The sequence below is a fragment of the Halorubrum wangae genome (assembly GCF_051194135.1).
Taxonomy (GTDB): Archaea; Halobacteriota; Halobacteria; order Halobacteriales; family Haloferacaceae; genus Halorubrum.
This window is the reverse complement of sequence record NZ_JBLZNH010000002.1, coordinates 890,573-944,537: the sequence shown is the minus strand read 5'-3', so window position 1 is coordinate 944,537 and position 53,965 is coordinate 890,573. Positions and strand designations below refer to the sequence as shown.

At 67.8% G+C, this 53,965-nt stretch carries 59 protein-coding genes and 1 tRNA gene (2 of these 60 cut by a window edge); 32 read left to right on the top strand and 28 right to left on the bottom strand.

Features of this window, described 5'->3' with window-relative positions; genetic code table 11:
* From ACNS84_RS09930 to ACNS84_RS09920, 3 genes are all read right to left on the bottom strand, one after another.
* Window positions 1–71, bottom strand: partial view of a type II toxin-antitoxin system RelE family toxin gene (locus ACNS84_RS09930; RefSeq protein ID WP_435074686.1) — the 5' portion only. It extends 70 nt beyond the left edge of the window; 71 of the gene's 141 nt are visible here — the first part of the coding sequence; its start codon is at window positions 69–71; its stop codon lies beyond the left edge, outside the window.
* 26 nt (window positions 72–97) lie between these two features.
* Entirely contained in the window at window positions 98–370 is a 273-nt protein-coding gene (locus tag ACNS84_RS09925; RefSeq protein ID WP_435074685.1) for a ribbon-helix-helix domain-containing protein, read from the bottom strand.
* A gap of 519 nt (window positions 371–889) precedes the next feature.
* Window positions 890–2,149, bottom strand: a complete 1,260-nt coding sequence (locus ACNS84_RS09920; RefSeq protein WP_435074684.1) for an FAD-dependent monooxygenase — start codon at window positions 2,147–2,149, stop codon at window positions 890–892.
* 587 nt (window positions 2,150–2,736) lie between these two features.
* Here ACNS84_RS09920 and ACNS84_RS09915 point away from each other — a divergent pair.
* Both ACNS84_RS09915 and ACNS84_RS09910 read left to right on the top strand, forming a co-directional pair.
* Window positions 2,737–3,171, top strand: coding sequence for a DUF6653 family protein (locus ACNS84_RS09915; protein ID WP_435074683.1), 435 nt, complete (start codon window positions 2,737–2,739; stop codon window positions 3,169–3,171).
* A gap of 325 nt (window positions 3,172–3,496) precedes the next feature.
* Window positions 3,497–3,796, top strand: a complete 300-nt coding sequence (locus ACNS84_RS09910; RefSeq protein ID WP_435074682.1) for a putative quinol monooxygenase — start codon at window positions 3,497–3,499, stop codon at window positions 3,794–3,796.
* Window positions 3,797–4,093: 297 nt separating this feature from the next.
* On the opposite strand, the gene ACNS84_RS09905 is transcribed toward ACNS84_RS09910, so the two are convergent.
* The 4 genes from ACNS84_RS09905 to ACNS84_RS09890 all read right to left on the bottom strand — a co-directional run bounded on the left by ACNS84_RS09905 (window position 4,094) and on the right by ACNS84_RS09890 (window position 7,209).
* Complete coding sequence (locus ACNS84_RS09905; RefSeq protein WP_435074681.1) at window positions 4,094–4,684, bottom strand: hypothetical protein; 591 nt, start codon at window positions 4,682–4,684, stop codon at window positions 4,094–4,096.
* 9 nt (window positions 4,685–4,693) lie between these two features.
* Window positions 4,694–5,062 (bottom strand): SHOCT domain-containing protein, encoded by a 369-nt coding sequence (locus ACNS84_RS09900; RefSeq protein ID WP_435074680.1) that lies wholly within the window; start codon window positions 5,060–5,062, stop codon window positions 4,694–4,696.
* Window positions 5,063–5,482: 420 nt separating this feature from the next.
* Entirely contained in the window at window positions 5,483–5,779 is a 297-nt protein-coding gene (locus ACNS84_RS09895; RefSeq protein ID WP_435074679.1) for a DUF3006 domain-containing protein, read from the bottom strand.
* Window positions 5,776–7,209, bottom strand: coding sequence for a lamin tail domain-containing protein (locus ACNS84_RS09890; protein WP_435074678.1), 1,434 nt, complete (start codon window positions 7,207–7,209; stop codon window positions 5,776–5,778). Before ACNS84_RS09890 ends, ACNS84_RS09895 begins: the two co-directional genes overlap by 4 nt.
* A gap of 344 nt (window positions 7,210–7,553) precedes the next feature.
* On the opposite strand from ACNS84_RS09890, the gene ACNS84_RS09885 reads away from it, so the two are divergent.
* The gene (locus tag ACNS84_RS09885) at window positions 7,554–7,772 is read left to right on the top strand and encodes a hypothetical protein (protein WP_435074677.1); all 219 of its coding nucleotides are present in this window, start codon (window positions 7,554–7,556) and stop codon (window positions 7,770–7,772) included.
* Between the two features lie 135 nt (window positions 7,773–7,907).
* Here ACNS84_RS09885 and ACNS84_RS09880 read toward each other — a convergent pair whose 3' ends face one another.
* Complete coding sequence (locus ACNS84_RS09880; RefSeq protein WP_435074676.1) at window positions 7,908–9,902, bottom strand: ATP-binding protein; 1,995 nt, start codon at window positions 9,900–9,902, stop codon at window positions 7,908–7,910.
* 123 nt (window positions 9,903–10,025) lie between these two features.
* Between ACNS84_RS09880 and ACNS84_RS09875 the strand changes: the two genes are divergently transcribed.
* Window positions 10,026–10,373: a DUF5518 domain-containing protein gene (locus tag ACNS84_RS09875; protein ID WP_435074675.1), complete on the top strand. Its 348-nt coding sequence runs from the start codon at window positions 10,026–10,028 to the stop codon at window positions 10,371–10,373.
* Between the two features lie 54 nt (window positions 10,374–10,427).
* Here ACNS84_RS09875 and ACNS84_RS09870 read toward each other — a convergent pair whose 3' ends face one another.
* Both ACNS84_RS09870 and ACNS84_RS09865 read right to left on the bottom strand, forming a co-directional pair.
* A complete protein-coding gene (locus ACNS84_RS09870) occupies window positions 10,428–12,095 on the bottom strand; it encodes a tryptophan--tRNA ligase (RefSeq protein ID WP_435074674.1) in 1,668 nt (555 codons plus the stop codon).
* Window positions 12,096–12,297: 202 nt separating this feature from the next.
* Complete coding sequence (locus tag ACNS84_RS09865; protein ID WP_435074673.1) at window positions 12,298–12,681, bottom strand: DUF5830 family protein; 384 nt, start codon at window positions 12,679–12,681, stop codon at window positions 12,298–12,300.
* Window positions 12,682–12,794: 113 nt separating this feature from the next.
* On the opposite strand from ACNS84_RS09865, the gene ACNS84_RS09860 reads away from it, so the two are divergent.
* From ACNS84_RS09860 to trpG, 6 genes are all read left to right on the top strand, one after another.
* Window positions 12,795–14,078 carry a tRNA pseudouridine(54/55) synthase Pus10 gene (locus tag ACNS84_RS09860; protein WP_435074672.1) on the top strand — a complete coding sequence of 428 codons (1,284 nt, stop codon included), beginning with the start codon at window positions 12,795–12,797 and terminating at the stop codon, window positions 14,076–14,078.
* 113 nt (window positions 14,079–14,191) lie between these two features.
* Window positions 14,192–14,809 (top strand): universal stress protein, encoded by a 618-nt coding sequence (locus ACNS84_RS09855; protein ID WP_435074671.1) that lies wholly within the window; start codon window positions 14,192–14,194, stop codon window positions 14,807–14,809.
* 115 nt (window positions 14,810–14,924) lie between these two features.
* Window positions 14,925–15,950 (top strand): anthranilate phosphoribosyltransferase, encoded by a 1,026-nt coding sequence (gene trpD, locus ACNS84_RS09850; RefSeq protein ID WP_435074670.1) that lies wholly within the window; start codon window positions 14,925–14,927, stop codon window positions 15,948–15,950.
* Window positions 15,950–16,594, top strand: coding sequence for a phosphoribosylanthranilate isomerase (locus tag ACNS84_RS09845; RefSeq protein WP_435074669.1), 645 nt, complete (start codon window positions 15,950–15,952; stop codon window positions 16,592–16,594). The genes trpD and ACNS84_RS09845 overlap by 1 nt, the downstream gene beginning before the upstream one ends.
* The gene (trpE, locus tag ACNS84_RS09840) at window positions 16,591–18,240 is read left to right on the top strand and encodes an anthranilate synthase component I (RefSeq protein WP_435074668.1); all 1,650 of its coding nucleotides are present in this window, start codon (window positions 16,591–16,593) and stop codon (window positions 18,238–18,240) included. The genes ACNS84_RS09845 and trpE overlap by 4 nt, the downstream gene beginning before the upstream one ends.
* Window positions 18,237–18,869, top strand: a complete 633-nt coding sequence (trpG, locus tag ACNS84_RS09835; RefSeq protein WP_435074666.1) for an anthranilate synthase component II — start codon at window positions 18,237–18,239, stop codon at window positions 18,867–18,869. Before trpE ends, trpG begins: the two co-directional genes overlap by 4 nt.
* 69 nt (window positions 18,870–18,938) lie before the next feature.
* Here the strand turns inward: trpG and ACNS84_RS09830 are convergent, their stop codons facing one another.
* The 5 genes from ACNS84_RS09830 to ACNS84_RS09810 all read right to left on the bottom strand — a co-directional run bounded on the left by ACNS84_RS09830 (window position 18,939) and on the right by ACNS84_RS09810 (window position 23,934).
* Window positions 18,939–19,532 (bottom strand): MogA/MoaB family molybdenum cofactor biosynthesis protein, encoded by a 594-nt coding sequence (locus tag ACNS84_RS09830; protein WP_435074665.1) that lies wholly within the window; start codon window positions 19,530–19,532, stop codon window positions 18,939–18,941.
* An 84-nt stretch (window positions 19,533–19,616) separates the two neighbouring features.
* Window positions 19,617–20,036 (bottom strand): DUF7124 domain-containing protein, encoded by a 420-nt coding sequence (locus tag ACNS84_RS09825; protein WP_435074664.1) that lies wholly within the window; start codon window positions 20,034–20,036, stop codon window positions 19,617–19,619.
* 102 nt (window positions 20,037–20,138) lie between these two features.
* The gene (locus ACNS84_RS09820; RefSeq protein WP_435074663.1) at window positions 20,139–20,354 is read right to left on the bottom strand and encodes a DUF7979 domain-containing protein; all 216 of its coding nucleotides are present in this window, start codon (window positions 20,352–20,354) and stop codon (window positions 20,139–20,141) included.
* Window positions 20,355–20,427: 73 nt separating this feature from the next.
* The gene (locus ACNS84_RS09815) at window positions 20,428–22,623 is read right to left on the bottom strand and encodes a PAS domain S-box protein (RefSeq protein ID WP_435074662.1); all 2,196 of its coding nucleotides are present in this window, start codon (window positions 22,621–22,623) and stop codon (window positions 20,428–20,430) included.
* Window positions 22,624–22,695: 72 nt separating this feature from the next.
* Window positions 22,696–23,934 (bottom strand): NAD(P)/FAD-dependent oxidoreductase, encoded by a 1,239-nt coding sequence (locus ACNS84_RS09810; protein WP_435074661.1) that lies wholly within the window; start codon window positions 23,932–23,934, stop codon window positions 22,696–22,698.
* A gap of 254 nt (window positions 23,935–24,188) precedes the next feature.
* Here ACNS84_RS09810 and ACNS84_RS09805 point away from each other — a divergent pair, with 254 nt between their 5' ends.
* The 3 genes from ACNS84_RS09805 (at window position 24,189) to ACNS84_RS09795 (ending at window position 26,603) form a co-directional block, all read left to right on the top strand.
* Window positions 24,189–24,785, top strand: coding sequence for a DUF6149 family protein (locus tag ACNS84_RS09805; protein WP_435074660.1), 597 nt, complete (start codon window positions 24,189–24,191; stop codon window positions 24,783–24,785).
* Between the two features lie 150 nt (window positions 24,786–24,935).
* Window positions 24,936–25,976 (top strand): AI-2E family transporter, encoded by a 1,041-nt coding sequence (locus ACNS84_RS09800; RefSeq protein WP_435074659.1) that lies wholly within the window; start codon window positions 24,936–24,938, stop codon window positions 25,974–25,976.
* A gap of 96 nt (window positions 25,977–26,072) precedes the next feature.
* Complete coding sequence (locus ACNS84_RS09795) at window positions 26,073–26,603, top strand: TspO/MBR family protein (RefSeq protein ID WP_435074658.1); 531 nt, start codon at window positions 26,073–26,075, stop codon at window positions 26,601–26,603.
* Between the two features lie 9 nt (window positions 26,604–26,612).
* Here the strand turns inward: ACNS84_RS09795 and ACNS84_RS09790 are convergent, their stop codons facing one another.
* A complete protein-coding gene (locus ACNS84_RS09790; RefSeq protein ID WP_435074657.1) occupies window positions 26,613–27,281 on the bottom strand; it encodes a GNAT family N-acetyltransferase in 669 nt (222 codons plus the stop codon).
* A gap of 80 nt (window positions 27,282–27,361) precedes the next feature.
* Here ACNS84_RS09790 and ACNS84_RS09785 point away from each other — a divergent pair, with 80 nt between their 5' ends.
* Entirely contained in the window at window positions 27,362–27,943 is a 582-nt protein-coding gene (locus tag ACNS84_RS09785) for a class I SAM-dependent methyltransferase (RefSeq protein ID WP_435074656.1), read from the top strand.
* A gap of 74 nt (window positions 27,944–28,017) precedes the next feature.
* Here the strand turns inward: ACNS84_RS09785 and ACNS84_RS09780 are convergent, their stop codons facing one another.
* Complete coding sequence (locus tag ACNS84_RS09780) at window positions 28,018–29,430, bottom strand: ATP-binding protein (protein ID WP_435074655.1); 1,413 nt, start codon at window positions 29,428–29,430, stop codon at window positions 28,018–28,020.
* A gap of 191 nt (window positions 29,431–29,621) precedes the next feature.
* Here ACNS84_RS09780 and ACNS84_RS09775 point away from each other — a divergent pair, with 191 nt between their 5' ends.
* The 6 genes from ACNS84_RS09775 (at window position 29,622) to ACNS84_RS09750 (ending at window position 33,571) form a co-directional block, all read left to right on the top strand.
* Window positions 29,622–30,218, top strand: a complete 597-nt coding sequence (locus tag ACNS84_RS09775; protein ID WP_435074654.1) for an NUDIX hydrolase — start codon at window positions 29,622–29,624, stop codon at window positions 30,216–30,218.
* An 84-nt stretch (window positions 30,219–30,302) separates the two neighbouring features.
* Window positions 30,303–31,058 (top strand): DUF2064 domain-containing protein, encoded by a 756-nt coding sequence (locus ACNS84_RS09770; protein WP_435074653.1) that lies wholly within the window; start codon window positions 30,303–30,305, stop codon window positions 31,056–31,058.
* 54 nt (window positions 31,059–31,112) lie between these two features.
* Window positions 31,113–31,196, top strand: a tRNA-Ser gene (locus tag ACNS84_RS09765).
* A gap of 397 nt (window positions 31,197–31,593) precedes the next feature.
* Window positions 31,594–32,193 (top strand): superoxide dismutase [Mn], encoded by a 600-nt coding sequence (gene sod, locus ACNS84_RS09760; protein WP_435074652.1) that lies wholly within the window; start codon window positions 31,594–31,596, stop codon window positions 32,191–32,193.
* A 164-nt stretch (window positions 32,194–32,357) separates the two neighbouring features.
* The gene (locus ACNS84_RS09755) at window positions 32,358–32,666 is read left to right on the top strand and encodes a DUF5827 family protein (protein WP_435074651.1); all 309 of its coding nucleotides are present in this window, start codon (window positions 32,358–32,360) and stop codon (window positions 32,664–32,666) included.
* Complete coding sequence (locus ACNS84_RS09750; protein ID WP_435074650.1) at window positions 32,663–33,571, top strand: ATPase; 909 nt, start codon at window positions 32,663–32,665, stop codon at window positions 33,569–33,571. The genes ACNS84_RS09755 and ACNS84_RS09750 overlap by 4 nt, the downstream gene beginning before the upstream one ends.
* Window positions 33,572–33,623: 52 nt before the next feature.
* Here the strand turns inward: ACNS84_RS09750 and ACNS84_RS09745 are convergent, their stop codons facing one another.
* The 3 genes from ACNS84_RS09745 to ACNS84_RS09735 all read right to left on the bottom strand — a co-directional run bounded on the left by ACNS84_RS09745 (window position 33,624) and on the right by ACNS84_RS09735 (window position 35,072).
* Complete coding sequence (locus ACNS84_RS09745) at window positions 33,624–34,106, bottom strand: hypothetical protein (RefSeq protein ID WP_435074649.1); 483 nt, start codon at window positions 34,104–34,106, stop codon at window positions 33,624–33,626.
* Between the two features lie 107 nt (window positions 34,107–34,213).
* Window positions 34,214–34,564, bottom strand: coding sequence for a 4a-hydroxytetrahydrobiopterin dehydratase (locus ACNS84_RS09740; RefSeq protein ID WP_435074648.1), 351 nt, complete (start codon window positions 34,562–34,564; stop codon window positions 34,214–34,216).
* A 58-nt stretch (window positions 34,565–34,622) separates the two neighbouring features.
* Window positions 34,623–35,072 (bottom strand): DUF7124 domain-containing protein, encoded by a 450-nt coding sequence (locus tag ACNS84_RS09735; RefSeq protein WP_435074647.1) that lies wholly within the window; start codon window positions 35,070–35,072, stop codon window positions 34,623–34,625.
* Window positions 35,073–35,155: 83 nt separating this feature from the next.
* Here ACNS84_RS09735 and ACNS84_RS09730 point away from each other — a divergent pair, with 83 nt between their 5' ends.
* The gene (locus tag ACNS84_RS09730) at window positions 35,156–35,983 is read left to right on the top strand and encodes a BtpA/SgcQ family protein (RefSeq protein ID WP_435074646.1); all 828 of its coding nucleotides are present in this window, start codon (window positions 35,156–35,158) and stop codon (window positions 35,981–35,983) included.
* Window positions 35,984–36,001: 18 nt separating this feature from the next.
* Here ACNS84_RS09730 and ACNS84_RS09725 read toward each other — a convergent pair whose 3' ends face one another.
* The 5 genes from ACNS84_RS09725 to ACNS84_RS09705 form a co-directional block, all read right to left on the bottom strand.
* Complete coding sequence (locus ACNS84_RS09725) at window positions 36,002–37,027, bottom strand: carbohydrate kinase family protein (protein ID WP_435074645.1); 1,026 nt, start codon at window positions 37,025–37,027, stop codon at window positions 36,002–36,004.
* 75 nt (window positions 37,028–37,102) lie between these two features.
* On the bottom strand, window positions 37,103–37,627 hold the full coding sequence (locus tag ACNS84_RS09720) for a nucleoside deaminase (RefSeq protein WP_435074644.1): 525 nt from the start codon (window positions 37,625–37,627) through the stop codon (window positions 37,103–37,105).
* 58 nt (window positions 37,628–37,685) lie between these two features.
* Window positions 37,686–37,958, bottom strand: a complete 273-nt coding sequence (locus ACNS84_RS09715; RefSeq protein WP_435074643.1) for a hypothetical protein — start codon at window positions 37,956–37,958, stop codon at window positions 37,686–37,688.
* A 9-nt stretch (window positions 37,959–37,967) separates the two neighbouring features.
* On the bottom strand, window positions 37,968–38,735 hold the full coding sequence (locus ACNS84_RS09710; protein WP_435074642.1) for a hypothetical protein: 768 nt from the start codon (window positions 38,733–38,735) through the stop codon (window positions 37,968–37,970).
* Between the two features lie 2 nt (window positions 38,736–38,737).
* Window positions 38,738–38,917, bottom strand: a complete 180-nt coding sequence (locus ACNS84_RS09705) for a zinc finger domain-containing protein (RefSeq protein ID WP_435074641.1) — start codon at window positions 38,915–38,917, stop codon at window positions 38,738–38,740.
* Window positions 38,918–39,049: 132 nt separating this feature from the next.
* Here ACNS84_RS09705 and ACNS84_RS09700 point away from each other — a divergent pair, with 132 nt between their 5' ends.
* From ACNS84_RS09700 to ACNS84_RS09685, 4 genes are all read left to right on the top strand, one after another.
* The gene (locus ACNS84_RS09700) at window positions 39,050–39,985 is read left to right on the top strand and encodes a cell division protein CdpA domain-containing protein (protein WP_435074640.1); all 936 of its coding nucleotides are present in this window, start codon (window positions 39,050–39,052) and stop codon (window positions 39,983–39,985) included.
* An 81-nt stretch (window positions 39,986–40,066) separates the two neighbouring features.
* A complete protein-coding gene (locus ACNS84_RS09695; RefSeq protein WP_435074639.1) occupies window positions 40,067–41,053 on the top strand; it encodes a CehA/McbA family metallohydrolase in 987 nt (328 codons plus the stop codon).
* 97 nt (window positions 41,054–41,150) lie between these two features.
* Window positions 41,151–42,422 (top strand): molybdopterin molybdotransferase MoeA, encoded by a 1,272-nt coding sequence (locus ACNS84_RS09690; protein WP_435074638.1) that lies wholly within the window; start codon window positions 41,151–41,153, stop codon window positions 42,420–42,422.
* Window positions 42,419–44,395 (top strand): molybdopterin biosynthesis protein, encoded by a 1,977-nt coding sequence (locus tag ACNS84_RS09685; RefSeq protein WP_435074637.1) that lies wholly within the window; start codon window positions 42,419–42,421, stop codon window positions 44,393–44,395. The genes ACNS84_RS09690 and ACNS84_RS09685 overlap by 4 nt, the downstream gene beginning before the upstream one ends.
* On the opposite strand, the gene ACNS84_RS09680 is transcribed toward ACNS84_RS09685, so the two are convergent.
* The 3 genes from ACNS84_RS09680 to ACNS84_RS09670 all read right to left on the bottom strand — a co-directional run bounded on the left by ACNS84_RS09680 (window position 44,365) and on the right by ACNS84_RS09670 (window position 47,640).
* The gene (locus ACNS84_RS09680) at window positions 44,365–44,826 is read right to left on the bottom strand and encodes a PaaI family thioesterase (protein WP_435074636.1); all 462 of its coding nucleotides are present in this window, start codon (window positions 44,824–44,826) and stop codon (window positions 44,365–44,367) included. The two genes, ACNS84_RS09685 and ACNS84_RS09680, sit on opposite strands and share 31 nt — an antisense overlap.
* Window positions 44,827–44,918: 92 nt before the next feature.
* Entirely contained in the window at window positions 44,919–45,854 is a 936-nt protein-coding gene (locus ACNS84_RS09675) for a DUF8155 domain-containing protein (RefSeq protein WP_435074635.1), read from the bottom strand.
* Between the two features lie 106 nt (window positions 45,855–45,960).
* Window positions 45,961–47,640 carry a sensor histidine kinase gene (locus ACNS84_RS09670; protein WP_435074634.1) on the bottom strand — a complete coding sequence of 560 codons (1,680 nt, stop codon included), beginning with the start codon at window positions 47,638–47,640 and terminating at the stop codon, window positions 45,961–45,963.
* 159 nt (window positions 47,641–47,799) lie between these two features.
* Between ACNS84_RS09670 and ACNS84_RS09665 the strand changes: the two genes are divergently transcribed.
* The 7 genes from ACNS84_RS09665 to ACNS84_RS09635 form a co-directional block, all read left to right on the top strand.
* The gene (locus ACNS84_RS09665) at window positions 47,800–48,513 is read left to right on the top strand and encodes a lipoyl protein ligase domain-containing protein (RefSeq protein WP_435074633.1); all 714 of its coding nucleotides are present in this window, start codon (window positions 47,800–47,802) and stop codon (window positions 48,511–48,513) included.
* A gap of 103 nt (window positions 48,514–48,616) precedes the next feature.
* Window positions 48,617–49,009, top strand: a complete 393-nt coding sequence (locus tag ACNS84_RS09660; RefSeq protein WP_435074632.1) for a 30S ribosomal protein S6e — start codon at window positions 48,617–48,619, stop codon at window positions 49,007–49,009.
* A gap of 13 nt (window positions 49,010–49,022) precedes the next feature.
* A complete protein-coding gene (locus tag ACNS84_RS09655) occupies window positions 49,023–49,490 on the top strand; it encodes a DUF7112 family protein (protein ID WP_435074631.1) in 468 nt (155 codons plus the stop codon).
* A 78-nt stretch (window positions 49,491–49,568) separates the two neighbouring features.
* Window positions 49,569–50,654, top strand: a complete 1,086-nt coding sequence (gene ahbB, locus ACNS84_RS09650; protein ID WP_435074630.1) for a siroheme decarboxylase subunit beta — start codon at window positions 49,569–49,571, stop codon at window positions 50,652–50,654.
* A 31-nt stretch (window positions 50,655–50,685) separates the two neighbouring features.
* A complete protein-coding gene (locus ACNS84_RS09645) occupies window positions 50,686–51,363 on the top strand; it encodes a precorrin-2 dehydrogenase/sirohydrochlorin ferrochelatase family protein (RefSeq protein ID WP_435074629.1) in 678 nt (225 codons plus the stop codon).
* The gene (hemA, locus tag ACNS84_RS09640) at window positions 51,360–52,706 is read left to right on the top strand and encodes a glutamyl-tRNA reductase (protein ID WP_435074628.1); all 1,347 of its coding nucleotides are present in this window, start codon (window positions 51,360–51,362) and stop codon (window positions 52,704–52,706) included. Before ACNS84_RS09645 ends, hemA begins: the two co-directional genes overlap by 4 nt.
* A 491-nt stretch (window positions 52,707–53,197) precedes the next feature.
* Window positions 53,198–53,965, top strand: partial view of a Nif3-like dinuclear metal center hexameric protein gene (locus ACNS84_RS09635; protein WP_435074627.1) — the 5' portion only. The gene runs 9 nt beyond the window's last position; only the first 768 of its 777 coding nucleotides appear in the window; it begins with the start codon at window positions 53,198–53,200; its stop codon lies off the right edge, out of view.

The following is a 53,965-nucleotide window of genomic DNA, read 5'->3' as shown; positions in this document are numbered from 1 at the left end:
TTGAACCGCACGATTGCCCGATAGTCACCAACTCGCAACGACTGCCACGGCTTCGCGCCAGTCAGCGGCACGCTCGGAGAGTTCCCACGTCCACTCCTCACTCATCCCTGCCGAATCGCTCGCGGGCCTCTTCTGCACTCACCGTCTCGTCTTTCTCGAACTGTCGTTCGCTCTCCAGCAGGTCTTCGAGCGCTCGCTTCGAGAGTCGCGTCCCGTACACCGCGTCCCGCAGGGCCTCACGCATGAACTCTGAGCGCGAGTTGTATCCCTGCTCCTGCCATCGTTCGTCTAGGTCAGCGAGAAACCCCTTCGGGAGCCGGAGGTTCACCTTCTCGTCGTTCCCGTCGGCGGCGGTGTCAGACTGAGCCATAATTCGTAGTACGAGCGTACTACACAAGAAGGTTCGGCTACCACTCGGAGACATCGGAGGGACACGAGCTAAATGCCGAAGAAGCGGCAATCTGTGCAGAATCTGTTACATCAGTCGAGAACCTGAACAAAGTTGAACAACGAGAGAGAAGGTAGTCGAATTCTGGCATTTCAGGGCCTCTATTGCGGTTCCAATTGCAAAAACTTCTTCCGGTAGTTGCGCTCTTGTTCTCGAATCGGTGAACTATAGTATAGATCCGTAGGTGCCACGGACACTGATTCAAAACGAGATCTTTGGGCGAGCAACCAAATGTTTGACAAATTTGCTCACGAGGCAGTTAACTGCTGGAGATCGCTACTCGGTCGATGTGTATCGATAATCGACTTCAGTAGTCGGTTAGATAACAGAAGTCACGTGCTGTATACAGAGGCTATATCCATCAGTGCAATCAGAGCTATCCCACCCGTGTCCGAGTTGATTGCTGGAGATGTCTCGTAGAAGCGAGAACATCGGAATACATTATTCGATGAAATGGGATTGAGTTACAGAAACAGACCGGTCACCGAGCGCGAATGATTCGATCGATTTGCGAATCGGCGGTAATCGAGGAACGAGCCAACTAAAGGCAGTTGCCGAGCCCCGAACCAGTAGTTCAGGAATGTACTGTCCATAGGTAATCCAGAATGCGAGATTCTGCGCGGCACGCCGCTGCAATGAGATAACGCGCTCAACTGTCGGGCGACGGCGTGTCTCGAATTCGCTCAGAGTTACCTCGGGCACTACTCCTGTGCTGTCACGTAGCCCCCTAGCGAGCACGTCATGGATGACGACTGCATCCTCGATAGCCAGCGGATTCCCTTGAGCGCCTATTGGACTTGCGGTGTGTGCAGCGTCTCCTAATAACAGCATACCGTCCCGGGCCCAGGTTGCTGCATTCCCCGGTGAGACATCAAGTAGGGTAGTATCTCGGAAGCCATCGAGATGGCGATGCATTGCCGCTGCAAGTTCAGAATCGATGGCCGCGATGCGGTTACAGAACGCGCTGAAGCCCCCCTCTCGAATCGTCGTCCATTCAGCATCAAGTACCGGATATCCCACCTGGAGTTCGCCTTCTCCCAAGCCGAAGTACAGGAGGATGCCGTTGCGATTGATGCGACCCTCAGTACGGGCATCAATCGCGCCACTTGGAAGTTTGAACCACACGAGATCTATCGGTGACTCGAAAAGTCCAGGGTCGATCCCAGCGCGTGACCGAACTGTGGAGTAGCGTCCGTCGGCACCGACTACCACACGCGCATCGAATCGAACGTCAGCATCTGCTTTGCGATCGTGAGCCTGTATGCCTTGGATGGTGCCGTTGCCCTCGACTCGCAAATCGGTGACTGTCGTCGAGGGGTGGAACGTGAACGATTCATATGTATCGGCCCGCTCTACGAGATACTCGAGTAACGACGGTTGCTCCATCATCAAGGCGTAGGGATACTCGGTATCGAGAACGTCGAAATTCAGAACTGAAATATCTCTTCCATAGAGCGAGAATGTACCGTCGGTCACGGTTTCGTGAGCTAGATCGAGTATTTCGTCGAGAACACCCATTTCGTCGAAGAGGCGGATCACACCCGGATTCCACCCGAACCCACGGTACTCGCGTTCGAACGTCGCGGCCCGCTCGATGAGTGCAACACCGATCCCGCTCCGAGCGAGCAAGTACCCTAGCACTGCACCGCCAGGCCCACAACCAGCGATAGCGACATCCGCGGTTTCGACACGATCAGGCATGTCTACCGTCGTGATTGCCAGTGATTTATACCCCCATGGGCCGTGTTTAGACGTTCTTAGAGAGTGTGGACTGCCTTGTGATGGGGATAACGACATGTGAACAGGTTCTCGGGTCGGTGAGTGGCCCTACGGCGAGAAGCCGACGTTTGTGTTCACTCACAGAGACCTCTCTCCCGCGACAGAGACGATTGAGTCCGTTGACAAAGACGTAGCAACACTCTCCAAAGAACTCGAACAACAACTCGAACATATCCGGCTGGTGGGCGGTGTAAATCTAGCACAGTCGTTTCTACGAGTGCAGGAGATTGACGATCTTCAATTGTTTTTATTCCGATACTCATCGGGGAAGAGCTTCGGCTATTTAGTGGTAATTACAACCGGCAGAGACTGTGATTATTCAACACCGTTTCTGATAACGGTGGAATGGTCGAACATCATTACGAGATCATCGACCGAGATCTCTGTCACCACCGATGTTATGCGAGATGTATGCAACACGGCTTCTGAAACATCTCCCCAACTGAGGATTTCGTCAAGGCGGGTTAATTCTAACTCGCACTACACCATCCTCTTCTGTGTGAACCATCATGGCTGGTATTGACGCAGATACGTTCTGGAAGCGGCACGAAAACCCATTGAGCGTCTGGTGGTTTATACTGATGTATCCGATAATCGTTCTGACGCTGTATCGGCGGAGCAGAACACTTGGGGGCTGTCTCCTCGCCTCGCTACCAGTGAATTTATTCGTGGTATCACCACCGAAAAGCGATGATGCATGGGCGACTCGGGTTGTCCGGGGTGAACAAGTTTGGCTCGAACAGGGAGTACTATCATCAACAGATCTCCTTCTGCTCACAACCCTTGGCGGTGTTGTCCACCTGTACACGTTCCGTGCGGCACTTCATCGCAGACCGGTACGGACGGCTGTCGGGACTGTGGTGTCTCTGATACTGATGCTCCTGTTCTTCGACCAGATGGCCGAACTCTACGAGAGGACGAGAGAATCAGAAGACGAGAGTTGAATTACACACGCCGGTAGAAACCAGTATGGCTCCTGAAACCAATCACTGATTGAGCGTTTCAATAAGTCCTCAAATTCACTATCGCCGCTTCTTTATGTGCGGTTGCGGTCCGAGGGCTCTGACGGCTGATGGCAACATCCTTGAATCCGAGATGCCCCTATTTTCACGAGAATCTGTCATGGATTTCAGCTACCCGAACAAAGTGGAGCAGCGAGAGAGTCGGTAGCCAATTTATAGCGTTTCTAAGCCTTGGCGATCCTCTACACTCACTAGCCTCGCTATATTTATCGTCTTGGCAATCCTACATGATAGTTGGTGTAGAACAATGACCTACATACTTGGAAAAGCCGCTGTTGCAGACTTCGACGAGTGGAAATCGGCGTTCGACAGGTTCGATTCATTCCGGACTGAACACGGACAACAGGGGTATCAGGTCTTCCAGAGTGTAGATGATCCAAATGAGGCCGTCGTCCTCTTCGAATGGGCTGACGACGAAGACGGGCTCGCGTTCTTCGCGTCCGAAGAGATGCGTGAGCGATTTGCAGAAGCAGGTGTGAGCGGCCGCCCCGATATGACCGAGATGACGTTTATCGATCAGAAGTCGGCCCACTCGCCGTCTGCGTAAATCCACAGACAGTGGCCATACCAGTGGCTCTTGTGAGTGTAATAAAACACTTATTTAATTAGGAAATGAGCCAGTGTAAAACAGGCCGGCAATACAGAGCCTTAGACGTACAACTGGTACATCTTCTCGTACAGCTGCTCACTATCCTCATACTACGTATGTACATAGAGGTTGAGCGCGTCATTATCATCGATAGCCATTCATCATCCATGTCGGGACGCACCAACAACTAATTACCAACTTCCGGGACTCCTCATCCAACGGCAAGACCGTCAGTTCGTGGAAAGCGACGAATGCTCACGTGACGACGATGCCGCCGTCAATTTCCATGTAGGGGTGGCCGTAGCCGCAGTCTGTCAGGCAGCTCAGCGTGTAATCGCCACGTTGCGTCGCACGGAGTTGACGAACGACAGGCCTGGTGGCACTCTGCGGAAGCGCGACCGAGCGCATCATCATGCCACCATCCATGTGAACCTGTCCGGATGGCACGATTGCGAGGCTGTGGTCGGGGTACTGCTCGTTTGCTTCCTCCAGCAGGTCGTGGAAGTCACTGTCAGCAGGGGACGGGATGCGCTCCTCATTTCGTTCTTCGAGCGCCTCGTGGTCGGGGATGGCCTCGCGGATCGACGATGGAAGGGAGTTCATGGTTTGATGCGAGAGCGTGTTGAACGAAACGACGCGAAGAACGTCGTCACGTTGCAGGCTGACACGCTCTTGTTCCTCGCCAGATTCGTCAAAGATGACGAAGCCCCAGTGGTAGGCTCCGACGTAGATCGTTCTGTCTACGTCGTCGTCACTGCCCGGGAGTGTTCCGGCACATCCCGAGAGACTTGCGACACCGGCTCCGAGCGCCGTCAGGAACTCTCGCCGCTGTATCGTTGGAAGCATGATAGTGGATTACTGCGACTCCTCGCGGCTGAGTTTCGCGCGGCGTTCCTCGAACTCCTCCTCGGAGAGATCACCGCGAGCGTATCCCACTCGGAGTTCCTCGAGGGCGCGGTCTGGGGTCATCGACGGTCCAACGCGGCCGACGAGACCGCGATAGAGAAGGTACCCGATACCGACGAGGGCGACGAGCCAGACGAGCATCATCCCGATGCCCCACAGCGGCGAGAGGCCGCCAGCCATCCCGCCGCCCCACCACCAGCCCATCAGCCCCAGCATCGGCATCGCGAATACCATCATCAGCAGCGGGAACAGGACGATCACTGCGAGGACGATCAGGACAATGCGGAACAGGCCGTCGGAGGTACGCTCTGTGGACATAGTGAACTACTGGTGGAATACGTCGACTGCATTCATAACGATGGACGACCGGTACTGTTCCAGTGATCGGTCCTGGCTTGGGAGACAACCGATACGTTGCTCCGTGTCTCGACTGAGGTGAGTCCACGCAGCAGCCGGAGTCAGCCGACTCACGTGCGGCTCACCACCGACGCGACTCGGTTCAGACACCCTGCGAGGGACCCGACGGCGACGATATCGCCCGCCGCGAGGAGCCGACGCCGGCTGATCGCGTCTCGCGGCGCCTCGCGATCGCCGTCCTCTGCTGTTCATACGTTCATACTCGGCTACTGAAGGCGGAGAGACCCCATAAGTAGTCACCGAGTAATGAATAGTGAGAGACGGACGCGTCTGCGAGGGAACTCGACGGCCGGCCACGTCGCGGGGCGCGCGCCCGAGGCGCTACTCTCGGTCGTCTTTCGGCGGGCGTCTGGAGAGCCTATCGAACCGGTTCTGAGCGGCCTCGGACCGAGACGACGTGCGTTCGGAATCGTAGGTCGCGTTCGCGATCGATCCGTCCGCTATCTCCACGTCCAGAACCGCGTCTGCGTGTCGCCCGTCCTCGGGGAGTCGGTCGGCGGCGACGACGGCGTTCCCGACTTCGTCGCCGTCTGACTCGAAGAAGAGCGTCGCGAGTCCGTCTTCGATAGAGTCGACGACCGCCGTGTACGCGCCATCGGAGATGTCGGATGAGGTCATTCGTACGATTCCGTAAGGACGCGGTCCCCCGTAGCGTTTGCGACGAACACGGTGTCGCCGCCGTTGTTCCAGACCGGCGAGCCGGCGCCCCAGTAGAGCTCTCCGTCGGTGTCTGTCCCGCTCCCCGTTCTGAGCGTCAGCGTCTCGCCGGGAGCGAGCGTCACGCCGTCCGGTACCGTGTAGCGCTTCCCAGCCTCGTCTTCGACGGTCCACCCCGACAGATCGAGCGTCTCCGTCCCGACGTTCTCGAAGACGACGTACTCGTCGTTGAGGTTCTCGCGGTCGTCGCCGGCGGCGTCCGCGTTGATGCTCGCCACCGCGAGCGACCCGTTCGACTCGGCAACCTGATCGTCGTTGCCGTCGCCCGCGTCGTTGTCCGCGTTGCCGCCGTCGGTGACGGCGACGGTTCCGTCACCCCCTATCTGTGCCCGCTCGGCTACCTCGCCGGTCGTTCCGGGCTCGATCGGGTCACCGTCGCGGAGCGAGAGCGGTTCCGTCGGGGCGTTCCGCTGCGTTCGCACGGAGACGTTCGTCCCGTCGCTGACGAAGACGACGTCGCCGTGCGTCGCCGTCCAGTACGTCGGTATCGACCGGTCTGCGAACCGCTGAAGCACCTCTTCGTGCGGGTGGCCGTACTGCGAGTCGTACGCGCTGGAGACGACCGCAACCTGCGGGTCCACGGCATCGAGGAACGCGCCGCTCGACGAACTGCTCGACCCGTGGTGACCCGCTTTCAGCACCGTCGACTTGAGCTGATCGCCGTACTCGTCGACGAGGTACGCCTCCTGATCGTCCTCGGCGTCGCCTGACAGCATGAAGCTCGTGTCGCCGTGCGTGAGTTTGAGCACGATACTGTTCTCGTTCCGGGCTTCGTTTTCGAGGTACGGCTCTGGAGGGCCGAGCACGTCGACGTCGACCTCACCGAACCGGATCGAATCGCCTTCGCGCGTCTCGTACAGCGTCACGTCGTGCTCCTCGACGGCGTCGAGGTACTCGGCGTACGTTCGCGTGCTCGCCGCAATCCCCGGATCGTAGACGGCACCGATCCCGTCCGCCTCCGTCTCGTAGTAGTCGATGATCGCCCCGTTCCCGCCGATGTGGTCCGCGTCGTTGTGCGAGGTGACGAGGTGGTCGATCCGGTCCACGTCGTGTCGCTGGAGGTACGCGATCACGTGCTCCCCGTCGTCGTTGTAGTGGCCCGTGTCGACGAGCATCGTCTCGCCGTCCGGCCCGACGACGAGCGTGCTGACGGACTGTCCGACGTTGATGTAGTGGACTTCGAGCGAGCCGTCGGCGGCTGTGGTCGGTGACTCGTTATCAGGCGCCGGGTCGGTGGATATCGGCTCGCCGAGCGGTGCGCCCGCACAACCGGCGAGAGCGACGATGGCCGCGACGAGAAGGACACGGGATAGCTCCCGAGGTGGTGCCATTGTCTTCCCTCGGCAGCGGTACCGTGTAAAGTTGATCTAACGTGAAATACGTTCGTCACGTAGAACGGAGTTACAGGCGGCCTTTCACTCTGTCAGTCGGTCGTCGGTCAGCGGTCATCGGTCGCTGTCGTCGACCAGCCGGTGAGCGAACGACAGTCGTCTGACTAACACTTATCGTATGCTAATGGCAATAGTTAGCACGCCCCATGAGTTCAGATATCCCCGCTGAGAGCTCGGCCGACCAGTCGGAATCGCGTCGGACGGACGGGACAGTCGGTCCGACGGCATCGGATCGCCCGACCGACGCTGTCGAGGGGCGAACGGAGCGACGGCATAGCGACGATTTGAGTGACCGATCAGCCGCCGACAGACGAGAAATCGAACGGCTGAACGCCGAACTCGAACGCAAGGAAGAGCAACTCCGCTGCGTCACCGAACAGTACGAGCTTCTGCTGGCGGAAAAGAACCGAAAGCTGGCGAACGCGTCCGACGCGTCCACCGGACCCGACCGCCGGACGACCCGCCGCTCGCGGCTCGTACAATTCATCTCGTCGCTCCGGTAGCGCCTCGCGCCCGGTCGCGGGACAGAAGACGACCGGGACGACCGCCCGCCTCCCCGCCTTTTTCGAGGGCACGACGCCCGCATTCGGCGACTCGAAGACCGCGACGGTGACCCCGCTCGGTTCCGTCCTGACAGGTCACTCGTCGCCGATGCGCCCGCGTTCTGCGAGGCGCCGCGCGGCGTCGCTCAGGCTGCTCGTCGGTCGGCCCGCGTGTTCACCGGGCTCCCCGTCGTCGCCGTCCTCGGTGTCGGCGACGCCGTCGTCGCGGGAAGCAACATCGTCGGAAGCAGCAGCAGTCTCGTCACCGGCCGCACCATCCGCTCTATCGAGGCCAGTCTCCGTGGAGCCGCGTCCCGCGCCGATCTCCGCCGGCTCGGCGTCCGGCGGGTAGCTCCGCTCGGCCGGCGGGACGAACGCCGTCTCGACGGCCCTGACGACCTCTCGGACGCGCTCCTCGTCGAGTCGGTCGGCGTACGCCTCTCGGATCAGGTCGGGGACGGCGTAGGCGTAGTGTCCCCGCCCGGCGTGTCGGATGAGCCCTGCCCGTCGGATCGGCCGATGGCGACTGTACGCGTGTCCCGAATCCCCGTCGCCGCCCGCGTCGATGTGGGCAGCGACCGGGTCGCTGACGCCCTCTCGACGGTAGTGACGGAGCATCCCGCGCGACAGTTCCGGGAGTGCCTCGATGCGCTCCCGAAGCTCCTCGATCACCGCTTCGCGGGTGCCGAGTTCGACCGCGTCATCGAAGCGGAGTGCGCTCTCGGCGACGTCCGCGCGGGTCACGGGGTCGACGTCGTCGGGCGGCGCGTCGGCGTCAGTGTCGCCGTCTGCGTCGACTCCGGCGGCCTCAGCAGCGTCTGCGGGAGCGTCGTCGTCAGTCGTCTCCGCGTCCGTCACCTCTCCGTCGGCCGAGGAGGAGTCGGCGGGCGACGCCTCGGTGTCGGGCTCGGTCGCGGCGACCGCCTCGTCGTACGATTTAAGAACGGACTGGTCGTCGGAGGCGCTCTCCCCGCCCGCGCCGACTGCGGAGCGCCCGGTACCGGCCGTCTGTCGACCGGTCCCGCCGCGGTAGGGCGCTTCGGCTTTCCCGAGGAGGGCCTGCGCGAACTGGTCGGCCATGTTGCTCAGGTCGCGGGCCTCCTCCAGTTCGTGTTCGAGGTCGGCGAGCTGCCGGTCCTTCATCTCCAACTCCTGACGGAGGTCGGCGAGTTCCGACTCGTGGCGCGCCTTCTCGTCGGAGATGGACTGGAGCTCACCGACCAGGTCGCTGGAGACCGACTTGAGCTCCGGGCGCTCGAAGTCGTCGAGGCCGGGCGTCGCGCCCGCGTCGAACGTTTCCTTGCGGTGGAACTGGATCCGACGGATCGACTCGTCCCAGTCGGTCATCAGGAAGGCCTCTCCGTCGCCCAGATCCTCGACCGCGCTGGCGTACTTCGAACCGAGAATTCGACCGACCACCTTGGTGTCGTTGTCCCAGGTGAGCCGGTGCCAGCAGAGCCAGTCGCATTGGGTGATAAAGTCCTTCTTGACGTCGGCCGGGCGCTGGCTGATCCCGACGATACCGAGGCCGTGTTTCCGCCCGCGCTTGCCGACCTTGATCAGCATCTTCCCCGTCTCGTCCATCCCGCCGCCCTCGGGGATGTACTCGTGGCACTCCTCGACGACGAGGAGGAAGGGCTTCTTCATGCGCTTCTCCTTCGCGAACAGCTGTTTGACGACCTCCAACAGCAGTTCGTTCGCGGTCTCCTCCTCCAGGTAGCCGGAGACGTCCAGGATGATCGGGACGTTCTGTTCCAACGCGAGGGTGGCGAGTTTCTCGGCGTGTTCCGGGGAGACGACGATGTCACACTCCTCGTCGGCGCCCGCGTGGAGGATTTCGTACTCCTCCTTGAGCCCGTAGTACTCCCCGTCAGTGTCGACGATCATCACCGGGAAGCCGTTGTCGAGGAGGTTCTCGATGACGACGCTCGCGGTGTTGCTCTTCCCCGACCCGCTCTTGCCGGTGATAAACGATCGACCGGTGAGCACGTCGACTACCGGGAGCTCTACCGGCGATCCCGGCTCCGCCGTCGCGTCGCCGCCGATCCCCTCGCTGACGTCCGCGACGTGGATCGTCTCCTGCTCGGTCATACTCGTGACAGGAACCGCCCGCCTCATAAACTATCGGCTCGAAACGCGTCGACGCGCGGAGACCCGAGCGGCCGCCCGTCGGCCGCCCCCGGGAACTATACGCGTGGCCGGTGAGATGAGCCCGTGACGGACAACACCTATCTCAACGCGCTCATCGGCGCGGTCACGACATTACTACTGTCGTTCACCGGCATCTCACCAGTACTCGGCGGCGCGGTCGCCGGTTACCTCGAGGGCGGCGAGACGAGCGACGGCCTCCGCGTCGGCGCGATCTCTGGCGCGATGGCCTCGCTGCCGGCGTTCGGAATTCTGCTGCTGGTCCTGTTTCTCGTCCCGGTCGCCCCCGAGCCCGGCGCCGTGATCGGCGGCGGGCTCGTCGCCCTCCTGATCATCGCGCTCGTGTTCGCCTACACGATGGCTCTCAGCGCGATCGGGGGCGTCATCGGCGCGTACGTGAACCGAGAGCTCTGAGGCGCGACCGGTCGTTCGGTCCGCTTCCGGAAGCCGGTGCGGCGGCGCACCTCGTCAGTGCTCGCCGCCCGTCCCGCGCCGGTCGGAGTCGAGGTCGATGTCGAGGTCGTCAAGCAGTTCTTCGGCCTCCGCGCGCTTCTCCTGGTGGTCCTCGAGGAACTCGCGCATGAGGTCGGCCGCCTGCTCCTTGCAGCCGCCGCAGAGGCGTTCGCCGTTGACGCACTCGGAGTAGACTGTCTTGGTTAGTTCGTCGTCGTCGCCGGCGAGCAGGTAGGCGTACAGCTCGTAGACGGGGCACTCGTCGGCCTCGCCGCCGAGTTCGCGCTGTTCGTCGGCGGTGTCGCGGCCGCCGGTGGTCGCGGCCTTCACCTTGTCGTAGCCGTCCTCGGGGTCGTCGAGCAGCGAGATGTGACTCGCCGGGATCGACGAGGACATCTTCCCGCCGGTGAGCCCGGTCATGAACCGGTGGTAGATCGAGGAGGGCTGCCGGAAGCCGAACCCGTCGTGATCGATCTCGACCTTCCGCGCGAGCGACTCGGCCTCACCGCGAGTGAGGTCGAAGGCGTCGACGTGGCCCTCGAAGACGCGTTTGTCGCCGTCGACCGCCTCGATCAGCGCCTCGAACGCCTCGTCGGTGGCGTTGCGGTCGAAGAAGCGCACGCGGGGTCGAAGCGGCTCCTTCCCTCCTGCGCGGAGCTTCTCGAGAGCCGTCGGCTTGGCCGCGGCGAGTGAGGGGGCGTCGTCCGCGTTGTCGACTTCGGGCGGTTCGTAGTCGGCGAGCCACGCGGCGGCATCCTCGCAGCGCACGTCGGTCTCGGCGTCGTCGACGGTCGCCGCGAGCGCGTCGTAGGCGGCGCGGACGAGCTGGCGCTCGTCGTCGTCGAGCTCGAAGCTCGCGAACGCCTCGGTCACTTTGAAGTAGCGAACGCGGGTGGCCAGGTCACGCGTCAGCCGGACGTGCGGGTCCTGATCCGGGCCGACCGGGATGACGGTGGGTTTCGGCTCGTCGATGAGCTGCGGGTAGAGGATGTCCGCTGTCTGGGTCACCACGCTCTGCATGTGCGAGATGTTCGTCTCGCCGTCGAAGCCGTAGATCGCCTCGAACTCGGAGAAGTTCGCCTTCGACCCGAGTTCGAAGCCGAGGTCCTGTACCACCCGGTTGTCGGACTGGCGGTATAGCTCGCCCTCCTCGGCGTCGAAGCCGAGCGCGAGGAGACTGAGGAGGTAGTTGCGCGCGTGCTCGTCGATTTCGTCCCACGACATCCCCCGCGCGGAGTGGGCCTCCAGGTCGGCGATCAGCCCGAACGCGTCGCCGCCCTGCTGTTGGTGCCAGATGATCTCGTCGAAGACGAGCTTGTGACCGATGTGCGGGTCGCCGGTGGGCATGAATCCGGAGAGCGCGGCGAACGGCTCGTCGTTCGCCATCGCCTCGGCGACGGCGTCGTACTCGCGGTGCCCGAAGATGACGCCGCGGCGCATCAGGTAATGCGGGTCGGCCACGTCGTCGGCCACGTCGTCGAACGCCTCGATGCCGAACTCCTCGAACAGGTCCGCGTAGTCGCCGACCGACGCCGACCCCCACGGGTCGAGCGCGACGTCCTCGGTCGGTCCGTCCGCGCGCTCCGTGCCGCCGTCGGCCCGTGCTGCGGGAGCGGGCTCCGACGTCTCGGAGTCGCCTGCCGGCACCGACGGCCCCGTCGCCTCGGGGGTGTCCTCGTCCATACGTTCCCTCCCGGCGGTCGACGCAAAAACCGTTCGCTTGCGCGTGAGGACGTGGCACGCGACGGTGGCCTGCGAATGTGGCGATTCGGGCGGGTCCGAGACCGGCGTTACAGTCGCGGTGGCACTGAGTTCGGTCGGTTGGGTATCACTGAGTGACTCCGGAGCGTCGGCGAACACTCTCGAAGCCCCCCAGCCGCGGCGGTCACTCCGCGTCGTCCCGCCCGGTCACCTTCCGGATACACGAGGAGCCGAACGGGCCGAGTTCGCCCGCGTCCAGTTTCACGAAGTGGCCGGTCGTGATGCCGGTCCCGCAGCGCCGACACTCGAACTCGCCGTCCCGCTGGACGACTTGGCTGTCGTAGTTCACGTAGGTGCCGCCGCGCTGGACTCGCAGGCGGGCGTTCTCGCGCTCGATGACTCCGCGCTTCTCGGCGGCGTCGAGGATGTCACGGGTGAGCGACGGGCTCGTCGTCACCGTCTCGATCCGATCGATGGCGTCGGAGAGCGCCAGCTCCTCGTGCTCGAGGTGCGCGAGGAGTTCGACCCCGAGTTCGAGCTTCTCCGCCCGCGACGCCGGCTCGTTCACGCCCGGCGAGACGAATCGAACCCTCTTAAGTCGGCCGGGAGTCCGGGAAGCGTTCACCGCCCGACGGCCCGCGATGTAGTAAGACAGTTACCACGCGGGCCGCTGGAGAGCGTATGGACGTACTGGAGGTCGCGGCGCGGGCGACCGAGACGGGGCCGGTGTGCGACGCCTGTCTCGGCCGACTCGTCGCCGACCGGAGCTTCGGGCTGTCGAACGCCGAGCGCGGGTCGTCGCTCCGCACCGCGCTCGCGCTGCGCGACGACGAGGACCACGAATCGGTCGACACCGCGGACTGCTGGGTCTGCGAGGGCCGCTGCACCGAGTTCGACGAGTGGGCCGAGCGCGCCGCCGAGGCGGTCGACGGGATCGAGTTCGCGACGTACAACGTCGGGACGCGCCCGCCGCCGCTGATCGAGGAGAATGAGGCGCTGCTCCGCGCGGACGCCGGACTCGACGAGGACGCGGGCGAGCCGTTTAAATCCGAGTTCAACCGCGAGGTCGGCAAACGGTTCGGCCGGCTCACGGGCGCGGAGGTCTCCTTCGACCGGCCGGACGTGCAGTTCACCATCGACCTCGCCGAGGACGTGATCGACGCGAAGGTGAACTCGACGTTCGTGTACGGACGCTACCGCAAACTGGAGCGCGACATCCCGCAGACCGAGTGGCCCTGCCGCGAATGTAAGGGCTCCGGCCGGCAGGGTGCGGACCCCTGCGACCACTGCGGCGGCTCCGGCTACCTCTACGACGACAGCGTCGAGGAGTACACCGCGCCCATCGTCGAGGACGTGATGGACGGCACCGAGGCGACGTTCCACGGCGCGGGCCGCGAGGACGTCGACGCGCTCATGCTCGGCACCGGCCGCCCGTTCGTGATCGAAGTGGAGGAGCCGCGCCGCCGACGCGTCGACGTCGAGCGACTGGAGTCGGACATCAACGCGTTCGCCGACGGCGCCGTCGAGGTGGAGGGGCTCCGACTCGCGGCCTACGACATGGTCGAGCGCGTGAAGGAACTGGAGGCGACGAAGCGCTACCGCGCGCAGGTGGCGTTCGACGCCGACGTCGACGCCGACGCGCTCGCCGCCGCGGTCGACGAACTGGAGGGCACCACCGTCGAGCAGTACACCCCGAACCGGGTGGACCACAGGCGCGCGAGCCTCACCCGCGAGCGCGACGTGTACGAGGCGACCGCCGAACTGGACGACCCGCGGCACGCGACCGTCGAGATCCACGGCGCCGGCGGACTCTACATCAAGGAGCTGATATCGGGAGACGAGGGGCGGACCGAGCCGAGCCTCGCCGGACTGCTCGGCGTGGGCGCCGCCGTCACCGCACTCGACGTCGTCGCCGTCGAGGGCGAGGAGGAACAGTTCGAGCGCGAGGAGTTCTTCCGGGACTGACGCCGACTCCGACGGGGTCGCGGTCGAGCGATTGGCGACCCGCCGGCGGCTCGATTCCAGCGAGAGGAGACAGAGCACCGGGGTTTATCTGACGCCCGTCTGACGGAGAAGGTATGCACGGGAGCGACGCGGACGAGGCGAGTGCCGATGCGCCGTCGATCGGCGACGAAGTCGGCGAGCCCATCGTCGAACCGGCCGTCAGAGAGGCGGCCGGGTCGACACTGACGGCGGCACACGCCCGTCTGGAGGGGAGCGATCGCGCGGCGCGGCCGGACCGCGTGTCCTCGATTCTCGTGGCCGTGGGCGCCGGCCCGCACACCGGCGCGACCCTCGACGTGGCCCGCGAGGTCGCCGAGGCGACCGGCGCGTGGCTCGAACTGTTCCACGTCGTCCCCTCCGACGAGGCGCTCGTCGACGGGGACGCGACCGCGGTGGACGGGGAGGCAGACCCCGACGAGTACGCCGCGGCCGGCGACCGCCTCCTCTCGGCCGCCCGCGACCGCCTCGGCGACTTCGACCGGGTCGACCGTTGGCTTGTCGAGGACCGCACCGCTGCGGGCGCGATAGTCGAGCAGTCGCCGTACTACGATCTCGTCGTCGTGGGAGCGCCGACCACCGGTGCTGTCGGGCGGTTCGTCTTCGGCTCCACGACGGACACCGTGATCGACGACGCCGAGGTCCCCGTGGTCGTCGTCGAGGCGCAGGGAGAGACGCCGCTCGACGTCGCGTAAGCCAAGGTGACGACCGTCGATAGCGTCCATGAGAACGAATAGCACCGCGGCGACAGGGTTAAATTAGTGTACAGACTTGTACATCACAACGCGAAGTAATACATCGGTGGACACTATGAATATCAACGAAACGGTCAAGCGCGTGACGGACGGGACGGATCTGACTGTCGAGGAGTCGCGCGAGGCGGCGCGGCTGGTCTTCGAGGAGGCCACCGAGGCGCAGATCGGCGCCCTCCTCGCCGCCCTCCGAGCCAAAGGCGAGACGGAGGCCGAGATCGCCGGCTTCGCGCAGGGGATGCGCGACGCCGCCCGGACGATCGAGCCGGACCGCGCGCCCCTCGTCGACACCTGCGGGACGGGCGGCGACGACTACGACACGATCAACGTCTCGACGACCGCCGCGATCGTCGCCGCGGGCGCGGGCGTCCCGATCGCCAAGCACGGCAACTACTCCGTCTCCTCCTCGTCTGGAAGCGCCGACGTCCTCGAAGTCGCGGGCGCCGACGTAGAGGCCGAACCCCCCGCCGTCGAGGCCGCCATTGAGGCCGACGGGATCGGGTTCATGCTCGCGCCCGTCTTCCACCCCGCGATGAAGGCCGTCATCGGCCCGCGCAAGGAACTCGGGATGCGGACGATTTTCAACGTGCTCGGTCCGCTCACTAACCCCGCCGGCGCCGACGCGCAGGTCCTCGGCGTCTACGACCCGGCGCTCGTGGGAACGATCGCTCGGTCGCTCGCGCACATGCCCGTCGAACACGCGCTAGTGGTCCACGGCGCGGGGATGGACGAGATCGGAATCCACGACGAGACGGTCGCCGCGGAGGTCGTGGGCGACGAGGTCCGCGAGTTCACGATCACGCCCGAGGACCTCGGGCTCGAGCGCGCACCCATCGAGGACGTCGCGGGGGGCACTCCGGAGGAGAACGCGGCCGACCTGCGGGGGATCGTCGACGGTTCCGTCACCGGTCCGAAGCGCGATCTGATCCTGGCGAACGCCGGTGCGGCGATTTACGTCGCCGGCGAGGCCGACTCGCTCGCGGCCGGCGTCGAGCGCGCGGCCGAGGCCATCGACTCCGGCGCGGCCGCGGCGAAGTTCGCGGCGCTGTGCGGCGACGAAGGGGTCTCGGAGGACGACGACTGATGGCCCGGGTGAAGATCTGCGGGCTCACGCGCGGCGCGGACCTCCGCGCTGCGGTCGACGCCGGCGCCGACTCCGTCGGCGTCATCTCCGAAGTGCCGGTCGACTCCCCGCGCGAGGTCGACCCCGCCACGGCGGCCGAACTGCTCGCGGACGTCCCGCCGTTCGTCACCGCCACGCTCGTCACGATGCCCGACTCCGCCGAGCGCGCGGTCGAGCTGATCCGGACGATCGGTCCCGACGCGCTCCAACTCCACGGGGAGTGGACGCCCGACGAGATCCGGTACGTCCGCGCCGAGACGGAGCGGAAGGTGCTGCTCACCGTCGACGCCGACGACCCGGCCCGGGCGAAGCGGTTCGACGCCGTCGCAGATGCGATCGTGATCGACTCGACCGACGACTCCGGCGCCGGCGGGACCGGGGAGACGCACGACTGGGCGAAGACGGGCGACCTCGCGACCCGACTCACGTCGCCGGTCGTGCTCGCGGGGGGACTCACGGCCGGCAACGTCGCCGAGGCGGTCCGCGTCGCCGACCCGTACGCCGTCGACGTCGCCTCCGGCGTCGAGCTGTCCGACGGGCGGAAAGACCACAACGCGGTGGCCCGCTTCGTCGCCAACGCGGGGCGTGAGATGGGGCTGGCATGAGCGACGGCGCCTCCCCGCTCAACCGATCGAAGGCCGAGTTCGTCGAGCTCGCCGCGGACGCCACGCGGCCGGTCGTCGTCCGGGCGTCCGCGACGCTCGACGCCGACGTGACTCCGCTCGCGGCGTACGCGACGCTCGTCGGCGACGAGCCCTACGGTTTTCTCCTGGAGTCCGGCGAGAAGGTCGCCTCGAGCGACCCCGACGGCGCGTTCCGCTCTGACGGGAAGGCCGACCGGCACGCCCGCTACTCGTTCGTCGGCTACGATCCCGAGGCGATCATCTCCGTCCACCCCGACCGCACCGACGTGACCCGACTCGGTCCGGCGGCGGAGTTCGTCGGAGAGGGAGCCGACGAGTTGGGGCCTGACGCGGGCGACGCTGTCGACCGAATTCGGGCGGCGTTCCCGGACGTGACCCTCCGCGGCTTCCCCGACACAGACCGGCAGATCCTCTCCGGCGGGTTCGTCGGCTTCCTCGCGTACGAGGCCGTCTACGACCTCTGGTTGGAGGAGGTCGGCGTCGAGCGCCCCGATACCGACTTCCCCGACGCCGAGTTCGCGCTGACGACCAGCACGGTCGTCTTCGACGAGAAGGAGGGGAGCGCCGAACTCGTCTTCACCCCCGTGATCGGCGTCGACGACGACCCTGCGGCCGTCTACGACGACCTCGTCGCCGAGGCGGAGCGGGTTGGCACCGAACTCCGCGAGGCAGCGCCGCCTGAGCCCGGCGGGTTCCGGGTCGAGTCCGAGTCGGCGGACCCCCGAGAAGAGTACGAAGAGGCGGTCCGGACTGCGAAGCGCCACGTGCTCGACGGCGACATTTATCAGGGCGTGATTTCTCGGAGCCGGGAGCTCCGCGGCGAGGTGGACTCGCTGGGGCTGTACGCCGCGCTGCGCGAAGTGAACCCCTCGCCGTACATGTACGTGCTGCGCCACGACGACCGCAGCATCGTCGGCGCGAGTCCGGAGACGCTCGTCTCGGTGCAGGGCGATCGGATCGTCTCGAACCCTATCGCGGGCACCTGTCCGCGGGGAACGAGCCCGGTCGAAGATCGCCGGCTCGCGGGCGAGATGCTGGCCGACGGGAAGGAGCGCGCCGAGCACACGATGCTCGTCGACCTCGCACGCAACGACGTTCGGCGCGTCTCGGAGGCGGGGTCGGTCCGCGTCGAGGAGTTCATGAACGTGCTGAAGTACAGCCACGTCCAGCACATCGAGTCGACCGTCACCGGGACGATGGCGGCCGACGCCGACGCCTTCGATGCGACGCGCGCGACGTTCCCCGCCGGCACCCTCACGGGCGCGCCGAAGGTGCGCGCGATGGAGATCATCGCGGACTTGGAGACGACGCCGCGGGAGGCGTACGGCGGCGGCGTCGGCTACTACGCGTGGTCGGGGGACGCCGACTTCGCCATCGTGATCCGGACGGCGACCCTCGACGAGTCGCCGGCGGACGCGAAGGCTCCGGGCGAGACCGCGGTGACAGTCCGGGCCGGCGCCGGCCTCGTCGCCGACTCCGACCCGGCCGCCGAGTACGAGGAGACCGAACAGAAGATGGACGGCGTGTTGACCGCGATCAACCGGATCCGAGAGGGCGAAGACGACGGCGACGACCTCCTCCCCGCCGGTACGGAGGCCGACCGATGAAGGTCGTCGTCGTCGACAACTTCGACTCGTTCACGTACAACCTCGTCGAGTACGTCTCCGATCAGAGGATCGGCGGCGAGAGCGGCGAACGGGACGGCGACGCAGAGGGACCGCCGGAACAGATCGAGGTGACGGTGCTGAAAAACACCGCGTCGCTCGCGGCCGTGCGGGACGCCGACCCGGACGCGCTCCTCATCAGCCCCGGCCCGGGCCACCCGAAGAACGAGCGCGACGTGGGCGTGACGTTGGACGTGTTGCGCGATCTCTCCCCGGAGATACCGACGCTCGGCGTCTGTCTCGGCCTCGAAGCCGCCGTGTACGAGTACGGCGGGACCGTCGGCCACGCGCCCGAGCCGATCCACGGCAAGGCGTTCCCCGTCGACCACGACGGCGAGGGGGTGTTCGCCGGACTTGACCAGGGTTTCCGCGCCGGGCGGTACCACTCGCTGGCCGCCACCGAGGTCCCCGACGTCTTCGCCGTGACGGCGACGACCGACCACGACGGCGACGAGATCGTGATGGGAATCCGCCACCGCGACTACCCGATCGAGGCCGTGCAGTTCCACCCAGAAAGCGTGTTGACCGCGGCCGGCCACGACCTGATCCGAAACTTCCTCGCGTCTGTGTGACCGGCCGTCGCCGGGTTCAGAATGGCGCGGACGCTACTCCGACTCCCCGTCCGTCAAGTCCTTGTCCGTCTATTCTTCGTCCGTCGAGTCCTCGCTGCCGCGCCCGGAGAGCCCGACGAGATGGCCGACCTCGGGCAGGATGATCTCGCCGACACCGAGTCGGACCGCGTTCTCGGAGCCCGGCAGACAGAAGACTGGGGTGGCGGAGACGATGCCGGCGGTCGCCCGCGAGCCGATCGTCCGCGTCCCGATCTCGGCCTCCGAACGCCGGCGGAACAGCTCGCCGAAGCCGGGGAGCGCCTTCGCGAAGAGGCCGTCGACCGCCTCCGGCGTCACGTCGTCCGGCGTCACGCCCGTCCCGCCGGTGGTCACGACGACGTCCGTATCATCGCGGCGGGCAAGTCGGTCGACGGTTCCCTGCACGCTGTCGTACTCGTCCGGGACCAGTTCGCGCACGGCTACCTCGTGACCGGCGTCCTCGAACGCGGCGGCGACGGCGTCGCCGGACGGGTCGTCGTCGAGCGAGCGCGAAGACGACACCGTCACGATTGCGACCGTGACCGAGTCGGCGTCGTGATGGTGATGATCGTGATCCGCGGAGTCGCCGTGGTCGTGATGCTCCCCGGTATCCTCGTCGCCGCCGTGAGTGTGTCCGTCGCTCATGCATCCCCGTTTCCCGCCGACGATGAAAACACCTCCCCGACGCGACGCAGGGTCGGTCTCCCTCCAGCAACCAGGAACGCCGGCTCAGGGCCAGTCGTCGCGCGACGGCTCCTCGTCCGGCTCGTCTTCTCCCGACTCCTCCGTCGCGAGGGTCCAGCCGGCGGCCTCGGCCGCGTCCTCGACGTGGAGGAACTCCCAGCCGGTGGCCTCGGCGACCGCCTCGTCGTCCTCGGTGACGCCGACGAAGACGTGCCGGTCCGTGTCGAACTGTTCGGCGATGTTCTCAAGGCTCTCCTCGACGCCGCGCGGGCCGGAGAAGAAGTCCTGTCGGACGCGGTGTTTCCGGGTGAAGTTGGTGACGACGTAGGTCGGCTTCTCGCTGACGACGCCGACGTACTCCGTCCACTGCCGGGCGTTGTTGAACACCGCGTTGGGGTCCGCGAGGGCCTTCAGCGCCTCCAGCTCGAACGCGAGCGTCATGTCTGTAGATCCGCCACTGTCCATGGATCCGTGTTCTCGCGGCGGGCGAAAACAACTTCGCTTCCGGGGACGCGGTCTCGTCGTCGGTATCGAGCGCGGAGACGCCCGGACCGACGGTTCGACGGCTCAGCGCGCGCGAATCTGGTAATAGTGGGTGAACTTCACGACGTCGCCGTCTTCGAGGCCCTCGGTCTCTGGTGCGGTTCGCGGTCGGCCGGCGAGCTCCCTGACGAGAATCTGCGCATCCTCGTCGAGTTCGTCGTAGTGACGGACGCGCGCGCCCGGCTGTATCCAGCCCGTGCGGCGGACTCGAAGTCGTCGCCCCGTTTCTCGGAGAGGCATGCGTTAACATATACCATGATTAATAATAAACGTTGCGTCCATGGCGACCGGTTCGCGCGGGCCGGGCGGATCCTCACCTCGACGAGTCGTTCGGCCGCGCCAGACTCACCGTCACTGCGATACCGCGAGGGGAAGTGGCCTCGACCGTCGCGTCCCCGCCCGACTGCTCTACGACCCAGTAGACAAGCCACAGTCCGAGGCCACTCCCGTGGTACAGCGCGTCCACGGCGCGTCCCGTCTCGATCACGTCTCGGTTCATGTCGCTCAGACCTGGGCCGTCGTCGGCGACTCGCACGGTCACCGCGTCCGATGTCGCTTCGACGGTGACGTCGATAACCGGATCGTCGCGGTCGTGGTGCTCGATCGCGTTTCGAATCAATTCCGCCAAGGCGCGGTCCAACCACTCGGTCGCCGCGGCGACCGCCGTTCCCGACTCCGGCGTCGACGTCGTGATACGGGCCCGCGGGAACTCGGCGGCGAGCGACGAGACGACGCTGTCGACTGACTGACCGACGTCGATCGACTCGACGTCGGGCGGGTCGCTCAGTATCTCGGTGATCTGGTGCGCCTTCTCGCTCGTGGCCAGGAGGTCGTCCGCTCGCGAGACGACGTACGACGCCAACGCTTCGGTGTCGTCGCCGCGGACGTCGGCCGGTTTCCCCTCAGCCGCCGCGTCGACGATCTGCTGCGCGCGGCCGCGGATCACCGTCAGCGCGTTCCGGAGGTTGTGCTGTAACGCCCGGTCGACGACGCTGAGTTGGCGCGCTCGATTCTCGCTGTCGGTCACGTCTCGCAGAACGGCGACCACGCCGACGGCCCCGTCGCCCGACGGGTCCTCAAGCGGGAAGTATCGGACGTCGAACGTGCGCGTCCCACGGTCCGGGTGCGTCCGTTTCGTCCGGTACTTTACGGGCCGCCCCCTGAGCGCGCGTTCCACGTATCGCTGCACGTCCGGGTATTGCTCGTCGGCGACCACGTCCCTGAGCGAAAGGGTCCGTACGTCGACCCCCGCGATCCCGTGGTACGCTCGGTACTGGGGGTTCGCGAACAGGAAGCGTCCCTCTCTGTCGGTCGCGGCGATGAGGTCGGTCACGCCGTTGACGGCCCGCTCGTAGCGCTCCAACTCCGCCTCGCGGCGCTTCATCTCGGTGACGTCACGGCAGATCGCAAACGTCCCCGCGAGTTCGCCGTCCGGATCGTAGTAGGGGTAGCGCCGCGTGCTGAACGTCGCCTCCCGGTCGCTGTGACGGAACGTCGGTGAGACCTCGTACCGGACCTGTGCTTCCGTCTCGAGCACCTCGCGTCGGCAGTCAGCGATCGTGTCCGCCGTTTCAGAGTCCATGAACGAGGACTCGTCGGTGCCGTACAGTTCTTCTTCCGGGACGCCGGCGAAGTCGCTCATCGCCTCGTTGACCAGTTCGAACTCGCCGTCGAGGTTCTGGAGGAGGATCGGATCGTCGAGCGCTTCGACGACCGCGCGATACTGTTTCAGGCGCCGCATCGCCTCCCGGGTGTCCGTCACATCGGTCTGGATCGCGACGAATCGAGTGATCGCGCCGTTCTCGTCGAAGACGGGTGAGATCGTCTGGTGAGCGTGGTACGACTCGCCGTCGCGCCGCCGGTCGATGATCTCCTCTTCCCACACGTCGCCCGATTCGATCGTCTCCCACAGCGTGGCGAAGTAGTCGTCGGACATCTCGCCCGAGTTGAGTATCGTCGGCTTCTCGCCGATCACGTCCGCATGCTCGTACCCCGTACTGTCGGTGAACGCGGGATTGACGTACTCGATCGTCCCGTCCGCGTCAGTGACGTAGACGGCGTGACCGGCGTGCTCGACGACGTTACGGAAGGTCCGAAGCTCCCGGTCGGGGTCGACGTCCACCTCGTCTCGGAAGACGCCCGTGTACACCGTCTCGCCCGACCGCCTGTGCTCGTGGAACCGCACCGAGAAGTGGACCGTTCGACCGTCAGCGTCTCGCAACTGACAGCCGAAGCCGTCGGACTCGCACAGCGCTGCGGGCTCCGAAAGTCGGCGACGGAGGGCGGAGACCTGCTCGCCGTCACGGCCCTCGGGGGTCAGCTCCGCGAGGTGTCGGCCACGGAGGGCAGCGGGGTCGTAGCCGAGGACAGACTCGACTGCGGGGTTCGCGTAGACCACGGTGCCGTCGGCGTCGATGGAGACGACCGGGTCAGAACACGCCTCGACGAACGAAGCGAAGAAGTCGTCTCCGGGCCGCGAGGGCGGGTCGGCCGACGGGTCGCGTGACATCAGTAGCAGTCACGTACGACTGAGAGAGATGAAAAGGTGCCTACTCGCGCGTGACTCGGCGATTCCGGCGCGTTATTGCTCGGTCGTCGCCGCCAGGTCGTCGACGGAGAAGCCGGGCTCCATGAGGAGGTCCGTCTGTTCGCTCACGTCGCGCCCTTCGCGCATGAGCTGTTTAAATGCGGACTGCGGCGAGAGGTCGCCGATGAGGACGCCGCCGACGACCTTGCCGTCTTTGAGCGCCACGCGACGCCACTCGTTCTCGGCCGTGGTCGCCTCGACGGAGTCGTCGCCGAGCGTCGGGTGGCCGAACGAGAGGAACGGGAAGTCGAAGTGTGTGATCGAGTACGAGGAGACCCACTCGAACGTCTCGCTCTGGTACTCCAGCATGTTTCGGGCGGCGACGGTCCCCTGCTCTTTCGCCGAGCCCCACGACCCGTTCTTCGCCTGCTCGCCGAGGACGAGGTCGTTGAACGTGGTGATGTCGCCGGCCGCGAACACGTTGTCGATGTTAGTGCGCATGAACTCGTCCACGACGATGCCGTTCTCGAGCTCAAGCGGCGTGTTTTCGACGATTTCGGTGTTGAAGTTCAGGCCGATGGCGACGCCGGCGAAGTCGCACTCGTAGCGTTCGCCGTTGGGATCGACCGCGGCCTCAACGTGGCCGTCGTCGTCGACCTCGAAGTGATCGACGCCGGAGTCGAAGACGGGTTCGACGCCGCGCTCGCGCATCGCGTCGTGCATGATCTCCGCGCCCTCCTCCGAGAGCGCGTAGCGCCACCAGCAGTCGCCGCGCATCAGGTACTTCGCCTCGACGTCCTGGGCACCGCAGATCGCCGCGAAGTCGATCCCGAGCAGACCGGCGCCGACGATGACGCCCTGGTCGGCGCCCTCGACGCTCTCTTTGATCCGGCGGGCGTCCTGGAACGTCCAGAAGTGGTGGATCCCGTCCGCGTCGGCGTTCTCGACCGGCAGTTGCTGCGGGGTGCCGCCGATCGCGAGCAGGAGGGAGTCGTACTCGAACGTCTCGCCCTCGTGGGTGTGGACCGCGTCGTTCTCGATGTCGATGTCGACGACGACCGTGTTGAGCCGGAGATCGACGTCGTGGTTGTCGTACCACTCCTCTTGATGGATCGAGATCGGCGCTTCCGGGAGCTTGCCCTTCGCGTACTCTTTGATCAGGATCCGGTTGTAGAGGGATTCCCCCTCGTCGGTGAGAACCGTGATCTCGGCGTCAGGCGATTCCTCGCGGAGCGTCTCGGCCGCGGACGCGCCCGAGATACCGTCCCCGATGATCACGTACGAATCGCTCATGTGCGGCCGTTCGGATTCGGGGTTAATGTGGGTTGCCATCCGCGTTGACAACCGTGATACTCTCACGCTCGGATCCGCCGTCGGGTCGACTGCCCCCGTGATCGCCGGCACCGACGGTGTCGGCGGGCATCGGTAGCGGGCACCGGACGGTCGAACATCCACATGAGCGAGACGCGCCGTCCACGCGACCGAGACGCGCCGTCCACGCGACCGAGACGCCACAGATTCAAGGTCGTCCCGACCCAACAAATCGTATGAAGATCCGGCAGAACATCCGCCACTGGGCCGCCAAAAAGGCGTTGACGACGCCGGTCATCGGCGACGTCGCGAACGACAAACTGGTCGACCTCCACACGAGCATCTTCCTCAACAAGGCCGACGAAGAGCGCCGGGAAGAGCGCCGCGAGCACCTCGACGGCTTCTTCGACGCGACGATGGACACGTACGTCGCCGCACTGCAGGCGAGCTTCTCAGAGGCCGAGGCCCGCGAGATAACTCACGTGCAGGCGAACTTCGACTTCTTCAACTACGGCTGGACTGAGATGATGGAGATCCCTGGCGGTGAGTTGGAGGAGCATTACCGGCGGTACGAGGCGTTCTTCACCGAACACGGGATCACGATCGACGACCCGCTCGGCGAGTTCCGACCGGCCGAGGGCATCGCCGACGCGCCGGCGACCCCGGAGCGGCTGAAGACGGCCGAGTACGAGAACGCGCTCGCCGGCTTCGCCGACGACGTGTACGTCGAGACCGGCGACGGCGAGACGGTCGTCGGCGGCGAGACCGAGGAGCCGGAGGACGTCGACCCCGCGGTCGCGCCCGGACTCGACGAGGACGAGGCGAGCGCGTAACGCCCCCGACGAACGAGCGGATCCTGCGGTCATTCTCTCGGGAGTCACCACCCGTCCGAGCGCCGCCGCCGCCACGAGCGTCGCCCACCGAAGCGCCGCCGTCGCGCAGATACTGACCACGTTTATGTCTCAGCGGTGAGAGTGACCGGCATGAACCGCGGTCAATCCTTTCTCCTCCTGCTGATCGCCACGGCCGCGCTGTTGACGCTGTTCGTCATTCTCCCCTTCATCGAGTACGTCATCGCGTCGGCGATCCTCGCGTACATCCTCTACCCCTTCCACGTGCGCCTCACGAAGGGGATTCATGCCGGGTTGGAGAACCATCTCCGTGAGTCGGTGTCGCGTCGACTGAGCCGAATGCTGTCGGGGATCGTGCTCGTCGTCGCGTCCATCGTCGCCGTCATCATGCCGCTCGCGTACATCTCGTGGGTGTTCGTCCGGGACCTAACGGCGATAGCGCGAGGGAACGCCGACATCGACGTGGCGGCGATCGAAGCGCAGATCGCGTCGATGACCGGCGAGGCGATAGAGGTCGGCGAGTTGCTGACGACGGCGGGACAGATCCTCATCAACGTCCTCTTCGGCGGGGTCAGCGGGGTCGTTACGACCGCGCTCCGCACCTCGGTCGGGCTTTCGTTGGCGCTGTTTCTCGTCTACTACACCCTGCTCGACGGGCCGGCGTTCCTTCAGTGGGTCCGCGACACGACCCCCCTTCCCGCGGAGGTGACGTCGGGCCTCGTCGATCGCATCAACGCGATGACCCGCGGCGTGGTGATCGGTCACATCGTCGTGGCGCTGCTGCAGGCGCTGGTCGCGGGGATCGGCCTCTGGGCGGCCGGCATTCCGAACGTCGTCTTCTGGACGTTTGTCATGGCCGTGATGGCGCTGTTACCGCTGATCGGCGCGTTCTTCGTCTGGGGGCCGGCCGCGGTGTACCTCGTCGTGATCGATCACGTCACGGCCGGCGTGTTGCTCGCGCTGTACGGCGTGTTCGTCATCGCGATGGTCGACAACTACGCCCGGCCGATCGTCATCGACCAGCAGGCGCATCTGAACCCCGCAGTCATCCTCCTCGGGGTGTTCGGCGGCATCTACTCCGTCGGGTTCACCGGGCTGTTCGTCGGTCCCATCGTCATCGGGGTGCTCGCGGCGACGCTGGAGACGTTTCGAGAGGATTACGACGACATATGATCTACCGCGGATTCGGCGCTCAGACGTGGGTGCGGGCCGTGCGAGGCGGCCGATGCGACGGCTCATTTTAACAGCGTAGACCGCGTACTTTCGGCCATGGAAACCGCCCTTCGCTCCCGGCTTCCCGACCGCCGAGACGTCCTTCTGTTCGCCGGCGCCGCGGTCCTCGTCAACCTGATCGGCGCGATCGGCGTTCCCTTCACCGCGACCCAGAGCGCGTGGTTCGCGGGGCTCGACCTGCCGTCGTACTACCCGCCGAGTTGGGCGTTCGGCGTCGTCTGGCCGATCTTGTACGCGTTAATCGGCGTCGCCGCGGCGCTCGTCTATCGTCGCTGGCGCGACGCGGTCAGCGTCACCGAGGCGTCGGCGATGGCGCGAAACGCCCGGATCGCGCTCGCCCTGTTTGTCGTCCAACTCGGGGTCAACGTCGTGTGGTCCCCCGTGTTCTGGGGGCTCGAACGCCCTGACCTCGGGCTCGTCGTGCTGGTGGCGCTCCTCCTGCTGGTCATCGCCACGATGGCCGCCTTCGACCGAGTCGATCGGCGGGCCGCCCTGTTGTTGGTCCCCTACCTCGCGTGGATCTGTTTCGCTACCGCGCTCAACTACGGGATCTGGGCGCTGAACTGATCCGGTCGATCACGTCGACTCGGCGCCCTCGCCGAGCCGATCCGCGACGAATCGCCGCTCGCGGGGAGTCAGTTCGCGGTCGTCTTCGAGGAAGACACGGAGGCCGGCGCGGTACCGTACCGCGTCCGGATCGTCCGCTCCGTCCGAGCCGTCCCCGGCGCCCGTGTCGCCCCCTGGAATCGGCTCGCCGCTCACGGCCGGCGCCGCTGTCGGGCGCTCCAGTTCCAGTTCGGCGATTCCGGTCCGCTCTCCGGTGTACGCGAAGCCGCATTTATAAAGCGCGGCGTAGGCGAACGGGTTGTTCACGGCGATCCGTACCCGATCGTACCCGGCGGCGGCCAGGTGCGAGACGGTGTGGTCGACGAGGCGAGGACCGAACCCCTCGCCTCGGTGCGCGGCGTGGACGGTGATGTAGCGGAGGCGACAGCAGTCGGCGTCGGTCCGATCCGGCGAGAACGAGACGGCGGCGATCACGGCGTCGTCGAACTCGTCGGCCGCGACCGTCGGCGGAAGCGCCTCGTCGGGTTCCCACCCGGTCACCGCCGGGGATCCGTCCGGCGTCCGGAGGACCGCCGTCCCCGTCGACCCGACGACGAACTTGCCGGCGTAGGCGAACGCTCGGTAGTCGAGTCGGAGCGTCGTCCCCGTACCGGGGTCGCCCAATACCGCGTACTCCATGGGCCCGGTACGTCCCGTTCACGTAAATGCGGCCCGACGGCCGCGCAACCGTTTAAGTGATGCCGCCGCCGAGAGCGACCATGCACGGCCTCGGCGACGTCGGCTTCTTCGATCGGATGGCGCCCCTGTACGACCGCGTGATGCCGCCTGCGAACGGGGAGGCGCTGGCCGCGGGACTGGCTCACGCGACGCGGCCGATCGATCGCCTACTCGACGTCGGCGGCGGGTCCGGGCGGGCGGCCGCTGCGTTGACGGGCCCTGAGATCACGGTCGTCGACGCCTCCCTCGGGATGCTCGACCGCGCCCGCGGCGTCAGGGGCCTCTCGGCCGTCGCCGGCGACGCGGGTCGACTTCCGTTCCGGGACGCGTCGGTCGACGCGGTGATGATCGTCGACGCCTTCCACCACCTCCCCGACCAGGAGGCCGCGCTACGAGAGGCCGCGCGGGTGCTCGCGCCGGGCGGAGCGCTGGTGATCCGGGAGTTCGATCCGGACCACCCGCTGGGGCGCGCCCTGGTCGCCGCCGAGAACGCGATCCGGATGACGTCGCAGTTCAAAACGCCGCGGAACCTCGCGGCCGCACTCGACGACGCCGGTTTCGACCCGCGGATCGTCGACCGGGGCTTCGGCTACACGGTCGCTGGCGTCAGGCGGGAGGACTGAGCGCGGGAGTCGGGCGGGGGAACGGAACGACGACGAGTCGCCTCGCCGAGACAGAGTCGCGACGGCGGCGTCAGTCAGTCGTGCGAGTGGCTGTGCGCGCCGTGGTCGTGAGACGCGTCCCCGTGAGACGGTTCGCCGTCGTGCGTGTGGTCTTGCTCGCCCGAGTCCGTCTCGCCGAGCACCTCGGCGCCCTCGCCGTCGATCATATCCATATTCTTGAGGTTGTCGCGCTCCTCGAAGTCCTCGACGGCCGCCATCACGTCCTCCTGCGTGATCATCATCCGGTCTTCCGTGAGCGCGCCGAGGACGGCCTCGCGTAGCACCATCCGGAGGTCGGACCCCGTGAGCCCGCTCGTCCGGTCGGCGACCTCGTCGGGGTCGAAGTCTGCGATCTTCATCTCGCGCGTGACGACCCGGAGGATGTCCGACCGCATGTCCCGGTCCGGCTTGGGGAAGTTGACGATCTCGTCGAAGCGGCGCCACGCGGCCGCGTCGAGCTGATCGGGGTGGTTCGTCGCGCCGATGAGGAGGACCTCGTCGCGAACGAGCGACACCTCGTCGATCGACTTGAGGAGCGTGTTGACCGCGCGCTTCAGCGCGGCGTGCTCGTCGGAGCGGCGGGTTTTCGCCACCGAGTCGAACTCGTCGATGAAGAGAATACACGGGGAGAGCCGCTTGGCGACCTCGAACGTCTTTTCGACGTTCTTCGCCGTCTCACCGAGATACTGGCTCGTGATCATCGACATCTTCACTTCGACGAGCGGGATACCGAGTTGATGCGCGAGCGCGCGCGACACCGTGGTCTTGCCCGTCCCCGGCGGACCGACGAACAGCAGCTTCCCGATCTCGCGGAGCCCGATGTTCGCGAGGTACTCGCGGTGCTCGATCGCCTTCACGATCTTCTGGATCTCTCCCTCCTGATCGCCCGTGAGGACGAGGTCGGCGAGCGTCGTCTCGATCTCCTCGGGGGCCTGCACGCTGACGAGGTCGAGCATTTCGCCGTCCTCGTCCTCGTCGAAGTACTCCTCGAGCAGCGCGTCGATCCAGACGCGGTCGGCCTGGATCGGCCGGACGGTGTCGCGCGACTCCTCGTAGGTCACGGGCGCGGCGAGGTCCTCGTCGGCCTCGAGCGCGGCGACGATAGTCGGGTTCTCAGCGATCCGGTCAGCGTCGGCGTGGTCGTGATACCACTCCAGGGCCATCGCCGGCTGGGTCAGAGATATCTCGCCGGAGAACTCCGTGCGTTGGGTAAAGAGAAGGTCCGAAACGGCCTCCCAGGGTCGTTCGACCCCGGTTGCGGTCCGGGTCGTCTCGTTCGTCGCCTTGAGCGGTCGTTCGACGCCGCCCGGCGCGTCCTCGGCGGCGTCGGCGGACCAGAACACCTGACGGAAACGAGGAGGGAGATCGTTCTCGTCGAGGTCGCGGTTCTCGGTGTAGAGGTGCGTCGTCAACACGAACTCGACCACGTCGAGCGCCGGGTTACTCATCCGCGCGACGTAGCCGCGGGACGCGGTTAAGCGCGTCGAACCGCGCGCGTTGTGGCGGGGGATCGCGGGTCAAACGCCTTGACGCGATGTCAGATCTGTGCTCCGTGAGCGCAATGGGCACGCGCACCGGACGTCCGATCCCGCTGTTACGTATCGAACGCTTATTAGCCCTGGTGACTGACCGTTCCCCTATGAGCTCAGAGGACGCGGCCGCGCCGGGCGACCCCACCGGCGGGACCGAAACCGACACGGACCACGAAAACGCGCTGCAGGACGTGATCGCCGTCGACCCCGAAGACACTGAGCAGGGGACGGTGAACCGGCTCGACGCCCACACCGGCGACGGGATCCGCCACCGAGCGTTCACCTGTCTCGTCTACGACGCCGAGGGCCGAATTCTACTGGCCCAACGCGCCCCGACGAAGCGGCTGTGGGACGGCCACTGGGACGGCACCGTCGCCTCGCACCCCGTCGACGGGCAGAGTCAGGAGGACGCGACCGAACAGCGCCTCGAAGAGGAACTCGGCATCACGCCGGACCAGTACGACGACCTCCGCGTGACGGACAAGTTCGAGTACAAGCGCTACTACCCCAACGAAGGCGTCGAGTGGGAGGTCTGCTCGGTGCTGAAGGTCACCCTCGACGACACCTCGCTCGACCCCGACGAAGCCGAAATCGGCGGGATGCTGTGGGTCGACTACGACCACCTCCACGAGAATCCGGCACTGTACCGCCAGCTCCGCCTCTGCCCGTGGTTCGAGATTGCGATGCGACGCGACTTCTCCTGATCGGCCCGCCGCGGCGCTTCCGAGCGGCCCGACGGTTTCGACCCGAAACGGCGAGTTGAAGGCGCGCGGGCGACTCGGTCCGGTATGACCGTCGTCGTCGTCATGGCGAAGCCGCCCCGCGAGGGGCTCGTCGCGACCGGTATCGCGGAGTCGACGCCCCTCTCGACCGCCGAGGCCGCCGACCTCTACGAGGCGCTGTTCCGCGACGCCGTCCTCGCGGTCGACCGCTCGGGCGGCGAACTCCTCGTCAACTACCCGGTCGACGACGACTTGCCGGCCGAACACCGCACCGACACCGCTCCGGAGGCCGAACTCCGCACGCTCGTCGCCGACACCCTCGGCGGCACCGAGAACGTCCGCTTCGAGCGGCAGGTCGGCTCGTCGTTCGGCGCGCGCGCGGGCAACACCGTCACGCACCTGCTTCGCGAGGAGAACGCCGACTCCGTCGCCGTCGTCAGGCCGCAGGCGCCGCTGCTCTCGCGCACCGTGATCGACTCGGCGGCGATGAAGCTCCGGACGAACGAAGTGGTGCTCGGCCCCACCACCCGGGGGCGCACCTACTACGCGGGGTTCACCGCTCCCATCGACTTCGACGGCGCGTTCGAGGCGCCGAGCCTCCCGACGCTGGCAGCGCGCGGCCGCGACGCCGACCTCGACGTGGAGTTCCTGGCGTCCTCGCCGTCGATGATCGACGGCGACGACCTGCTCGACGCCGTCCCCGTGTTGCGCGCGCGGTTCGCCGCCGAGCGCGTCGTCCCCGATTACACCGCCGCGTTCGTCCACGGACATGGCCTGGACGTGGTCGTGGAGGACGGCGAGGAGCGAGTGGTGCGGGACTGACCGTAGACCGAGGACCGACACCACTTAGTCGAACGACCGCAAGCAGGTGGATGTGGTGGGATGGCAGAGCGGCCCATTGCGCCGGTCTTGAAAACCGGTAGCCTCACGGCTTCCTGGGTTCGAATCCCAGTCCCACCGTGAGCGCGCGGCGCACTTCGCGCCGCGCGCGTTTCGTGCAAGGATTCGAAGCCTGCGAGTCGCAGCGCCCGAGCGGAACGAGGGCGACCGTCTCGCATCGGTTCAAATCCCAGTCCCACCGTCAGCGCGCGGCGCAGAGCGCACACCCCGTTGCGTCCTGTGCGTCTCTCGATTTATTGTCTTGTCTACGCTATTTCAGAAACCGGTTGTAGTTACGGTAATGCGACAAAAGACAGTCCTGCTGTGGAATCGTCTGATCGGTCGTTTCGCAGGGACCGGGAGCCTCTCGCTCTCGTCCGGGTTACCCGATAACACTCGTGTTAGGTGACGTGTGGTATCACATGCCTCATTATCTTTAACAGGTTTCCGGTACACATTATCGGTAGGTGATACAACAATGAGCTACGAACTCGATCCGCTCCCGTACGATTACGACGCACTCGAACCGCACATCTCCGAGCAGGTGCTCGAATGGCACCACGATACCCACCACCAAGGGTACGTCAACGGCTGGAACGCCGCCGAGGAGACGCTCGAGGCCAACCGCGAGGAGCACGACTTCTCCTCGTCCGCCGGCGCCATCCGGAACGTGACCCACAACTCGTCGGGCCACATCCTCCACGACCTGTTCTGGCAGAACATGTCCCCCGAGGGCGGCGACGAGCCGTCGGGTGACCTCGCCGACCGCATCGCGGAGGACTTCGGTTCCTACGAGGCGTGGAAGGGCGAGTTCGAGGCCGCGGCCTCCGGGGCCTCCGGCTGGGCGCTCCTCGTCTACGACACGTTCTCGAACCAGCTCCGCAACGTCGTGGTCGACAAGCACGACCAGGGTGCGATCTGGGGCGGTCACCCAATCCTCGCGCTGGACGTCTGGGAACACTCCTACTACCACGACTACGGTCCGGCCCGCGGCGAGTTCGTCGAGAACTTCTTCGAGGTCGTCGACTGGAGCGAACCGTCCACCCGCTACGAGCAGGCCGTCGAGCTCTTCGAGTAACGTTCCACGCCGACGCGCTCAGAGACGCGCGTCGAATCCCGACGTTTTTTCGCCCGGTCCGCGCCGAGAGCCACGGCGCTGCGAGTCGACCTCTCCCGTGACGGACGCATCCACTCGGACCGCGTATCGGCAGCATTTACGGAGCCGCCGCCGTACCGCCGGCCATGCCCGAACCGAAGTCGACATTCGACGCCACCTACCCGTGTGAGTTCTACGAGCCCGCAGATCTGTTCGAGCCGGACCTCATGTACACCGTTCCCGAGATCGCCCGGCTCTTACAGGGACTGGAGCCGGACGACGAGGTCGACCCCGACACCGAGGCGGTGCTGATCGACTGGGCGATTCCGTGGGTGATGACTCACGCCGATGACATCGTCATCGCGGAGCCGTTAGAAGCGGACGGCCCCGGCTACTACGGGGTCGCCGAGCACGCGGTCGAGGAGGCCGACGGCGCGGGCGACGGGGACGCGTGAGCGGCGGCCGAGCCGACGGGGCGCCGGTTCTGCTGGTCGCCGGCGGCGCCCGCGTCGACGCCGGGAAGACGACGTTCTCGACGGGGCTCGTGGCGAGCCTCGCCGATCTGGCCGGCGACGCGGTCGGCGTCAAGCCCCGCGCCGGCAACGATCACTGGTTCGACCACGACGACGTGCGGATCGCGACCGATATCGCCCGGCTCTACGGGAAGGACGCCCGACGGCTCGCGGCCGCGGGCACGCGGCCTCTGGCGGAAGTCGAGAATCGCTCCGAACCGGAGGCGATCGCGCCCGAGTCGATCAACCCGGTTCACCGGCTCTGGCGGCCGACGCCGGGGCGGACAGGGATGCTCGGCGACGCCGACCGGACGTTCCTCTGTGACCGCGTCACCGACGCTGACGACACCCAGTTCGTCGTGAACGGCGCGGCTGAAGACGCGGGACTCCTCCCCGACGACCTCGCGGATCGACTCCCGCTCGCGAACGCGACCCGCGTCCGCGACGTGGCGGCGTTCAACGACGTGATGGCCGCCGACTACCTTCCGGCGTTCGACAGGCTGGCGCGGCGAATTGCGGCGACCGCCGTCCCGGTCGTCGTCGAGTCGTACGCAGACGTCGCCGGGCCGCTCTCGCGGGACGGGCCGGTGAGGCCCGACGCGGTCGCGGTCGTCGACCCCGGCAGAGCGCGGATCTACGCCGGCGACCGGTACGCGAAGGCACGCGCGGTCGCGTCGGGCGCCCCTCGTGAGGGCACGCTGGAGGAGCACGCGGGGACGGTGACCGACATGATAGAGCCGGTGACGACCGTCGGGCTGCCGGCGCTCGGTGGCGACGTGCGCGGCGATCCGTCTCGCGTGGCAGACCGGTACGAACCGGCGTACGAGGCGCTGTTCGAGGCGCTCTGACGGCCGACGCGAGAGGTGTGATCTCCGCTGTCGGTTAAAATCGAGTGTGCGCTCAGGCGTTGCGCTTCGTGTAGTGGTCGATGGCGGACTCGATGGAAGAGAGCTCGGCGTTCACCCGCGAGTCGGCGACGCGCATGAAGCCGGGGGTGTAGGTGGCGGAGTAGTCGAAGATGGCGTTGACCGCGCGCTTCGGCGCGGAGACGGCCGCGAAGTCGGTGACCGTGTAGACGCGGGTGGTCGGGAACGCGGTCCAGAACGTGCTGGAGACCCAGCGGTCCTCGTCCTCGAATGTCGTCCCGACGCGGCCGGTCGCGAGATACTCGCCGTCGTGGTAGAACAGCAAGAGGTCGCCTTCTTCCATCCGCTCGAAGGTCGAGCCGTTGCCGCTGTCGTCGTCGACAGCCCACAGGCGGGCCTCATCGAGATCGGCGAGCTGATCCGGCCGGTCGTCGTACTCGGTGAGGTCGACTGCGGACCGGACCGTTCGATCGAAGTTCTCCGGGTCGATCGGGACCAGGAAGACGTTCGCGCTCATTGACTCCACTTCCGTCGGGAGGGTTTTAAACCCGTTCGTTGCCGCCTCGGCCGCGTGGCCATTCGAGACGGGGTCGCGATGCGGTGCTCCGCCACCCGAACGGCGAGTCAGTCGTCGCCGTACGTCTCGTAGATCCGGTCCATTCGCGCGGCCATCACGAAGTCGGACCGGTGGAGCCCGCCGATGTCGTGGCTCCACATCTCAACGCCCACCTCGCCCCAAGAGAGGTGAAGGTCCGGATGGTGCCACTCCTCTTCGGCGAGTTCGCCGACGTCGTTGGTGAACGCCAGCGCGGTCGCGAAGTCGTCGAACTCGTAGCTCGCCTCGAGGTGGTGGTCGTCGACGACCTCCCACGCCTCGCCGAGTTCAGCGAGGTAGTCGGCGTACTCGTCGTCGGTCAGCGGCTCGTCGCCCTCCTCTGACGGTTCGACCGGGTCGTCCGCGAGCGGTGATGGCATGTCTCACTGTTGGTCGACGAGCGGCTTGTACTTTCGGTGACGAGTCGAGGAACCCGCGTCACCTGAGCCGGTCGCTCACTGCGCGCCGGAGGCGGCCGATGATCCCGGTGTCCTCTCGGGAATCGGGGGCCGAGAGCGCCCAGTCGGCCTTCTCGGCCGCCTCTCGGATCGATCGGTACTCGAAGCCGACGTGAGTCGCGACGCGGCGGTCGGCGGCGGTGGTTCCGACGAACACGTATCGCGGCGTGTCGGCCTCGGCGTAGACGTCACAGAGCGTCCCCCACTTGTCCCAGTTGCGGAGCGCGTAGTCGTTCTCGATGCCGTGTTCGCTGACGAACCGCTCGACTGCGTCGGCGTCATTGGCGACGATCCCGACGTACCGGCTCCACCGACGCGCCTCGGCGAACGCCGCCGCGGGGTCAGCGAGCTGCCGCGCCGCGCCGAGCGAAAGGACGAGCGTCAGCTCGCCGCTGCGGGTCGCGGGGTCGTCGTCGATGTCGAGGCCCATGCTCGGTCGGGTGCCGATTCGGCCGCAGCCGACTAAACCGTGTGGGGACGCTTATAAATCGCGCGAGCGTCGCGGGCGGTATCATGGATTTCGAGGCCACTTTCGACACGGACGCGCCGGTGATCGGCATGGTACACCTCCCGCCCCTGCCGGGCGCGCCGAAGGCGCCGGCGGACGGCGCCCGTGCGATGCGAGCGGCGCTCGACCGGGCCGCGGCCGACGCCCGCGCGCTCGACCGCGGCGGCGTCGACGGGATCATGATCGAGAACTTCGGCGACGCTCCCTTCTACCCAGACGACGCGCCGAAACACGTCGTCGCGTCGGTGACGCGCGCCGCGACCGCCGTCGCCGCGGAGACCGACCTCCCGCTCGGCATCAACGTCCTCCGGAACGATGCCGAGGCGGCGATGTCGATCGCGGCCGCCGTCGGCGCCGACTACGTTCGGATCAACGTCCACACCGGCGCCCGCGTTACGGACCAGGGAATCGTCGAGGGGAAGGCCCACGAGACGCTCCGGCTCCGGGAGTCGCTCGGTGTCGACGTCGGGGTCTTCGCCGACACCGACGTCAAACACTCCGCGCCGCTCTCGGCGTCGGGGCACTCCGCGGAGTCGTTCGCCGACACCGCCGAGCGCGGACTCGCCGACGCCGTGATCGCCTCCGGGCGAGGAACCGGCGAGGCGACCGACCCGGCGGCGCTGGAGGCCGTCGTCGCCGAGCGCGATGCCCACGGCCTCGACACCCCGGTCCTCGTCGGGAGCGGAGTCGACGCCGAAACGGTCGGAGAGACCCTATCGACCGCCGACGGCGTCATCGTCGGCACGGCGCTCAAGGAGGGCGGCGAGACCACCGGCCCGGTCGACCCGGAGCGAGTCGCCGAGCTCGTCGCACGGGCGGACGAAGTGCGGTGACCCCGGCCACGCCTCGGCTCACTCCCGCGCGGCGAGGAACCGTTCGACGGCCTCGCGGCTCGGGAGCCCGCGCTGGGCGAACCGCTCCGTGCAGTTGATCGCGGCGAGCGCGCCCGAAAAGCGAACGCCGTCGGCGAGGCGGCCGGACGACGCGCGCTCGGCGTCGTTTCCCAGAGGCGCGACCCACTGATCGATCAGCCCGGCGACGAACGCGTCGCCGGCGCCCGTCGCGTCGACCACGTCGACCTCGAACGCGTCGAAGCGACGTGCGTTGCCGTCGGCGACGACCGTCATGCCGTCGGCGCCGTGCGTGAGGACCGCCCGCGGCCAGCCCTCGCCCTCGGCGCCTCGCGTACGCTGTGCTGCCGCGATCCGGTCGACCGCGGCCGCCGGCCCACCGAAGTAGGCCGCGGCCGCCACGTCGCCGGCGACGAACAGGTCCGCGGCGTGGAGGAGTCCGTGGACCGTCTCCGGCTCGGTCCCGCGGCCGAGAAGCTCCTCGACCGGCCCGGAGAGGTCGAAGACCAGCGCGGGCGGGTCACCGTCGACAGCCTCCTTCTCGCGGTCGCCCGACCGGAGCGACTCGATCAGGTCCAACACGTCCCGCGAGACGGCGTCCGGGGTGTAGCCGGGGAGGAAGACCACGTCCGCCGCGGCGATCGCCTCGCGGTCGGCGGGAGTCAGCCGGAGTTCGCGGAGGCTCTCGCCCGTCGTGACGATCGCTCGCTCGCCGTCGGGGGCGCTGAGGACGACGGAACGGGTCGACGGGTCGTTACCGACCCGAAGATGTGACGCGTCCACGCCGGTCTCGGCGAGATACTCGCGGGCGCGCCGACCGTACTCGTCGTCGCCGACGCGGGTGATCAGGGTCACGTCGCGGTCGAGCCGATCGAGCGCGACGGAGACGTTCGCGCCCACCCCGCCGAATGCGCTCGTCACCTCGCTCGCGAACGCGCCGCCGTCGGGCTCTGGGAGGTTGCTGACGGCGTACCACTCGTCTATCGCCGCGGCGCCGATGACGACGACCGAGGGAGTCTCGCTCATGGCGACCGCCGCCGACCGACTCGGCAATCCGGACGGTGGTCCGCGCGACGCCCGCACAGCCCGCGACCTCTCACGCTACGGCTCCTCCGCGGCGTCGTCGCCGTAGAACGACTCGTGGAGCGCCATCGCGACCTCCGTCGCGACGGGCCCGTCGACCGTCGTGTCGCCGTCGGCACGCCGGATCACCTCCTCGCATGGGATGGTGACCACGTCGCCGGTGAGGTCGTCCAGCGTCTCGCCCGCGACGCCGTAGACGACACGATCGAGGCCCGCGTAGTGGATCGCTGTCGCGCACATCGGACAGGGCTCTGTGCTGGCGTACATGGTGCAGCGCGCCCGCTCGTCGGCGTCAAGCTCTCGCCCGGCCCACCGCGCGAGCGTCATCTCCGGGTGCGCCGCGAGGTCGTCGTTCGACCGGGTCTCGTTGTGTCCCTCGCCGACGACCTCGCCGTCGACGACGATGAGCGCTCCGAAAGGAGTGTTCCCCATCTCCACCGACTCCTCGGCGAGTTCGATGGTTCGCTCGATGTGCTCGCGGTCGGTCGCGTCGACCGCGTTCTCGCCGCCCTCGGCATCGTCGCCCGCGTTCGACTGGCTCATACGAGCCTGTTCGCCTGCGGGCACCTAACCCTTCGTGAGACGAACGGGGCCGAGCCGGTCACGGGGCGTCGCGATCGCTCTCGTTCGCGTCTTCGGCAAGCGATTCGGACTGCTCACCCGACTCGTCGGCCGACGCGGCCTCCCGCGACCGCCGCACGTCGCGGAGCGCGTCGACGGCATCGTCGGTCGCCCGCGCCCGCGTCTCCGTCGCGGCGCTCGGGTCGAGGCCAGTCGACCCGTCGCCCGAGTCGTCCGGATCGTCGGCGTCGCCACCGTCAGCCGGCTCGCTCTCGCCGCCGATCCACGCGCGCAGTTTCGACAGGAGTCCCATGGGTGTTCGTCAGTAGTTCCGGAACAGCAGCGCGCGCACGTCGTCTTTGGTGCGCGCCGTTTCGACGTCGCCGTCGGGCAGGTCGACCTCGTACCGCGCGTCGCCGTCCGCCTCGCGCCACTTGTCCTCGTGCGTGTCGAGGAGGCTCATCATCGCGTCGAGCTGACTGGCGCCCGCGTCGTCCGCGTCGTCGTCGTTCGCCTCGTCCCCGGACACTCCGTCCGCCTCACTCGCCTCACTCTCCTCACTCTCAGCACTCGTGTCGTCCCCCGATGGCGTCTCGCTCGTGCCGGCCGACTCCTCGCGGTCGCCGCCCGTGCCGAGGTCGACGTCGACCCACGAGAACGGGTCCGCCGACAGCGACTCGGCCGCGTCGATGATCGCCTCGATCGTCTCGGCCTTCGTCATGTCGCTGCGACCGGCCACGTCGAACGCGGCCGCGATGTCGTAGAGGTCCGGGCCGTCGGCGGCGTCCGGATCGCTATGACGCCGCGGGCGCGATTCGAGGCTCCTGCGGGCGTGATCGCGGTCGAACGGCGGCGCGTCATCGCCCGTTTCCGGGCCGTCACTCGGCCGGGCGCCGGTCGCGTCGCCGACGAGGGCGTCGGGGTCCGCGGTGCGGTCGGGGTCGTCGACGGTCTCCGCCAGATCGAGGAGGTACGCGAGCGTGTCGTCGGTGTCGACCGACGCGTACGGTCCGGCGTTGGTCGCGGTCAGTTCCTCCCGAAGCGTCTCGATACGGTCGCGGTGATCGTCGGTGATGTCGATTGTCGGCATGGTCAGTCGTGTTGCTCCTGGAAGCGTGCGAACGCCTCCTCCCAGCTCTCGACGAGACGCGGCTCGCCCGAGTGGTCGGCTTCGACGCCGGCGTAACCGCAGTCGTCGCAGACGACCGCCGCCGCCCCGCCGAGCGCGAACGTGGACAGCGTCGTCCCGCAGCGGGGGCACTCGAGTGACACGGGGTATCGGCTGAACGGTGGACGCGGACCCTCAAAAGCACACGGGGTGACTCGACCGACGTCCCGGCGCTCGCGTCGCGACCGACAATCCCGTGGGGGAACAATCATTAGAGTCGGCGCAGACGGTCCCGTATGAGCGAGTCGAACGCGGAGAACCGCCTGCTGGAGTACTACCGTCGCTACGTCGGCGATCCGGATCGGACAATCGACGTATACGCCGGGTTCGGACTCTTCTTCGCCGGGATCGGGCTCGGACTGATCGGCGTCGTCGTCTTCCTCTACAGCGCGACGCTCCCGCCCGAGGCGTTGTCGACGTACGCGGTTCAGGAGGTCGCCGCCGTCGCCGCCGCGATCGGACTCCCGGCCCTCCTCCTAGGCGTCGTCGTCCTCTTACCGGTCGACCGGCGGATGCTGTACCTGGCCGGCGGCGGAACGGCGATCACCGTCGTCGCCGTCGGACTGTTCTCGCAGACCTACCCGTACAACTGGAACGTCTCCACCGGGGCGGACTACAGCGCACAGGTGGTCGCGGTGTACACGGTCGGACTCGTCGCCGTCATCGCCGCGACCGGCGGCGCGCTGGTCGCTCACCGTGTCGAGCGCGCGACGGGCGTCGACGCCGGCGCGGCCGGGACCGGATCGGCCGCGAGCGGTGCGGGAGCCGACGGGGACGCCGGCGGTGCGGGCGGGGACGACGAGACGGTCACCGACGCCCAGGTCCGGGCCGACATCGAACGCGAGTTGGAGGACGCCGAGCTGACGTGGGGCGGCGTCGAGCGCGCACAGACCCGGCGGCTGGAACTCGACACCAGCGCGGTCGACGACATCGACGTCGACCGCGAGAAGCTCGCCGGATCGGCCACGGAGACGCGGACGACGTCGGGCACGGTGAACGACGCGGTCTCGGAGCTACAGGGACTGCAGGGCGGTGAAAAGAAGACCGCGAGCGGATCGGGGACAGACGATCAGGCGGCGAAGCTCCGCGAGCTGCGGGAGCAGCAGCGGCAGAAGGCCGAGGCGGACGACGACGGTTCGGTCGTCGACAGGATCAAGGGACTGTTCGGCTGAGCGCGGGGACGCACGGCCGACGGGCGGTGCTCGGCCGCCGCCGTTCGCGCATTTAAACATCCCCCGTCACAAACACCGGGTGTGTCCAGCGTCACCGTCAGCATCGACCCCCACGTCCACTCGGACGAGAGCTACGACGGCCACGAGCCGATAGAGCTCATCTTGGAGCACGCCGCGGATATCGGTCTCGACGCGGTCGTGATCACCGACCACGACGTGATTGGCGAGTCGAAGCGGGCGGCCGAACTGGCCGCGGAGTACGGCCTTATCGGTATCCCCGGCGTCGAGGTGTCGACCGCGCACGGCCATCTGCTTGCTATCGGCGTCGAGCGGATGCCCCCACGCCGCCGACCGTATGACGAGACGATAGAGTGGATCCACGAGCACGGCGGAGTCGCGGTCGTCCCGCACCCGTTCCAGCGCTCGCGCCACGGCGTCCGCCAGCGGAACATCCCCGTTCCTGAGACCGAAGACGAGCGTCTGGCCGACGGCGGGGGATCGAGCGAGTCGGGGTCGATCGGCGGCCTCGAAGCGGTCGAGACGCTCGATGAAGCAGACGCGACCGAGGCGCTCGACGCGGCCGGGGCGGACGACGACACCGACCCCGACAGCGCGCGTGACGCGATCGACGAGGTCGACGCCGTCGAGACGTTCAACGCGTGGCTGTTCACGGGGTACCGGAACCGCCGCGCGCGGCGCTTCGCGGCGAAATACGACTACCCCGGCGTGGCCGCGAGCGACGCTCACCACTTGGAGTACGTCGGTCGGGCCTTCACCGAGGTGTCGATCGAGGGCCGCGAGTCGGTCGACAACGCCACCGCCGACGACGTCCTCGACGCGATCCGAGCCGGGACGACCACGGTCGACGGCCGCCGCGCGCCGATCCGGATGGCGGCGAAACACTACGTGGGGGCCGCGAGCCGGAAGACCGGGTACTACGCCCGGACCGGCGCGGTCCGGAGCGCGACCGCAGCGCGAAAGGGCGTCGTGGAGACTATCTCCGCCGCCCGCGTCGCGCTGATCCAGGGGACCTACCGCGCCGCGCGGATCCTCTCGTGGATCACCTGAGGCGGCCGCGACGTCGGTAGAGCTCTTCGCCCGGCCCGCGGGCAATTCGACCGACCGGAGAGCGGGGTTTTTGCACGCGCGCCCGAAACGAACGACCATGAGTCACGACAGACGCGAGGCCGGCTTCAAGCGGCGGACCCGCGTCGCGGACGCGCTGGCGACGCTGCTCGATGCGGCCGCCCCCCACGGCCGGACCGAGTCGGTCTCGCTCGCCGACGCCGACGGCCGAGCCGTCGCTGAGCCGATCGACGCGCTTGCGCCGGTCCCGAGCTACGACCGGGCGGCGATGGACGGATACGCGGTCCGCGCCGAGGACACCTTCGGCGCGTCCGACCGCTCGCCGGCGGTGCTTCGCGCCGCGGACACCGAGGCCGAATCGATCGCGCCTGGCGAGGCCGCGCGGGTCCACACGGGAAGTGCAATCCCCGATGGCGCGGACGCCGTCGTGATGATCGAACAGGTCGAGGAGGTCGGCGGTGAGGTAGAGACGTTCGACGCGGTCGCGACCGGCGAGAACGTCGGCGAGGCCGGCGAGGACGTCGCCGACGGTCAGCGCCTCTTCGACGCCGGACACGTCCTGCGCCCCTCCGATCTGGGACTGTTGCAGTCGGTCGGCCTCGACGCGGTCCCCGTCTACGATCCGCCGACCGTCGCCGTGATCCCGACCGGAGAGGAACTGGTCCAGTCCGACCCCGGACCCGGCGAGGTGATCGAGACGAACGGGCTGACCGTCTCGCGACTGGTCGAGCGATGGGGCGGCGAGGCGCGTTACCGCGACGTGGTCACCGACGACGAGGACGCGCTCGCGGCGGCGGTCGAGGCCGACCTCGACGCCGACGTGGTCGTCACCACGGGCGGGTCGTCGGTCGGCGAGCGCGACCTGATTCCGGAGGTCGTCGACGGACTCGGCGAGGTGCTCGTCCACGGTGTCGCGTTGAAGCCGGGCCATCCGGTCTGCCTCGGCGTCGCCGACGGCACGCCGATCGTCTCGCTCCCCGGCTACCCGGTCGCCTGTATCGTCAACGCCGCCCAGTTCCTCCGGCCCGTCCAGAAGCGCGTCGGGGGGACGACGGCCGAGCCGTTCCCGACGCGGCGCGCGATCCTCGACCGGAAGATCCCGAGCGAGCCCGGAACACGGACGTTCGCGCGGGTGGCGCTCTCGAACGACGAGGCGACCGCCGGGAGCGCGAGTGAGCCGGGTGAGGAGGGCGACGACGGCCTCCCCGCCGCGACACCGACCCGAGCCAGCGGCTCCGGCATCTTATCGAGCGTCGCGCTCGCGGACGGCTGGGTCGTCGTCCCCGAGCCGCGGGAGGGGCTCGACGCTGGCGAGACCGTCGACGTCGAACTCTGGGAGGTGACGCCGTGAGCGACCGCAAGGAGTTCCGCGACCTCGCGACGCCCGACGCAGCCCACGACGCCATCGCTTCGCTCGACCTCTCGCCGGAGCCGGAGACGGTCCCGCTGGAGGACGCCCGCGGTCGCGTCCTCGCGGAGCGAGTCGACGCCGCGATCGACGTACCGGGATTTGACCGAGCGTCGATGGACGGGTACGCGGTCCGTGCCCGCGACACGTTCGGCGCCGACGAGGCCGACCCCGCCGAACTCGACCTCATCGGGGCAGTCCACGCCGGCGCCGCGCCCGAGGTGACCGTCGATCCCGGCGCCTGCGCCGAGATATCCACGGGCGCCGTGATGCCCGAGGGCGCCGACGCCGTGGTGATGGTCGAGCGAACCGACGAGCTGGGCGGAGCAGGAGAGGGAGCTGACGGCGAGCCCGACCGCATCGCCGTCCGGACTGCCGTCGCACCGGGCGACCACGTGATGAGCGCGGGCGCGGACATCGCCGCCGGCGCCCGCGCGCTCGGTCCGGGTACGCGGCTCACGCCCCGCGAGATCGGGCTGCTCTCGGCGCTCGGCGTCGACGAGGTCCCGGTCGAGGGGAAACCCCGGGTGGGGATCGTCTCGACCGGCGACGAGTTGGTGCGCCCCGGCGAGCCGCTCGACCCCTCGCGCGGCGAGATATACGACGTGAACTCGACGACGATCGCCGCCGGCGTCGCGGAGGCGGGCGGCGAGCCGGTTCTCTACCCGCACGCCGGCGACGACTACGACGAGATGGAGCGACTCCTCCGGCGGGCCGCCGACGAGTGCGACCTCGTGCTCTCGTCGGGGTCGACCTCGGCGAGCGCCGTCGACGTCATCTACCGCGTGATCGAGGAGCGCGGGGACCTGCTCCTCCACGGGGTCGCGGTCAAGCCCGGCAAACCGATGCTCGTCGGGCGCCTCGACCGCGGCGGGAGCGACGCGGACGGCACCGTCCCCCGCACCGGCGAGTCCGCGTACGTCGGCCTCCCCGGTTACCCCGTCTCCGCGCTCACGATCTTCCGGACGTTCGTCGCGCCGGCAATTCGCAAGGCGGCCGGCCAGCCAGAGCCCGCGACGGCGACGGTCGAGGGGCGGATGGGCGTCAGCGAGCGCTACGGCGAGGGGCGCATGCGACTGATGCCGGTCGGCCTGCTCGATTTGGGTGACGACGGCTTCCCCCTCGTCTACCCGGTCGACAAGGGCTCCGGAGCGACGACGAGCCTCGTCGAAGCCGACGGCGTCGTCGCCGTCGACCCGGACACGGAGTACCTCGATCGGGACGAGCGCGTCACGGTCCAGCTGTTCTCCCCGGACGTGCGTCCCCCGAGCCTGCTGGGCGTCGGTGAGGACGACCCGGCGCTCAACCGACTGCTCGACCGGCTGGAGAACCCGCGGTACCTACCGGTCGGCTCGCGCGAGGGCCTCCGGCGTCTGCGTGACGGCGTCCCGGACGTGGCGGTCGTCGCCGGCCCGACCGACCGCGAGATCGAATCGGTCGACCTCGGCGGCTGGACGCGCGAGTGGGGGCTCGTCGTCCCCGCCGGCAACCCGGCCGACGTGACCGGGGCCGAGGATCTGATCGACCGCGACCTGCGGTTCGTCAACCGCCCGACCGACTCCGGGATCCGCCGGAGCCTCGACGATGAACTCGATCGGATCGCCGGGGAGCGGTCGACCACGCGGAGCGACCTCGCCGAGTCCGTCTCCGGCTACGGGTTGACGGTGCGGGCGTTCGAGAGCCCAGCGCGGAAGGTGATGGCCGGTGACGCGGACGTCGGCCTCGGCCTCCGAGAGACGGCGGAGCGACTCGGCTGCGGCTTCGTGTCGCTCGGCGAGCAGTCGGTCGTCGTTTGTGCGGCGCCGGACCGGACCGACCGCGACGCGGTGCGAGAGCTATCGACGGCGCTTGAGGATCCGGCGGACCTCCTCGACGGCCTCGCGGGCTACTCGCGGAACAGTCGGAACGAGCCCTGACCGACGACGACCTCGGCAGTGTCCCCGTTGGTGGAACTGGTGACGCGCATGTCGCTGACACCGATCGACCCTCCCGATCTGACGATCGTCGCCTCGGCGCGGAGGTCACCGGTCGCCGGGCGGAGGTAGTTTGTGTTGAGGTTCACCGTCGCGACGCCGCCGCCGAGCGGCTCTTCGAAAGCGGTCCGCTGGACGACGCCCCCGGCGGTGTCGATCAGCGTCGCGGCCACGCCGCCGTGGATGGTGCCGCCGTCGCTGTTCGTCAACTTGTCGTCGAAGGGGATGGAGAGGACGACCCGCCCGCGCTCGACGACGTCGACCGACGTGTTCAGCCACGAGAGGTAGCCGTGCTCCTCCTCGATCCGCTGCTCGATGAGCGCAACGGCCTCCGCAGAGAGCGGATCCAAGTCCGTGACGTCCGTCCGGTTCATACCACACCCTCACGAGGCACCCGTTTGTACCCCCCGGAACAGGAAACAACCGAGAGGCGGTTGACGACGCTGACGGCGCGGCGACGAGTTCCTCACCCGACTCCGAGTCGGATCGGGTCGTCGCTCGGCACCACGTCGAGCGACACCGCGTCGCCGACCGCGAACTCGCGGTCCGGGCAGACGACCTTCGCGCCGTACCCCGCGTCCCGCGCCGCGAACAGCGACAGCCCCACGACCCGCTCGCCGTTCGCGAGCACGTCGACGGGGTCCCACGCGAGCCCGCGGCCCGACGCGACGCCGACGCGAGTCCCCCACAGCGTGGCCGGCGATCCCTCGTCGAGTCGGGCGGTTGGGTCGGCGGTCGGCGCACCGTCGCCGGCGGCGTCCTCCCGGCCGAAAGCGCCGCCCCCGGCGTAGTGAGCCAGTCCACCGTCGAGCGGTACTCCCTCGTCGCTCGCGATGGCCGCGAACGTCTCGCCCGGATCGGGGTGCGTCGGCGCGTCGAGGAGGACGTGCGTGGGTCCGCGCTCGACGACGGTTCCCGTTCCGTCCCACGGGATTGGGTCGACCGGGACGTCGACGTCGACCGGAAGTGACCCGCTCGCTCGGAGCGCGCTCGCACCGGGGGCTCGGAACCCGAGGTGGACGTGGTCGTCGACCCACTGCCCGAAGAAGCCGGAGCGCGTCGTCGGGCCGAGGTCGTCGCCGGGCTCGACGCGGTCGCCGGCGGACACCTCGGGGATCACGTGGAGGATTCGCGCCGTCGTGCCGGAGTCGGCACCGGTCCGCCGGCACCACGCATCGTCGAGGTCGACGACGATCAGGTGGTCCTCGTTCGCGGCGTACGACCGGTTCGGACAGCCGACGGTCCGGGTCTCGCGAACGACGCCGGCGACCGGTGAGAGGCCCCGGACGGCGTCCGGGTACAGGTCCACGGCGCAGCCGTCGTCGTGGGCGGGGTACGGAGAGTTGAACCGCGAGAACCGCCGAAACCCGTCGAGGGCGTCCGGCGGTAGCGTGACTGACATCGTCGACTGAAGGGCGGGGCTCGACGGGGAAATGACCGTCGGCGGTGAAGAGTCGGCCGTCGATGACGACGACGGCCAGCGGAGTGACCGTCGCCGCGACGCGCGATCAGTCGTCCGCGGGCTCGATGCCGGCGAGCGCGAAGCGAGCGCCGCCGGACTCGGACTCCTCCACCGAGAGGCTCCAGCCGTGGGCCTCGGCGATGTCGACGACGATCGCGAGCCCGAGGCCCGTTCCGCCTCCCAACGAGACGCCCCGTTCGGTCACCTGCGAGCGCTGCTCCGGCGGGATGCCCGGACCGTCGTCAGCGACGACGAGCGCGACGCCGTCGGGGCGTCGCTCGATCTCGACTCGCACCGCAACGTCGTCGCCGGCGTGATCGATGGCGTTGCGAAACAGGTTCGACAGCAGCTGTTCGAGCCGGTCGCCGTCGGCGATAACCGTCTCGTCGGCCTCCTCGACGGAGAGCGTCGCGTCCGCGGTTTCGAGCCGCGACCAGACCCGACGAACCGTTGCGTCCAGCGACACGTGGTCGACGGAGTCGACGGAGCGGCCCGCGGTCGCCAGCGAGAGGAGACCCTCGATGAGGTTGTCCATCCGCTCGTGGGCGTTCGAGGCCCGAGCGAGCGCGTCGTCGTTCGCTCCGTCGCCGTGATGCGCGAGTTCGACCGCCGCGGTCGCCGCGGCGAGCGGGTTCCGGAGGTCATGGGAGACGACGCCGGCGAAGTCCTCCAGTCGTTCGTTCTGCCGTTCCAGCTCCGCCTCGCGGCGCTCCAGTTCCATCTTCCGACGCTCGCGCTCGGTGACGTCACGGAGCAGGAACACGTGACCGCGATCCGTCCCTCTGGGATCCGTTATCGGGTCCTCCTGGATGTCGAACTGCCGCCCGCCGATGGTGATCGGATGTTCGACGCCGACCTCCAACTGCGGGAACACCAGCGAAAGCGACGAGCCGACCGGTTCTCCCGGCAGTAGCTCCTCGGCGGCCGGGTTGAGGTCACGGATCCGGCCGTCGGAGCCGACCACGATCACCGGGTCTTGGATCACCTCGACGGCGGTGTCGCGGGCGACGACCGCGGCGTCGAGCGTTCCGAGCCAGAACACCGTTCCGTACAGGAAGACGCCGTGGATGACGAGCGCCGACGGGAACCACACGATGTTCGCGTAGCTGCCGAGATCGATCACGGTGAGGAGCCCGCCGAGGAACGGGAACAGCGTCCCGAGGAGGATCACGAACGTCTGGAGTCGATACCGGTTCCCGGTCCGCTGGTAGAGGTCCACGACGACGAGAACGCCGACGACGCAGAGCACATAGGCGTACAGCAGGAAGCCGAGGTCGGCGACCCCCAACTCGAACGAGAGCAGCGTGAACGGCCCCTCGGCGACCACGCCGAACGAGCGTCGCGAGAGCCCGTGGGTGGCGCTCGACCACGCGAGCAGGACCCAGACGAACGGGGGCGTCGCCAACGCGACGGTCCGGTGTTCCGTCCGCCACTGGTCGTGGCCGGCGAACGCGAGGGTGAACGCCGTCCAGAGGCCGGGCATCGCAGCCACGAGCGGCGTCGCGAGGTTGAGCGAGACCACCATGGCCAGTTCGCTCGCGCTCGCGACCCTGACGGCGTACAACACCGAAATCCCGCCGCCGCAAAGCAGATAGAGGGCGACCTCGGTCCCGCCGGGTTGATCGCGCTCCCGCCACGCGAGCCGACCGAGCCAGAGCCCGATGACCCCGGCGAGCAGACAGGCAGCGAGGTAAGCCTGCACCGGCAGCGCGCCGAGATCGCTCATCGATACGTCACAGAGTCAGACCGCCGGCAAAACCTTTGTGTCATGCGTCGAGACACCGCCGTCGGTCGACATCAGACCACGGCTGAGCCCGACGGCGAGTGGGGCCGAGGCGTGCGTCCCGGGCGAAACCTGCTTGTCCGTCGCTGCCCTGCGGCCGGTATGCGCGTGCTCAGGGGGACCGCGGCCGATCCCGATCTCGACCGGGAGCGGACCGGCGACCTGCTCGCGGCCGCGGGCGAGGGGACGACGGGGATCCGCGTGTGGACGCCCGCGAGACAGGTCGCCTTTGGTCGCCGCGACGTCCGCGCTGAGGGGTTCGACCGGGCCGAACGGCTCGCCGCGGACCGCGGGTTCCGCGCCGTCGAGCGCGACGTCGGCGGCCGGGCCGTCGCGTACGCCGGCGAGACGCTCGCGTTCGCGCACGCGATTCCGGCGTCCGGAGGTATCGGAGGTGGATCGATATCGGTGCGGTACGACCGCGCCGTCGACACCGTGTTGGAGGCGCTTCGCGGGCTCGGTGCCGACGTCGTCGCCGGCGAACCGCCCGCGACGTTCTGTCCCGGAGATCACTCCGTGCGCGTCGCCGGCGGCGGGAAGGTGTCGGGGATCGCCCAGCGAGTCCGGGCGGACGCGGCGCTGGTCGCCGGGTGCGTCGTGGTCTCGCCGGCGGACGCGCGCGAGGTCGCTGGCGTCAGCGAGGCGGTCTACGACGCGCTCGGCATGCGGTTCGACCCCGCGACGGTCGGGAGCGTCGCGGCCGCCGGCGGACCCGACGACCCGGACCGGGTCGCTCGGGCGCTGGAGGACGCGTTCGTCGACGGGCCGTGGGGGGACGGGTCACGGCGCGCCGACCGGATCGACACCGATCGGTGACCGGATTTTCCGGGAAATCGACCGCCGATCGGGGCTCGTGGGGCGATCGGTGGCGGATCGCGGTTTCGACGTGCTTTTTATTCGCGGGGGTCTCGGTTCGCTCATGGCCGAATTCAAAGTCGTCATCGCCGACCCCGAGAGCGGCGAGACGTTCCAGCGAGAGGTCGACGGACAGGACGCAAACCGGTTCCTCGGTCGAGAGATCGGCGACGAGATCGGCGGCGACGCCGTCGGCCTCTCCGAGCACACGATCGAGATCACTGGCGGCTCCGACGAGACCGGTCGCCCGATGCGAAAGGACGTCTCCGGCACGCGCCTGAAGGAGCTCCTCCTCGAGGGCGGCGTCGGCTTCAAGCCGTCCCGAGAAGGCGAGCGCAAGCGGATCACCGTCCGCGGCCGCGAAATCGACGACGACGTCGCGCAGATCAACGTCTCGGTCGTCGAGGGCGACGACGTCGCCGCCGCGCTCGGCGAGGACGACAGCGACGACGAGTAAGCGCACGTTTTCGATGCCTCGCGTTGCCTCCGACGACGAGGGCGTCGCCTCGATTCGCGTCTCACTCGCCCGGAGCGGCGGCACCCGCCGCCCCTGCGTGCGAGTTCCCGAGGACGACGAACTCGACGGCCGCGTCGAGTCCGGAAGCTGCGAATCGCTGCGGATGACCGCCGGCGACGTGATCCGCGTCGTGATCGACCGCGAGGAGTACCACGCGCCGGTGACCGCCGACAGCGCCGGCCGGCTCGTTCGAGGGGCGTTCGACAACCGGCGGCTCGCGCGCGAGGCCGGCGAGGGCGAGAACCGGCTGGTCTCGTGGCTCGATGCGAACGGCCGCGGGCCAGGCGACAGCGTGGTCCTCGACGTCGTCGTTCCGGGTGAGCTGTACGGGCTCCGAATTCCCGGTGAGCGCGCCGTGTACGAGGCGACCCGTGGTCCGCCGTCGTCGCTCTCGGACATCGCGCGCGACCTCGACGGCTGAGGTCGGGGCGACGGGCCGGATCGCGGGCTCCGTTCGCGGGTCGGATCGCTTATTCTCGCTCGGGCCCGACCGTGAGACATGAGAGAGGTCGACGCGGATCTGACGGCGCTCGACCGCGGGATCATCAACGCCTTTCAAGGCGGGTTCCCGGTGACCGAACGGCCGTTCGAGCCGGCCGCGGCCGCGCTGCGCGAACGCGGTGTCGACGTGACCGGAGCCGAGCTCTGCGAACGCATCCGCGAACTCGATGAGGAGGGTATCCTCTCCCGGTTCGGTGCGCTCGTAAACGCCGAGGAAATCGGCGGAGCGGCGTCGCTCGTCGCGATGCACGCGCCGGAGGGCCGCTACGATGAGATCGCAGAGACGGTCAACGAGTTCACCGCGGTCGCACACAACTACGAGCGCGAGCACCCGCACCTCAACATGTGGTTCGTGGTGAGCGTCGCCGACCACCCGGACCCCGACAAGGACGGGAACGACCGGGTCGAGGAGGTGCTCGCGGAAATTGAAGCGGCGACCGGACAGGAGACGTTCAACCTGCCGAAGCTCCGGGAGTTCCACGTCGGCGCGAAGTTCCTCGTCGACGGCCCGGTCTCCGACGGCGACGTAGACCTGTCGGACCTCGGCCCGCCGGTCACCCCGAGCGACCGAGGAACGCTGACGCCCGCAGAACGCGACCTCGTCGTCGAAATTCAGGGCGGCCTCCCCATCACGGAGACGCCGTACGCCGACGTGGCGGCCGCGCTCGACGCGGACGTCGACTGGGTGATCGAGACGATCAAGCGGTTCAACGCGGAGGGAAAAGTGCGCCGCGTCGGTGTCATCCCGAACCACTACGCGCTCGGGTACACGGAGAACGGGATGACGGTCTGGGACGTCCCGGAAGACGCCCTCGACACGGTCGGCCCGGCCGTCGCCTCGCTCGATTTCGTCACGCACTGCTACGAGCGTCCGCGACACGCGGGCGTCTGGGAGTACAACTTCTTCGCGATGACGCACGGTCGGACGGAGGCCGAGAGCGAGCGCCGGATCGCGGAGGTGAAGGAGCTGATGAACGAGCACTGGGAGGTCGGTCCGGACGACTGGGACACCCTGTTCTCGACGCGGATCCTGAAGAAGACGGGGATCCGGATCGCCGACCGCGCCGACAGCAACACGGCGTGAACGCTTGTGTGTCGACTCGGAGGCAACTGACGTGATCCCCCTTTACCACGACTTCGCGGGGGAGTCGGTCCTCGTGTTCGGCGGCGGGAACGTGGGCGCGCGGAAGGCGTCGCGGTTCGCCGGCGAGGCCCGCGTCGTCGTCGTGAGCCCCGCGTTTACCGACCGGCTCGTCGACCTCGCGAGCGAGCGCGAGGGGACCGTGGAACTGGTCCGCGCCGCTCCGGACGTCGACGCGGTTCGCGACTGGGTCGACCGTATCGGCCCGGCACTCGTGGTCGCCGCAACCGACGACGCCGCCGTCAACGCCGCGGCGGAAGCGGCCGCGCTCGACGTCGGCGCCCTCGTCAATCGGACGGACGTCTCGGCCGCCGACCGCGCGGACGGCCGCGACGTTCGGAGCGTCGTCGTCCCGGCGACCGTCGAGGACGATCCGGTCGCGGTGGCGCTCTCGACCGGGGGTGCGAGCCCGGCGCTCGCGAAGGCGCTCCGCGAGCGCATCGAGGCCGAGATCGAGGGCGCGGGCGCGATGGCGGAGCTCTCCGGAGAGCTCCGCGCGGAGCTCAGAGAGCGGGGGATCGACCCAGCGACGCGCCGGGAAGCGATCCGTCACGTCGTGCGATCCGAGGGGGTTTGGAAGGGTTTACAAAAGGGGAGATCTAACGGACGCCAAGAGGCGTATTCCGTGATCGAGGAGGTACTCAACCGATGAAGGAGACGGGAGCCATCGCCGGCGTGAGCGTCGCTCACTCCCGCGCGACGGTCGACGAGATCGAGTCGGCCGGCGGCGACGGCGTCCGTGCCACCGTCTCGGACCTACTCGCGCGCGACGGCGTCGAGGAGGCGTTCGCCCTCCAGACGTGCAACCGCTCGGAGGCGTTCGTCGTCACCGACAAGACCGTCGACGGGACCGACGCGCTGGCGTCGTTCGCCCCCGAAATCCGCGGCGGCGCGGTCCGTCGACTCGACCACGAGGAGAGTCTGGAACACCTGATGCGCGTCGCCTCCGGGCTGGAGTCGCTCGTGCTCGGCGAGGACCAGATCATCGGCCAGCTGCGGGAGGCGTACGAGGAGTCGAAGTCCGCGGGCGGCATCGGCCCCGTCCTGAAGGACGCGGTCACGAAGGCGCTCCACGTCGGCGAGCGCGCGCGGAACGAGACCTCGATCAACGAGGGAGTCGTCTCGCTCGGCTCCGCCGCCGTCCGGCTGGCTGCGACCGAGATCGACCTCACCGACGGCTTGGCGGTCGTGATCGGTGCCGGCGAGATGGGAACGCTGGCGGCCAGAACGCTCGACGACACCGCGGTCTCCGAAATCGTCGTCGCCAACCGGACGGTGCCGAACGCTGAGTTCGTCGCCGGGGAAGTCGACACGCCGTCGGAGGCCGTCTCGCTCGCGGACCTCCCGGCGGTCGTTCCCGACGCCGACCTCGTGATCTCGGCGACCGGGAGCCCGGAGCCTGTCGTCGGGCCGGAACACGTCGCGGACGCGGATCAGCTCGTCTGCATCGACATCGCGCAACCCCGCGACGTCGACCCGGCGCTCGCCGATAGCGAAGGGCTCACGCTGTACGACATCGACGCGTTAGAGGACGTCACCGAGCAGACCCGCGAGAGCCGCGAGGCGGAAGCGCGCGAGGTCGAGGCCATCATCGACGAGGAGCTGGATCGCATCCTGCAGGCGTACAAGCGAAAGCGCGCCGACGACGCCATCTCGGCGATGTACGCGGGCGCGGACCGCGTGAAGGCCCGCGAAGTCGACCGCGCGCTCTCGAAGCTCGAGTCGCAGGGCGATCTGACCGACGAGCAGCGCGAGACCGTCTCGGACATGGCGGACGCCTTGGTCGGACAGCTACTCGCGGCCCCCACCAGCTCGTTACGCGACGCCGCGGGCGAGGACGACTGGGAGACGATCCGGACCGCGCTTCAGCTGTTCGACCCCGAGTTCGACGCCCCGCCGGAGATCCCGGGAGGAGGAGAGAACTCGACGAGCGAGGGCGGTGTCTCCGACCTCGACGGCCCGCCGGAGTCGATGGTCGAAGAGCTGGACGATTAGTCGGTTTGCGCGCGGTCTCGATGGGTTTCGTCGAAGAGAACTCAGTGGGAGATCTCGTCTTTTTATAAGTGATAGGCCGGATATCGACGATGAGGCATTCCAACTCTCCAGTTGATCATTTATAAACGGCTGACGTCGGATCTGCGGTGAACACCGCCAAAGCCCCAATCGCCGGCGGCGTCGCCACCGGCTGCCAGAGGCGCGAAGCGCCTCGCTGCCGCGAGAACTCGCCGACTGCCGCTTTGAGTCCCGCCCCGCACAGCACCACAACCGCAGCCTCACCCCTCCCCGGCCTCGTCGATGACCCTTCGCTTCGCTCCGGACCATCGACTCCCTCGCGCGTGCGGCTCGCGGCCTCATGGCCGTTCACCGGAACGCGTCACCGCAGTATCAGTTATAAATCGTCGTCCGAGACGTTCATGATTCGGCCCCTCTGAAATCGACTCAGACGGACCGTCGCTCTTTATTTCCCGGCCGATCCACAAGTCGGCATGAAGCTCTCCGAGTACGCACGGCGACTCGACGACGAACTCGACACGGCGGCGTACGCCGACGTCGACGCCAGCGCGAACGGGGTACAGGTCGGGCCGGCCGACGCAGAGATCGAGCGCGTCGCGTTCGCGGTGGACGCCGCGCTCTCGACGATCGAGGCCGCGAGCGAGGCGGGCGCCGACGCCCTCGTCGTCCATCACGGGATCTCGTGGGGCGGCATCGACCGCGTGACGGGGTCGACGTACGACCGGATCGAGGCGCTGATCGAGAACGACCTCGCTCTCTACGTCTCGCACCTGCCGCTCGACGGTCACTCCGACCTCGGTAACGCTGCCGGCGTCGCCGACGCGGTCGGACTCGGCGATCGGGAACCGTTCGGCGAGATCGGACCGGTCACGATCGGGACGGTCGGCGCACTCGACGCCCCCCTATCCGCCGCGTCGCTCCGAGAGACGCTCGACGGGTTCGACGGGCAGCCGGCAGACGAGGCGACGCCGACGCGGGTTCTCGAGTTCGGCCCCGACGAGATCGAGCGCGTCGCCGTCGTCACCGGCTCCGGCGTCGACTGGCTCGACGCGGCGGTCGACGAGGGCGCCGACGCGCTCATCACCGGCGAGGGGAAGGGGAAGGTCTACCACGAGGCTCGGGAGGCCGGGATCACGGTGTTCCTCGCGGGGCACTACGCGACCGAGACGTTCGGCGTCAAGTCGCTGGCGTCGCTGTCGGCCGAGTGGGGCCTCGAGACGGAGTACGTGAGTCACCCGACG

Excerpts from the sequence above, each read along its gene's own strand:
- ACNS84_RS09925 (WP_435074685.1), bottom strand. The coding sequence starts at position 370 with ATGGCTCAGTCTGACACCGCCGCCGACGGGAACGACGAGAAGGTGAAC.
- ACNS84_RS09920 (WP_435074684.1), bottom strand. The coding sequence starts at position 2,149 with ATGCCTGATCGTGTCGAAACCGCGGATGTCGCTATCGCTGGTTGTGGG.
- ACNS84_RS09915 (WP_435074683.1), top strand. The coding sequence starts at position 2,737 with ATGGCTGGTATTGACGCAGATACGTTCTGGAAGCGGCACGAAAACCCA.
- ACNS84_RS09910 (WP_435074682.1), top strand. The coding sequence starts at position 3,497 with ATGACCTACATACTTGGAAAAGCCGCTGTTGCAGACTTCGACGAGTGG.
- ACNS84_RS09905 (WP_435074681.1), bottom strand. The coding sequence starts at position 4,684 with ATGCTTCCAACGATACAGCGGCGAGAGTTCCTGACGGCGCTCGGAGCC.
- ACNS84_RS09900 (WP_435074680.1), bottom strand. The coding sequence starts at position 5,062 with ATGTCCACAGAGCGTACCTCCGACGGCCTGTTCCGCATTGTCCTGATC.
- ACNS84_RS09895 (WP_435074679.1), bottom strand. The coding sequence starts at position 5,779 with ATGACCTCATCCGACATCTCCGATGGCGCGTACACGGCGGTCGTCGAC.
- ACNS84_RS09890 (WP_435074678.1), bottom strand. The coding sequence starts at position 7,209 with ATGGCACCACCTCGGGAGCTATCCCGTGTCCTTCTCGTCGCGGCCATC.
- ACNS84_RS09880 (WP_435074676.1), bottom strand. The coding sequence starts at position 9,902 with ATGACCGAGCAGGAGACGATCCACGTCGCGGACGTCAGCGAGGGGATC.
- ACNS84_RS09870 (WP_435074674.1), bottom strand. The coding sequence starts at position 12,095 with ATGGACGAGGACACCCCCGAGGCGACGGGGCCGTCGGTGCCGGCAGGC.
- ACNS84_RS09860 (WP_435074672.1), top strand. The coding sequence starts at position 12,795 with ATGGACGTACTGGAGGTCGCGGCGCGGGCGACCGAGACGGGGCCGGTG.
- ACNS84_RS09855 (WP_435074671.1), top strand. The coding sequence starts at position 14,192 with ATGCACGGGAGCGACGCGGACGAGGCGAGTGCCGATGCGCCGTCGATC.
- trpD (WP_435074670.1), top strand. The coding sequence starts at position 14,925 with ATGAATATCAACGAAACGGTCAAGCGCGTGACGGACGGGACGGATCTG.
- ACNS84_RS09845 (WP_435074669.1), top strand. The coding sequence starts at position 15,950 with ATGGCCCGGGTGAAGATCTGCGGGCTCACGCGCGGCGCGGACCTCCGC.
- trpE (WP_435074668.1), top strand. The coding sequence starts at position 16,591 with ATGAGCGACGGCGCCTCCCCGCTCAACCGATCGAAGGCCGAGTTCGTC.
- trpG (WP_435074666.1), top strand. The coding sequence starts at position 18,237 with ATGAAGGTCGTCGTCGTCGACAACTTCGACTCGTTCACGTACAACCTC.
- ACNS84_RS09830 (WP_435074665.1), bottom strand. The coding sequence starts at position 19,532 with ATGAGCGACGGACACACTCACGGCGGCGACGAGGATACCGGGGAGCAT.
- ACNS84_RS09825 (WP_435074664.1), bottom strand. The coding sequence starts at position 20,036 with ATGGACAGTGGCGGATCTACAGACATGACGCTCGCGTTCGAGCTGGAG.
- ACNS84_RS09820 (WP_435074663.1), bottom strand. The coding sequence starts at position 20,354 with ATGCCTCTCCGAGAAACGGGGCGACGACTTCGAGTCCGCCGCACGGGC.
- ACNS84_RS09815 (WP_435074662.1), bottom strand. The coding sequence starts at position 22,623 with ATGTCACGCGACCCGTCGGCCGACCCGCCCTCGCGGCCCGGAGACGAC.
- ACNS84_RS09810 (WP_435074661.1), bottom strand. The coding sequence starts at position 23,934 with ATGAGCGATTCGTACGTGATCATCGGGGACGGTATCTCGGGCGCGTCC.
- ACNS84_RS09805 (WP_435074660.1), top strand. The coding sequence starts at position 24,189 with ATGAAGATCCGGCAGAACATCCGCCACTGGGCCGCCAAAAAGGCGTTG.
- ACNS84_RS09800 (WP_435074659.1), top strand. The coding sequence starts at position 24,936 with ATGAACCGCGGTCAATCCTTTCTCCTCCTGCTGATCGCCACGGCCGCG.
- ACNS84_RS09795 (WP_435074658.1), top strand. The coding sequence starts at position 26,073 with ATGGAAACCGCCCTTCGCTCCCGGCTTCCCGACCGCCGAGACGTCCTT.
- ACNS84_RS09790 (WP_435074657.1), bottom strand. The coding sequence starts at position 27,281 with ATGGAGTACGCGGTATTGGGCGACCCCGGTACGGGGACGACGCTCCGA.
- ACNS84_RS09785 (WP_435074656.1), top strand. The coding sequence starts at position 27,362 with ATGCACGGCCTCGGCGACGTCGGCTTCTTCGATCGGATGGCGCCCCTG.
- ACNS84_RS09780 (WP_435074655.1), bottom strand. The coding sequence starts at position 29,430 with ATGAGTAACCCGGCGCTCGACGTGGTCGAGTTCGTGTTGACGACGCAC.
- ACNS84_RS09775 (WP_435074654.1), top strand. The coding sequence starts at position 29,622 with ATGAGCTCAGAGGACGCGGCCGCGCCGGGCGACCCCACCGGCGGGACC.
- ACNS84_RS09770 (WP_435074653.1), top strand. The coding sequence starts at position 30,303 with ATGACCGTCGTCGTCGTCATGGCGAAGCCGCCCCGCGAGGGGCTCGTC.
- sod (WP_435074652.1), top strand. The coding sequence starts at position 31,594 with ATGAGCTACGAACTCGATCCGCTCCCGTACGATTACGACGCACTCGAA.
- ACNS84_RS09755 (WP_435074651.1), top strand. The coding sequence starts at position 32,358 with ATGCCCGAACCGAAGTCGACATTCGACGCCACCTACCCGTGTGAGTTC.
- ACNS84_RS09745 (WP_435074649.1), bottom strand. The coding sequence starts at position 34,106 with ATGAGCGCGAACGTCTTCCTGGTCCCGATCGACCCGGAGAACTTCGAT.
- ACNS84_RS09740 (WP_435074648.1), bottom strand. The coding sequence starts at position 34,564 with ATGCCATCACCGCTCGCGGACGACCCGGTCGAACCGTCAGAGGAGGGC.
- ACNS84_RS09735 (WP_435074647.1), bottom strand. The coding sequence starts at position 35,072 with ATGGGCCTCGACATCGACGACGACCCCGCGACCCGCAGCGGCGAGCTG.
- ACNS84_RS09730 (WP_435074646.1), top strand. The coding sequence starts at position 35,156 with ATGGATTTCGAGGCCACTTTCGACACGGACGCGCCGGTGATCGGCATG.
- ACNS84_RS09725 (WP_435074645.1), bottom strand. The coding sequence starts at position 37,027 with ATGAGCGAGACTCCCTCGGTCGTCGTCATCGGCGCCGCGGCGATAGAC.
- ACNS84_RS09720 (WP_435074644.1), bottom strand. The coding sequence starts at position 37,627 with ATGAGCCAGTCGAACGCGGGCGACGATGCCGAGGGCGGCGAGAACGCG.
- ACNS84_RS09715 (WP_435074643.1), bottom strand. The coding sequence starts at position 37,958 with ATGGGACTCCTGTCGAAACTGCGCGCGTGGATCGGCGGCGAGAGCGAG.
- ACNS84_RS09710 (WP_435074642.1), bottom strand. The coding sequence starts at position 38,735 with ATGCCGACAATCGACATCACCGACGATCACCGCGACCGTATCGAGACG.
- ACNS84_RS09700 (WP_435074640.1), top strand. The coding sequence starts at position 39,050 with ATGAGCGAGTCGAACGCGGAGAACCGCCTGCTGGAGTACTACCGTCGC.
- ACNS84_RS09690 (WP_435074638.1), top strand. The coding sequence starts at position 41,151 with ATGAGTCACGACAGACGCGAGGCCGGCTTCAAGCGGCGGACCCGCGTC.
- ACNS84_RS09680 (WP_435074636.1), bottom strand. The coding sequence starts at position 44,826 with ATGAACCGGACGGACGTCACGGACTTGGATCCGCTCTCTGCGGAGGCC.
- ACNS84_RS09675 (WP_435074635.1), bottom strand. The coding sequence starts at position 45,854 with ATGTCAGTCACGCTACCGCCGGACGCCCTCGACGGGTTTCGGCGGTTC.
- ACNS84_RS09670 (WP_435074634.1), bottom strand. The coding sequence starts at position 47,640 with ATGAGCGATCTCGGCGCGCTGCCGGTGCAGGCTTACCTCGCTGCCTGT.
- ACNS84_RS09665 (WP_435074633.1), top strand. The coding sequence starts at position 47,800 with ATGCGCGTGCTCAGGGGGACCGCGGCCGATCCCGATCTCGACCGGGAG.
- ACNS84_RS09660 (WP_435074632.1), top strand. The coding sequence starts at position 48,617 with ATGGCCGAATTCAAAGTCGTCATCGCCGACCCCGAGAGCGGCGAGACG.
- ACNS84_RS09655 (WP_435074631.1), top strand. The coding sequence starts at position 49,023 with ATGCCTCGCGTTGCCTCCGACGACGAGGGCGTCGCCTCGATTCGCGTC.
- ahbB (WP_435074630.1), top strand. The coding sequence starts at position 49,569 with ATGAGAGAGGTCGACGCGGATCTGACGGCGCTCGACCGCGGGATCATC.
- hemA (WP_435074628.1), top strand. The coding sequence starts at position 51,360 with ATGAAGGAGACGGGAGCCATCGCCGGCGTGAGCGTCGCTCACTCCCGC.